Origin of the sequence: Pseudomonas sp. GM_Psu_1, from assembly GCF_026544185.1 — a bacterium.
Lineage (GTDB): Bacteria > Pseudomonadota > Gammaproteobacteria > Pseudomonadales > Pseudomonadaceae > Chryseomonas > Chryseomonas oryzihabitans.
This window is the reverse complement of record NZ_JALNUX010000006.1, coordinates 280772-336509: the sequence shown is the minus strand read 5'-3', so window position 1 is coordinate 336509 and position 55738 is coordinate 280772. Positions and strand designations below refer to the sequence as shown.

Genomic DNA, 55738 nt, shown 5'->3' with positions numbered 1-55738 from the left:
TTGCGGACACGCTGATTGGGGGCCGTTGCGTTTCCGGGCCCTGCCAAAGGGGTTTCGCGCGCGAAACCTACCCCGCCACCAGCCCCTTCACCCGCTGCGCCAGGGCCTCCACCGCGAAGGGCTTGGTCAGGATCGCCATGCCCGGTTCCAGGTGGCCGTCGCTGAGCAGCGAGGTTTCAGCGAAGCCGGTGATGAACAGCACCTTGAGCGCCGGGCGGCGGACGCGGGCGGCGTCGGCCAGCTGGCGGCCGTTCATGCCGCCGGGCAGGCCGACGTCGGTGACCAGCAGGTCGATGCGGGCATCGGAGTGCAGCACCTCGAGGCCGCCGGCGCCATCGGCGGCCTCGATGATGACGTAGCCCAGTTCGCGCAGCAGATCGGTCACCAGCATGCGCACCGTGGGTTCGTCGTCGACCACCAGCACCGTGGCATTGGCGCCTTCCAGCAGAGCGGGCTGGTCCTCCACCCGAGGCAGCCCGCACGGCCGCTCCACCGGTCGCAGGGGCAGGTACAGGCAGACGGTGGTGCCTTCGCCGGGCGTCGAGCGCAGCCGCAGCTGACCGCCCGACTGGCGGGCGAAGCCATAGATCATCGACAGCCCCAGGCCTGTGCCCTGCCCCATGGGCTTGGTGGTGAAGAAGGGCTCGAAGGCCTTGGCGGCGACTTCCGGCGTCATGCCGCTGCCGCTGTCGGTCACGCTCAGATGCAGATAACGCCCGGGGGCCAGTTCGAAGTCGCGGGTATCCGCTTCGCCAAGGGTGCGATGACTGGCGGCGATGAGGATGCGCCCGCCCTTGGGCATGGCGTCACGGGCATTGATGCACAGGTTGAGCAGGGCGTTCTCCAGCTGGGACTGGTCCACCAGCAGGGGCTGGTCGTCCGGCAGGCTGCTGAATTGCACCTGGATGGCCGGCCCCACGGTGCGCTGCACCAGGTCGAGCAGGCCGCCCACCAGCTGGTTGACCTCGGTGGCTTCCGGGGCCAGGGTCTGGCGGCGGGCGAAGGCCAGCAGCCGATGGGTCAGGGCCGCGGCGCGCTTGGCGCTGCTCTGGGCAGCCGTCAGGTATTTTTCCAGCTCGGTGAAGCGCCCCTGGCCAATTCTCAGGCTCATGAGGTCGAGGCTGCCCGAGATCCCGGCGAGCAGGTTGTTGAAATCGTGGGCCAGGCCGCCGGTGAGCTGGCCGACCGCTTCCATCTTCTGCGACTGGCGCAGGGCCTCTTCCGAGCGACGCAATTCTTCGGTGCGTTCTTCGACCCGCTGCTCGAGGGTGGCGGTCAGGTCCCGCAGGTCCGCCAGGGCGCGGTCGCGCTCGTCGGCCAGGGCCCGGCGGGCGTCCACGTCCAGCAGCACGCCGGGAAAGCGCAGTGGGGTGCCATCCGGCGCCAGTTCGACGTGGCCGTTGGCCTCCAGCCAGTAGTAGCGGCCGTCACTGCGACGGACCCGGTACTGGTGGGCATAGCGGCCACCGCGGCCGATGACGTCGGCGATGGCCGCGGCCAGGCCGGGCTGGTCGTCCGGATGGACGGTGGCCACCACCTGCGCCAGGCTCAGGCCATCACGCCCCAGGGCCGGGTCGAGGCCGAAGTTGATGGCGAAGGCCTCGTCGACGGTGAACCTGTCGGTGGGCAGATCCCAGTACCAGGTGCCGATGATGGCGCCGGCGGCGAGGGCCAGCTGCACGCGCTCGGCGGCGGCCAGCACGCTGCTCTCCGCGGCGCGGGCGCTGTCGAGCTCGTCGATGCGTGCGGAAAGCTCCTGTTCGAGGGTCAGGTTATGCCGCCGCAGGGCGGCCTCGGCCACATCGCGCTGACGGTGGGCCTGAACACTGGCGGTGGTCTCGGTGGTGATGTTGAGCATGCCGACGATGCGCTCGCCATCGCGCAGCGGGCTGTAGGAAAAGCTCCAGTAGGTGTCCTCGGGATAGCCGTTGCGGGTCATCACGAAGTGCTTGTCGACGAAGTGCAGCGCCTCGCCGGCCAGCGTCCGCGCGATCAGCGGCGCGATCTCGTCCCACAATTCCGCCCAGACCTCGTCGATCGGCAGCCCCAGGGCGGCCGGATGGCGGGCGCCGAGAAAGGGGGCGTAGGCCTGGTTGTAGATCAGCGTCTGCTCGGCGCCCCAGGTGGCGCACATGGCGAAGGGAGACGCCATCAGCAGGTCGTAGGTGGTCCGAAGGGCCACGGGCCAGCTGGCGCGCGCGCCCAGTGGCGTGGTTTCCCAGGCGAAACTTTCGAGATAGGACAAGGGACGACTCACTGGCAGAGGCACGGAGGGATCTCGTGGCCGTCCGGGCCTGCCGCAAGGCGCCCGGATGCCCATGATAGGCAGGTACGCAAGCCCCCTGCCAGTACCGCGATCCATCGCTGGCGCCGCCCTGCCCATCCGAGGCGGGACCGGACCTGCGGCATGCTGTCCCGGTGAAACGACTGGCACCGGCGCCGTGCATCTCTTACCGTGTGGCCCCCGCTGTCGCTGTCAGGTATCCGCTCGTCATGTCCGCGTCTCCCACCCCGCCCGAGGGGCTGCAACGCAGCCTGTCCAATCGCCATCTGCAACTGATCGCCATCGGCGGCGCCATAGGCACCGGCCTGTTCATGGGTTCGGGCAAGACCATCGCCCTGGCCGGCCCCTCGATCCTGCTGGTCTATCTGATCATCGGCAGCGCCCTGTTCTTTGTCATGCGCGCCCTGGGCGAATTGCTGCTGTCGGATCTGGAGTACAAGTCCTTCATCGACTTCTGCACCGATCTGCTCGGGCCCTGGGCCGGCTTCTTCTGTGGCTGGACCTACTGGTTCTGCTGGATCGTCACCGCCATCGCCGATGTCATCGCCATCGCCGCCTATGCCCAGTTCTGGTTTCCCAGCCTCGCGCCCTGGATCCCGGCGCTGCTCTGCGTGCTGCTCCTGCTGGGTCTGAATCTGGTCACGGTGCGACTGTTCGGCGAACTGGAATTCTGGTTCGCGCTGATCAAGATCGTCGCCATCTGCGCCCTGATCGTCACCGGATTCGGCCTGGTGCTCTGGGGCTTCCAGTCGCCCTCGGGCAACGTCGCGAGCCTCGCCAACCTGTGGAACGACGGCGGCGTCTTTCCCATGGGGCTGGGCGGCTTCTTCGCCGGTTTCCAGATCGCCGTCTTCGCCTTCGTCGGTATCGAGCTGGTGGGCACCACCGCCGCCGAGACCGCCGATCCGCGGCGCAATCTGCCGCGGGCGATCAACTCCATTCCGGTGCGCATCCTGGTGTTCTATGTGCTGGCGCTGGTGGTGATCATGGCGGTGACGCCCTGGCGCCAGGTGGTGCCGGACAAGAGTCCCTTCGTCGAACTCTTCGTGCTGGCCGGCGTGCCCATGGCAGCCAGCCTGATCAATTTCGTGGTGCTGACCTCCGCCACCTCCTCGGCCAACAGCGGCATCTTCTCCACCAGCCGGATGCTCTATGGCCTGGCCCGCGAAGGCCATGCGCCACGCGGCCTCACCCGCCTTTCGCGGGCGGCGGTGCCGGCGCGTGGCCTGGTGCTGTCCTGCCTGTGCCTGCTGCTGGGTACGGTGCTGATCTACCTGATCCCCAACCTGGTCACCGCCTTCACCCTGGTCACCACCCTGGCCGCGGTGCTGTTCATGTTCGTCTGGTCGCTGATCCTGCTGGCCTGGCTGGCCTACCGCCGCAACCGTCCGGAGCGCCATGCCGCCTCGGCCTTCCGCCTGCCCGGCGGGCGCTGGGTGTGCTACGGGGTGCTGGCCTTCTTCGCCGCGGTGCTGGTGCTGCTGACCCTGCAGGACGACACCCGCCAGGCGCTGCTGGCCAGTCCGCTGTGGTTCCTGCTGCTGGGGGTGGGCTACTGGTGGCGCGGGCGGCGGGTGGTACGCGCCGGCTAGCCGGACGCTGGCCGCTCAGCCCAGCGTCCAGAGTTCATCGAGCCGGGTGGTGTAGCGCGGGCTGAGCAGGTCGCGGCGCATCTGCCAGGCGGGATCGCGCGGGATCCGCGCCGGTCTCAGGGTCTCGCGACCGAACCGGCCGTTGATGGCGTCCAGGGTCGCCATCAGCCGGGCCGCGGCCGGATCCGGGGCGGCGGCGAAGAGATCCGCCGCCACCTCGCTACGGCCGCAGAGATCGAGCAGCAGCACCTCGGCCTTGGCGTAGCCGAAGCCGTCGCGAAAGATCTCGCGCAGGCCCGCCTGGGCCTGGTCGTTGAGCACCCGGGTGTCGTCGCTGGGCACCGGCAGGTTGAGCAGGGCGGCATTGGCGTAGCGGCCTTCGTCGGCGCCGTGCATGCCGGTCTGGATGCTGACCCTCAGGGTGCGACAGAGCGAACCCTGGGCGCGCAACTTTTCCGCGGCGCGGGCGGTGTAGCTGGCCACCGCCTCGGCCAGGGCGCCGAACTGATACTGGCGGCGACCGAACATGCGACTGCTGCAGATGGTCTGCCGCGGCGCCTCCAGTTCTTCCAGACTCAGGCAGGCCAGACCGCGCAATTCCCGCGCGGTCTTTTCCAGCACCACGCTGTAGCGCTGGCGCAGCGACCAGGCATCCTGCCCGGCCAACTCCCAGGCCGTGCTGACCCCCTCCCCGCGCAGCCGCGCGGCCAGGCGCCGGCCGACGCCCCAGACGTCTTCGATGGGCGAATGCCTGAGCACCCAGTCATGCACCGCCGGATCGCGCAGATCCAGCACCCCGCCGGTGCGCTCCGGCCAACGCTTGGCGGCGGCATTGGCCAGCTTGGCCAGGGTCTTGGTGCCGGCGATGCCGACGCTGACCGGGATGCCCGTCCACTTCTGCACCCGCGCCTGCAGGCGATGGCCGAGGGCGTCCAGGGGTTCGGGCAGGCCGGCCAGATCGGCGAACACCTCGTCGATGCTGTAACGCTCCAGGCGCGGCACCAGGGTCGCCAGGGTGCGCATCACCCTGTCGCTGAGATCGCCATAGAGGGCATAGTTGGAACTGAAGGCCGTCACTTCGCCGCGCCGGGCCAGTTCGCGCACCTGGAACCAGGGCGCCGCCATGGCGATGCCCAGGCGCTTGGCCTCGGGCGAACGGGCGATCACGCAGCCGTCGTTGTTGGACAGCACCACCACCGGGCGCCCGGCGAGATCGGGGCGGAAGACCCGCTCGCAACTGCAATAGAAGGCGTTGCAGTCGATCAGCGCCAGCACCGACTCAGCCATGGCCGAAACGCCTCAGGCTGTGGGTGGCCACGCCCCAGACCTCGAAGTCGTCGCGCTCGCCGATGACCAGGGGGGCATAGGCGGGATTTTCCGCCAGCAGGACGAAATTGGCGCCGCGCCGACCGAGGCGCTTGAGGGTGGGTTCGCGATCGCGCACCGCCACCACGATGTCGCCGACCCGTGCCGGCCGGGCGCGATCGACGATCACCAGGTCGCCGGCAAAGATGCCGGCGCCGGTCATGCTGTCGCCACTGACCTGGATGACATAGGTGTGGGGCGCGCGCAGGTCGACCAGCTCGTCCAGCGAGACCTGGCGCTCCAGATGATCCTGGGCCGGCGACGGGAAGCCGCACGGCAGGCGAAAATCATAGAGCGGCAGCCGGGTGTCGGACGATTCCAGGCAACCCAGGACGGTAACGGACATGACAAGGCGCTCCTGCGGATAACTGTCTATTTATACAGTTATCCGCAGCTGCCGTATTGTAAAGTCCGACCTAATCTGCGCCGATGAGCGGCGCCGTCAGGCGCTGAGGCGGAAGCGCGAGACGATGCCGCGCAGGTCCTGGGAGAGGCCGGCGAGGCGTTCGGCGGTACCGGCATCGGACTCGATACCGGTCAGGACCTGCAGGGTGCTGGCGCGGATGCCGGTGGTGTTGCGGTTGATGTCTTCGGAGACCGCAGCCTGCTGTTCCGCGGCGCTGGCGATCTGCACATTGACGTCGACGATGCGCTCCACCGCGGCGCCGATGCTGGTCAGGCTGACGCTGGCCTGCTCGGCCGCCGCGACGCCGGTCAGGGCATGGCCGCGGCTGGCCTGCATCTGCCCGACGGCCTCGCCGGTGGCGGCCTGCAACTGCTCGATGATGCGGCGGATTTCCTCGGTGGAGGTCTGGGTGCGCGAGGCCAGGGTGCGGACCTCGTCGGCCACCACGGCGAAGCCGCGGCCCTGCTCGCCGGCCCGAGCGGCCTCGATGGCGGCGTTGAGCGCCAGCAGGTTGGTCTGCTCGGCGATGGTGCGGATCACCGCGATGACCCCGCCGATGGCCTGGCTGTGGGTTTCCAGGGCCGCGACCTTGGTGGCGCTGAGGTCCACCTCGGCGGCCAGGGCCTCGATGGCCTGTTGCGTCTGCTGCATCACCCGGGTGCCTTCCCGGGTGGCCTGATCGGCCTGCTGGGCCGCGGCCACGGCGCCTTCGGTGTTGTTGGCGACGTCCGCCACGCTGGCGGTCATCTCGGTGATGGCGGTGGCCACCTGATCGGTCTCGCCCTGTTGCGTCTGCATGGTCGAACGGGCCTGGCCGATGGAGCCGGCCAGGGACCCCGAGGCCTCGGCCACCGCGCTGGAGGCCTGATCCACCTCGCGCAGCGAGCGACCGAAGGCCTCCAGCATCGCGTTCAGGCTACGGCCGATGTCGGCGATCTCGTCACGCCCGAGCAGGGCGGCGCGGCGACTCAGATCGCCCTGGGCGGCGGCGGCGGTCACCCCGACCAGTTCGGCGATCCCCAGGCGCAGGGCCTGGTAGATGCCGGCGAAGGTATAGGCCAGCAGCAGCAGGGCGCCCAGGATCATGCCCACGACCAGATTACGCAGCGTGGTCGCATGCGCCAGACGCTCGGCCAGCAGCTGGGAGAGCTGACCCTGCGCTTCCTCCTGCACCTTGTAGTAGCGGGCGACCACGGCATTGCCCTGGGCACCCAGGGCGAGACCGGAAACCGTACCCTCATTGGTCATGGCCGCCTGCATGCCCTGACGGAAGTTGGCATAGTCGTCCGCCGCCTGGGCCAGGGAGCCCTTGAGGCGCTGGGCCAGCTCCGGCGCCTGCCGCGCCAGGAGTCTGAGGCCCTGCTCCAGTTCGTCGGCGCTCTGCCGTTCCTGGTTCACCACGCTGCGCGCCAGATTCAGACTGGCCGGATCGAAGCGGTTGGTGGCACTCAGGCCGAAGGCCAGGCCGCGCAGCTGGCCGATGAGGTTGATTTCCCGCGGCAGGCGCACGGAGGTGATGTCGATGAGAAAGAGGCTGGTGTAATCCGAATCCAGCGCCAGGCCGGAGGTGGCCGACACGTAATAGAAGAGATTGAGGGTCTGGGTCAGCTGCTCGTTCCAGGCCTCGAATCCCTCCAGCGGGGTGCCGGTGGCTCCCTGCATCAGGCGCTCGGCGCCTCGCCGCAGCTGGCTCAGGCGATCGCCGGTTTCCAGCTGGGTGCCGAGTTCGCGATCCAGCCGGCCGAGGTCGTCATAGGCCTTGAGCAGGTTGTCACGGTTGTTCTGCCAATCCTGCTGGGCCGAGGCATCGCCATCCTGGAGTCGCTTGGTCAGGGCGCGCTGCAACATGCTCAGGCGGGCGACCGGCGTCAGTTGCGTCAGATAGCGCTGACCGTCGATTTCCTGGGCCAGACCGACCCGCTGTTCCTGGATATCCTGATAGAGATAGACGCTGAGAAACACCAGGGGCACCAGGATGATGGCCGCCAGGCAGGCGAATTTGGCGGGGAATCTCAGGCGATTCATTAGGCTTACGACAGGGGTCAACAGATTCATGGCGGGCTCACGGGCGGCAGAGGGGGTCACTTGGGCTGTACCGCCCAATTTGTGACGTAATAGACAGAGTTTTCTGTAACAGTTCTATCGCTATCGGCCTGCCGTCTCGCTTATATGGCCCTTTGCCACTCGACGGTCGAAAGGCGTCTCCCAACGGTCGCAGGATGGCTCTAGCATGCATGATGTAGTGATTCTCAATGCCCTTGTGCTGGATGGTCGCGACCGTCCGGGCCGGGTTCTCGACGTGGCGATTGCCGGCGAGCGTATCCAGGCACTCGGTCAGTTGGCCGGGCAACCGGCACGGGAGGTCCGCGATGGCCGCGGCCTGGCGCTGGCGCCCGGCTTCATCGATGTCCATACCCATGACGACACCATGGTCATCCGCCGCCCCGAGCAACTGCCCAAGCTCAGTCAGGGGGTCACCACCGTGGTGGTCGGCAACTGCGGCATCAGCGCCGCCTCGGTGCGGTTGCGTGGCGAGCCGCCGGATCCGCTGAATCTGCTGGGCCCGGCCGCGGCCTTCAGCTATCCCACCTTTGCCGCCTACCGGGCGGCGGTGGAGCAGGCCCGTCCCGGCGTCAACGTCGCCGCCCTGGTCGGGCACACGGCGCTGCGCAGCAATCACCTGGACGATCTCCAGCGCGCCGCCACCCCTGCCGAGATCGCTGCCATGCGCGCCGAATTGCGCGACAGCCTGGCCGCTGGCGCTCTGGGGCTCTCCACCGGCCTGGCCTACGCCTCCGCCATGGCGGCGCCAACCGCCGAGGTTGCCGCGCTGGCCGCCGAGCTGGACGCCGTGGGCGGACTCTATGCCACCCACTTGCGCAGCGAATTCGCCGCGGTGCACGAGGCCCTGGACGAAGCCCTGGACATCGGTCGCCAGGCCCGGGCGCCGGTGGTGGTGTCCCACTTCAAGTGCGCCGGGGTGGACAACTGGGGCCGCGCGCCGGAGTTGCTCGGCGCCCTGGCGCGGGCCGCCCACGGACAGCCGGTCGGCTGCGACTGCTATCCCTATGCCGCCAGCTCCTCCACCCTGGATCTCAAGCAGGTCACCGACCGCCACCGCATCACCATCACCTGGTCCACCCCGCATCCCGAGTGCGGCGGCCGCGACCTGGCCGCCATCGCTGCCGACTGGGGCCTGGACCTAGAGACCACCGCGCGCCGCCTGCAACCGGCCGGTGCCGTCTACTACGGCATGAGCGAGGCCGACGTGCGCCTCATCCTCGCCCATCCGCTGAGCATGATCGGTTCCGATGGCCTGCCCGAGGACCCCTTCCCCCATCCGCGACTCTGGGGCGCCTTCCCGCGGGTGCTCGGTCACTTCAGTCGCGACCTCGGCCTCTTTCCCTTGCACACCGCCGTGCACAAGATGACCGGCCTCTCCGCCGCCCGCTTCGGCTTGGCGGGTCGCGGCCTGATCGAGCCCGGCGCCCAGGCGGACCTGGTGCTGTTCGACCCCGCCCGCATCCGCGACGTGGCCGACTTCAGCGAGCCGCAACGGCCTGCCGAAGGCATCGAAGCGGTCTGGGTGAATGGGCAACTGGCCTATGCACCGGGGCAGGCCATTGGCGAGCGTCATGGTCGCTTCCTGCCGCGCGCCGGGGATCTGCGGTCGACCTTCCCACGTTCCGCTTGAGCGCTACCAGGTAACGCCTCCAGCTGGTGCATCCCCGTTACCTTCCGCCACCTCCCGGTGCCCCCTGGCGCACCGGGAACCCCTTCGGCTGCCTGTCCCCCGTGCCAAGCCCTTGATTTGCAACGTCATGCGAATAGCTGGCACAGTCGCTGCAATCTATTCCGTTGTTACGAACACACTTCCGCTATAACGGAAAAGGAGATACGCGATGACAGGCAAGACGAAGGGGTGGAAAACGCTGGCGCTGCTGGTCGGCCTGGTCGCCATGACCGGCGCCCAGGCGGCCAAGCTGGATGACGTGCTCAAGCGCGGCCATCTGGTCGTGGGCACCGGCAGCACCAATGCGCCCTGGCACTTCCAGGGCGCCGACGGCAAGTTGCAAGGCTTCGATATCGATATCTCCAAGGTCATCGCCAAGGGCCTGTTCAACGATCCGGAAAAGGTCGAGTTCGTCGTCCAGGGCTCGGATGCGCGCATCCCCAACCTGCTCACCGACAAGGTCGACATCAGCTGCCAGTTCATCACCGTGACCGCCAGCCGCGCCCAGCAGGTGGCCTTCACCCTGCCCTACTACCGCGAAGGCGTGGCCCTGCTCCTGCCGGCCAACAGCCGCTACCAGCAGATCGACGACCTCAAGGCGGCCAAGGGCGACCTGACCGTGGCCGTGCTGCAGAACGTCTATGCCGAGGAACTGGTGCACCAGGCGCTGCCCGGCGCCAAGGTCGACCAGTACGACAGCGTCGACCTGCTCTACCAGGCCCTGGGCACCGGCCGCGCCGACGCCGTGGCCACCGACCAGTCCTCGGTCAAGTACCTGATGACCCAGAATCCCGGCCGCTACCGCTCGCCCGACTATGCCTGGAGTCCCCAGACCTACGCCTGCGCGGTCAAGCGCGGCGACCAGGACTGGCTGAACTTCGTCAACACCGCCCTGCACGAGGCCATGACCGGTGTGGAATTCCCCACCTATCAGGCGTCCTTCAAGAAGTGGTTCGGCGTCGAGCTGCCCTCTCCGGCGATCGGCTTCCCCGTCGAGTTCAAGTGATCCTGGCCCCGGCGCGGTCCGTCCGCGCCCTCTAGGTAGACGTCGAGCATGAACTACACCCTCAACTTCGCGCCCGTGTGGCAGAACCTGGACCATTTGCTGGCCGGGCTCGCCCTCGGCCTGCAGCTGGCGCTGGTGGGCATCGCCATCGGCTGCCTGATCGGCCTGGCCACCGCCTTCGCCCTGCTCTCGCCGGTGCGGGCGCTGCGCTGGCTGGCGGGGGGCTATGTCACCCTGGTGCGCAACACCCCGATCCTGGTGCTGATCCTGCTGCTGTACTTCGCCCTGCCCAGCGTCGGCATCCGCCTGGACAAGCTCAGCTCCTTTCTCATCACCCTGGCGCTCTATGCCGGGGCCTACCTGGCCGAGGTGTTTCGCGGCGGGCTCATGGCCATTCCCAAGGGCCAGCGCGAGGCGGGCCTGGCCATCGGCCTGCGCGAGTGGCAGATCAAGGCCTACGTCATCATTCCGGTGATGCTGCGCAACGTGCTGCCGTCGCTTTCCAACAGCTTCATCTCGCTGTTCAAGGACACCTCCCTGGCGGCGGCCATCGCCGTGCCGGAGCTGACCTACCAGGCGCGCAAGATCAACCTGGAAAGCTACCGGGTCATCGAGACCTGGCTGGTGACCAGCGCCCTCTACATCCTCACCTGCTACGTCATCGCCCTGCTGCTGCGCCAGCTGGAGCGACGCCTGAGCCTGACCCGCTAGGAGCCCGATCGTGTACGAAGCCCCCTCCTGGTTCCTGGAATTGTGGAACGCGCGCCAGACCCTGGCCGCCGGGTTCGCCACCACCCTGGCCTGCTCGGTACTGGCGGTGCTCGGCGGCACCCTGCTCGGCACCCTCGGCGGCCTGGCGCTGACCTATGGCCGCTGGCCGCTGCGACTGCCCTTTCGCCTCTATGCCGACCTGATCCGCGGCACCCCGGTGTTCGTGCTGGTGCTGGCCTGCTACTACATGGCGCCGGCGCTGGGTCTGCGGCCCACGCCCTTCCAGGCCGGCACCGCGGCGCTGCTGCTGTTCTGCGGCTCCCACGTGGCGGAGATCGTCCGCGGCGCCCTGCAGGCCATCCCCCGCGGCCAGCACGAGGCGGCCAAGGCCATCGGCCTGACCTTCGCCCAGAGTCTCAAGGAGGTGCTGCTGCCCCAGGCGCTGCGCCAGATCCTGCCCACCTGGGTCAATGCCTCCACCGAGATCGTCAAGGCCTCCACCCTGCTCTCGGTGATCGGCGTGGCCGAGTTGCTGCTGAGCAGCCAGCAGGTCATCGCCCGCACCTTCATGACCCTGCAGTTCTATCTGTTCGCCGGGCTGCTGTTCTTTCTCATCAACTTCGCCATCGAGCGGCTCGGCCGCTATCTGGAAAAACGGGTGACCCTGCCATGACCGACGCCAACGCCCCGCTGTTGAGCATCAACGGCCTGCACAAGAGTTTCGGCGCCACCGAGGTGCTCAAGGGCATCGACCTGACCCTCGACCGCGGTGACGTGGTCACCCTGATCGGCTCCAGCGGCTCGGGCAAGACCACCCTGCTGCGCTGCGTCAACCTGCTGGAAGACTTCCAGGGCGGCAGCATCCAGCTGGCCGGCGAGGCCATCGGCTACCGCGAGGAAGGCGGTCGCCGCCAGCGCCTGCCGGAGCGCGAGATCGCCCGCCAGCGCTCGCTCACCGGCATGGCCTTCCAGCAGTTCAATCTGTTTCCCCACCTCACCGCCCTGGAAAACGTCACCCTCGGCCTGCGCAAGGTCAAGAAGATGGGCAAGGACGAAGCCATCGCCCTGGGTGAGCGATGGCTGCGGCGGGTCGGCCTGATCGAAAGACGCGACCATCATCCCGGCCAACTCTCCGGCGGTCAGCAGCAGCGGGTGGCCATCGCCCGCGCCATCGCCATGAATCCCAGCCTGATGCTGTTCGACGAACCCACCTCGGCGCTGGACCCGGAGCTGGTCGGCGAGGTGCTGGCGGTGATCAAGGACCTGGCCCAGGACGGCATGACCATGCTGCTGGTGACCCACGAGATGAAATTCGCCTACGAGGTGTCCGATCGCATCGTCTTCATGAGCCAGGGCCGCATCGAGGAGCAGGGCCCGCCCCGCGAACTCTTCGAGCGCCCCCGTTCCACCCGTCTCGCCGAATTTCTCGGCCGGACCTCCTTCTGAATCCTTCCCCCGCTACAGGAGCACCCTTATGAGCATCACCCGATACGGCGCCGGCGAACGCGGCGCAGGCGGCCAACCCCTGCCCTTCGCCCGAGCGGTGGAAGCCGATGGCTGGCTGCACGTCTCCGGCCAGGTGGCCATGGAGAATGGCGAGATCATCGACGGCGGCATCGTCGCCCAGACCCACAAGACCATGCAGAATCTGATCGCCATCCTGCACGAAGCCGGCTACGGTCTGGAGCACGTGGTGCGTGCCGGCGTCTGGCTGGACGATCCGCGTGATTTCTGGAGCTTCAACAAGGTGTTCGCCGAGTACTTCGCCGGCAATGCCCCGGCGCGCGCCTGCGTGCAGTCCTCCATGATGGTGGACTGCAAGGTCGAGATCGACTGCATCGCCTACAAACCCAAGGCCTGAGACAAACCGCCCAGATGACCGAACCTACCCGCCAACGAGCCCGCGGCCTGGACCGCGCCTTCGACATCCTCGATCACCTCAAGCGGGTGGGTCGGCCGCTGCGCCCCAACGAGATCGCCGCGGGCCTGGGCATTCCCAAGTCCACCGTCTACGACCTGGTCGGGCTGCTGCTGGAGCGGCACATGCTCGATGCCGTGGGCCGCGACGGTCAGGTCTACCTGGGCCGCGAGCTGTACTTTCTCGGCCAGGCGCACCTGCGCCACTTCGACCTGGCCCGCGAGGCCGGACTGCTGCTGGACGACATCGTCGCCCAGACCCGCGAGACCGCCCAGCTGTGCCAGCTCAACGGCCGCAAGTACACCGTCTCGCTGATGAAGGAAGGCGCCCGCGCCTTTCGCATCTCGTCCAATGTCGGCGAAGACGCGCCCATTCCCTGGACCGCGTCCGGGCGACTGCTGCTCGGTCATCTGAGCGATGCCGAGATCCTCGCCCTGATCGATCCGGACGACTTCATCCTGCCCGACGGCAGCCGCCTGCCCCCGGCGACCTTTATCGCCGAGATCCGCAGCGCCTGCGCCGAAGGCTTCTTTTCCTTCGACAGCATCGCCGACACCTACACCCACTGCTTCGCCGCCCCGGTGCAGGACGCCAGCGGCCTGAGCATCGCCACCCTGTGCATAGTAGCGCCCCGCGCCGACGCCCAGGCCCACCATGCCGAGTACCGCCAGGTGCTGGTCGACAGCGCCCGCCGCCTGTCCCAGCGCCTGGGCGGCCAGGAGAATCCATGACCATCCTCATCGCCCCCGAGAAAGGCGCCGCCAGTCCTGGCGCCAACCTGCTCAGCGACATCGCCCTGCCCGCCCTGGTCATCCACCAGGACGCACTCGATCACAACATCGGCTGGATGCAGGCCTTCGCCAGCGACCGCGGCGCCGAACTCGCGCCCCATGGCAAGACCAGCATGGCGCCGGCGCTGTTCCAGCGGCAGCTGGCCGCGGGTGCCTGGGGCATGACCCTGGCCACCGCGGTGCAGACCCGCGCCGCCCAGGCCCACGGCGTGCGCCGGGTGCTGATGGCCAACCAGCTGGTGGGCGCACCGAACATGGCGCTGATCGACGAGTTGCTCGCCGCCGATCCGGACTTCGACTTCCATTGCCTGGTGGATCATCCCGACCAGGTGACCGCCCTGGGCGCCTTCTTTGGCGCACGGGGGCTGGCGCTGCAGGTGATGATCGAATACGGCGTACCCGGCGGCCGTTGTGGTTGCCGCAGCGAAGCCGAGGTACGAGAACTGGCCCGGGCCATCGCCGGGCAACCGGCGCTGCGCCTGACCGGCATCGAAGGTTACGAGGGGGTGATCCACGGCGCCGAGGCGGCCACCGACATCCGCGCCTTCGCCGATTCCCTGGTGCGCCTGGCCGAAGAATTGCGCGGCCAGGGCGCCTTCGCCCTCGACCGACCCATCGTCACCGCCTCGGGTTCGGCCTGGTACGACCTGATCGCCGCCGCCTTCGACCAGCTGGAAGTGCGCGAGCGCTTTCTCGCCGTCATGCGGCCCGGCAGCTATGTGGTCCATGACCACGGGATCTATCGCGAGGCCCAGCGTGGCGTCCTGGCCCGCACCGGTCTGAACGAGGGTCTGCAACCGGCGCTGGAGGTCTGGGCTCACGTGCAATCCCTGCCCGAACCCGGTTTCGCCATCCTGGCCCTGGGCAAGCGCGACATCGCCCACGATGCCGGCCTGCCGCTGCCGCTGCGCCGCTACCGGCCCGGCCAGACTGCAGCTGAAGCCATCGATGTCAGCGGCTGCACGGTCACGGCCATAATGGACCAGCACGCCTTCATGGTCGTCGCCCCGGGGACCGCACTGGCCATCGGCGACCTCATCGCCCTGGGCACCTCGCACCCCTGCCTGACCTTCGACAAGTGGCGCCAGGGCTGCATCGTCGACGAAGGTCTGCAGGTCGTGGAGACCTTCGCGACCTGCTTTTAGGCTTGTTCGAAAGGTCGTCGAACGAAGGTCAGGCAAGGCAAAAATCTGTGAGGAAGCGGATCGGACTCGCGCTCGAGTTTACGAATGGTAAATGAGCATTCCGACTGGGCTGGCATTCCAGCAGATTTTTAACGCAGCATGACCGAGTGCAGGCACCTTTCAGACAAAGCCTAGGGGCGCAGCTCGCCCTCTTCCTCCCCATCCCAGTAACGGATGCGCTCGGCATGCACCTTGATGAGGATCATGCCGGGCGTGTCGGTGCCCTGGGGAAACCAGCGGTCCAGACTCTTGGTCCAGTGCGCCTCGAATTGCGCCTTGTCGCGGATCAGCTCGGCGTGCCCTTCGATGCCGATGAAGATGCCGGGCTTGCCGAGCAGGCTCTTGCCTTCGCTGAAGCTCAGTCCCACCGCCGGATCCTGCTCGATGTCCCGGATCTTGGCCGAGTCCTCGTAGGCATAGAACCAGGAGTCCCCGTCGTATTCGACGTCGCCGTTGTTGCTCATCGGCCGGCTGGTCAGACGCCCGGTACCGGTGGTCAGCATGCAGAAATCCAGATCGCGCATCGCTTTGGAAAGGTCGTGCAGGGTCTTGTCGGCCATGGGGGTCGCTCCGGTTGGGCGGGCAGGCAGTGCCCGTATGCATTCAGACCGGGGGCGGCCGCCGCTTGGTTCCGGCGCAGCGGCGTCGCCCGGACTTTTCGGACGGACAGCCCTAGTGGGAAGCGACATAGACCGCCGTCGCCGGCGGTGCCGGCAGCGCATAGGTGGCCTTCATCCAGTCGATCTCCGCCAGCGGGGTCCGGCCGAACAGCCGCTTGAATTCGCGACTGAACTGGGAGGCGCTCTCGTAGCCTACGGCAAAGGCCGCGTTCGCCGCCGGGAGGGCGTCGCGCAGCATCAACAGCCGCGCCTGGTGCAGACGGGTCGACTTCAGATACTGCATGGGCGTGGTGCCGGTAATGTCGCGGAAGTGCCGGTGGAAGCTGGGCTGACTCATGCGCGCTTCCTGCGCCAGCGCGGCGACGTCCAGCCGCTCGGCATAGCGGGCGTGCAGGGTGCGCAACGACCGGGCGATACGGCCGAAACGCCCCTGGCGATCCAGGGCCGCGCGCAACGAGCCGCCCTGGGCGCCGGTGAGGATCCGATAGTAGAGCTCACGCAGCAGCGCCGGCCCCAGCAGCCGGGCATCGGTCGGCACGCTCAGGACCTCCAGAAAGCGCAGCGTCGAGGCGCGCAGCGGCTCATCGATCGGCGAGGCATAGAGCCCGCGGGGCGCCTCCAGCGCCGGCCCGAGTTCGCTGTCTAGCTGCAGCACCAGGTCGCCGAGCAGCCGAAAATCCAGGCGTAGATAGATGGCCAGCAGCGGTGCCTCCGGACTGGCATCGGTCTCCATGGTGAAGGGCACGGGCACGGAGACCACCAGGTAGTGCTGGGCATCGTACTGATAGACGCGGTCACCGAAGTAGCCGCGCTTGCCGCCCTGGCAGACGATGACGACCCCGGGATCATAGAGCACGGGTACGCCGGTCAGCGGGCGATCCGAGCGCAGGAAGCGCACATCCTCCAGAGGGCTGAGGTTGTAGCCTTCCTGGGGCGCCAGCCTGCCCAGCAGCGTCACCAGCCGGCTGGCAAGGGGATCGCTCGGATTCATGGGGCCTCCGCTTCAGCCATCGGTGGAAAGGGTCAGGGCTTCCCAGCGGTCGATTTCCCGGCTGGCCGTGGCCAGGCGTTCGCGAACCAGGTGCAAGGCATCGCTCCCCAGCAGCAAGTGCGTTGGCGGCGCCGGCAGGGCGATGAGCTGCAGCAGCGCCTGGGCCGCCTTGCGTGGATCGCCCAGCTGCTTGCCGCTCTTGGCCTCCCGCGCCGCCCGGATCGGCGTGAACTGCTCGTCGTAGTCGGCGATGCCGCGTGCGCTGCGACGCATCGAGCGACCCGCCCAGTCGGTGCGAAAGGAGCCGGGTGCCACGGCGGTGACCCAGACGCCGAAGGGTACCAACTCCTGGCCCAGGGCCGCCGAGATACCCTCGAGGGCGAACTTGCTGCCGCAATAGTAGGAGATACCCGGCAGGGTAATGGTGCCACCCATCGAGGTGATGTTGATGATATGACCGCGGCGCCGTTCGCGGAAGGACGGCAGGAAGGCCTTGGTCATGGCGACCGCCGCGAAGACGTTGACCTCGAATTGCTGGCGCAGCTCTTCCAGCGGCGATTCCTCGAGAATGCCCTCATGGCCGTAGCCGGCGTTGTTCACCAGGACATCCACCGGACCGTGGGCTGCCTGAACCTCGGCCACCACTGTCGCCAGGCGCGCATGGTCCGTGACATCCAGCAGCACGCCATGGGCCCGGTCCGACAAGGCCGCGAAGGCCTCCAGATCGGCTTCCCGGCGCAGCGTGCCGATGACGCGGTGGCCGGCCGCCAGGGCTTCCCGCGCCAGGGCATTGCCCAGGCCGCTGCTCACGCCGGTGATGAAAAGGGTCTTGTGCTCGTTCATGGTCCACTCCCATCGTTGGAAGCGGCCATGCTAGCGCCGGTGTCTGGCGCCCCCACTGCCGGATCGTCTGGGTGTCTTGCCTAATCCTCTCGGCATCGACGCTCCGTGCTCAGGTCCCCCGCGGCTTGGCCCGCGCCGTGGGTTCGGCGATCAGGGGATCGTCCGGCCAGTAGTGCTTGGGATAGCGGCCCTTGAGATCCTTCTTCACCTCGCCGTAGGTATTGGCCCAGAAGCTGGCCAGGTCCTGGGTGACCTGCACCGGTCGCCGCGCGGGCGAGAGCAGGTGCAGCTTGACCGCCAGCCGCCCTCCGGCGAGGCGCGGGGTGTCGGCCAGGCCGAACAGCTCCTGCAGCCGCACTGCGAGCACCGGTGGCTGCTCGCTATAGTCCAGGCGAATAGTGGAACCGGAGGGCACCGCCAGGCTGCGTGGCGCCAATTCGTCCAACTGGCGCGGCAGCGGCCAGGGCAGCAGCCCCTGGAGCATGGCCGCCAGATCTAGATTGGCGAAATGGGCCAGGCGGCTGACGCGATCCAGATAGGGCAGCAGCCAGACTTCCAGGCTGGCCAGCAGGGCGGCGTCGCTCACGTCCGGCCAGTCGCTCGTCGGCTGCTGCTGCAGATCCAGCTGGCGCAGCAGCGCCACCCGCGCCTGCCACTGGCGCAGCTCCGGCGTCCAGGGCAGCAGCTCCAGCCCCTTGCGCCGCACCAGTCCGAGCAGGGCCCGGCTGCGGGCGGCGGTGTCCAGATTCTTCAAGGGTTCGCGACTCAGCACCAGCTGGCCGATCCGCCGCTGGCGTTCGGCGCGCAACACCCCTTCGCGCTCGTCCCAGTCCAGTTCGTCGTGGCCTGCCACCTGCTCGGCCAGCGGCCCCTCGAACAGCGCCGGATCCAGTTCCGCGGCCAGGTAGATACGCTCTTCGCGCTGGCCCTGGCGACTGCCCAGATCGGCCACCACCAGCCAGGGCGATTTCATCAGTCCATCCGGTTCGCCAAAGCTGGCGGCCCGGCCATTGGCCAGGCGATAGTCCTGGCCGCCGGCCTTGCGCTGCTGGGCGATGCGATCCGGATAGGCGCAGGCCAGCAGCGCACCGGTCCAGCGCGGGTGCTCGGGATCGGCCACCGGCTGCCCGGCCGGGCCACGCAACAGGCCGCGATACTGGCGGACCAGCTGCCGAATCCGCGCCACGCCGCCGCGCGGACCTCGGCCTTCACCGGCCAGGAGCAGCAGGCGGGTGTGCAGATCGGCGCCCTGCCCCGGGGCCAGGTCGCGCTCGCCCAAGAGCGCGGCGACCTCGCAGGCACGCTCGGCCAGGCCCCAGGCCTGCCCCCGCAACAGCAGGTGCGCCAGCCGCGGATGAGCCGGCAGGCCGCTCATGGCCTGGCCGTGAGGGGTGAGCACGCCCTGGTCGTCCAGGGCGCCCAGGCGCACCAGCAGATCGCGGGCCTGCGCCAGGGCGGCGGCGGGTGGCGGATCGAGCCAGGCCAACTCCTCGGCGTTCATGCCCCAGCGCGCCAGTTGCAGCGCCAGTCCGGCCAGATCGGCCTGGAGGATCTCGGCGCTGTCATAGGCCGGCAACTGCTGATGCCCCTCCTCCGACCAGAGTCGATAGCAGACGCCCGGCTCCAGGCGGCCGGCGCGGCCCTGGCGCTGGGTCGCCGAGGCGCGGGAAATGCGCCGGGTGGTCAGGCGGGTCATGCCACAGCCGGGATCGAAGGCCGGCACTCGCGCCAGGCCCGCGTCCACCACCACCCGCACCCCTTCGATGGTCAGACTGGTCTCGGCGATGCTGGTGGCCAGCACCACCTTGCGGCTACCTGGCGGCGCCGGCTCGATGGCCGCACGCTGGGCGGCCAGTTCCAGCTCGCCATGCAGCGGACAGAGCAATACCCCGGCGGGCAGCTGCTCCGCCAGGCGCTCGGCGGTGCGGCGGATCTCCGCCTGGCCGGGCAGGAACACCAGCAGGCTGCCGGCTTCCTCGTCCAGCGCCTGGAGCACCGTGGCGGCCACCCGCGCTTCCAGGCGCTCGTCCTGGCCGAGCGGCCGGCTCCAGCGGGTCGTCACCGGAAACATCCGTCCTTCGCTGCGCACCACCGGCGCGCCGCCGAGCAGCGCGGCGAGGCGTTCGCCTTCCAGGGTGGCCGACATCACCAGCAGCTTGAGCGGGGTATCGCGCAGCAGTTCGCGACCGCTCAGGGTCAGCGCCAGGGCCAGGTCGGCGTCCAGGCTGCGTTCGTGGAATTCGTCGAAGATCACCAGGCCGACGCCGTCCAGCGCCGGATCGTCCTGCAGGCGCCGGGTGAGGATGCCCTCGGTCACCACCTCGATACGGGTGCGCGGCCCGACCCGGCTCTCCAGGCGGATGCGATAGCCCACCGTCTCGCCGACGCCTTCGCCCAGCTCCGCGGCCAGGCGCTCGGCGGCAGCGCGCGCCGCCAGCCGGCGCGGCTCCAGCAGCAGGATGCGCTGGCCGGCCAGCCAGGGCTCCTGCAACAGCGCCAGGGGCACCCGGGTGGTCTTGCCGGCCCCGGGCGGCGCTTCCAGCACGCAGTCGTCGCGGTGGGCGAGGGCCTGGCGCAGCTCGGGCAGGACAACATCGATGGGCAAGGGCGTCATTGGGCACGGCCGGTGGTCTCAACGGGGCGGGCAGTATAAAGCGTCTCGCCCGCCGTGGTTCCGGCCGCTATAGTGGCGGCCTCATCCAACCGGAGGTTGTCTATGTCGATGCGTACCCGCGCGGTGTGTGGCGTCCTCGCCGCCGCCCTGTTCACCCAGCTGACCGCTTGCGGCTCGCTGTTCTATCCCGAGCGTCGCGGCCAGATCACCGGCAGTGGCCGGATCGATCCGGGCATCGTCGCCCTCGATGCCATCGGCCTGCTGTTCTACATCATTCCCGGCCTGATCGCCTTTGGCGTGGACTTCGCCACCGGCGCCATCTACCTGCCCGACAACAAGCGCGCCGAGGTCGATCCCGGCGAGCTGAACAAGGCGGTCAATCCGGACGGCAGCGTCGATCGCGCGCGCCTCAAGGCCATCATCCAGCAGGCCACCGGCCACAGCCTGCCGCTGGACGATCCGCGCCTGCTGCAGCGCAGCGGCAGCAACGAGCAGCTCGCCAGCCTGGGGCTCGCCCCGCGCGCCTGATGAGCGACCCGCACCGCACCGAGCGGCTGCTGCGTCGCGCCACCGCCGCCTCGGTGGCGGTGGCGACGACGCTGATCCTGGCCAAGGCCGTGGCCTGGTGGTTCAGCGGCTCGGTCAGTCTGCTCGCCGGCTTGACCGATTCGCTGCTCGACGGCCTGGCCTCGGTGTTCAACCTGCTGGCGGTGCACTACGCCCTCAAGCCGGCGGACGACGACCACCGCTATGGCCATGGCAAGGCCGAATCCCTCGCCGGCATCGCCCAGGCGGTCTTCATCGGCGTCAGCGCCGTGCTCATCGCCTGGCAGGCGATCGGACGCCTGCAGCAACCCGAGCCCCTGGGCGCCCATGCCCTGGGCATCGCCGTCACCCTGTTTTCCCTGGCCCTGACCGCCGTGCTGGTGGCCTACCAGCAGCACGTCATCCGTCTCACCGACTCCACGGTGGTCCGCGCCGATGCCCTGCACTACCGCTCCGATCTGCTGCTCAACGTCGGCATCCTGGTCGCCCTGGCGCTGACCGGCTTCGGCTGGTACTGGCTGGATCCGCTGTTCGGCCTGGCCATCGCCCTCTACATCCTCTGGAGCGCCTACGGCATCGCCCGCGACTCCTTTGGCGTGCTGATGGACCAGGAACTGCCCGCCGACATCAGCGAGCACATGCTGCAGCTGGCCTGCCAGGTGCCGGGCGTGGAGGGTGCCCATGACCTGCGCACCCGCCTCTCCGGCAATCACTGGTTCGTGCAACTGCACCTGGAGCTGCCGGGCGAGATGAGCCTGTCCCGCGCCCATGTGCTGTGCGACGAGGTGGAAGCCGCCATCCGCGCCGAATATCCCCAGGCCGAAGTCTTGGTCCACGCCGATCCGCTGGACGCACCCGACGTTCCGCACCGACATCCGCTGCCGCCCGCCACCTGAGCGGAACCCGGCGCCGCTGCGCTCTCTCGAATCTGCTGAGCCTGATTCAAGAGAGCGCCCAGACGGCGCCGGAGTCCACCATGAAAGCCATGCACCCCGTCGCGCGCCTCGCCGACCTGCGCGAAGACCGTGGCACCGCGGTCAAGATCGAAGACACCGAAATCCTGCTGCTGCGCGTCGGCGACGAGGCCCGCGCCTTCCAGGCCAAATGCCCCCACGCCGGCGCGCCCCTGGCCGACGGCGCGGTCTGCCAGGGGCGCCTGGTCTGTCCCTGGCACAAGGCGAGCTTTGCGGTCGAGGATGGCAGCCTGTGCGAACCGCCGGCGCTGGACGCCCTGCAGCGCTATCCGGTGGAGGTGCGCGATGGCGAGGTGCTGGTCGGCCGCGATCCTCTGCCTGCACAGGCGACGGAATCCCGGCCCGACGACCGCCTGTTCGTCATCGTCGGCGCCGGCGCTGCGGGAACCGCCGCGGCCGCCGCCCTGCGCGAATTCGGCTATGGCGGACGCCTGCTGCTGATCGGTCGCGAACCGGGCGAGCCCTACGACCGGACGGCCCTGTCCAAATTCGTCCTCCAGGGCGACAAGGCCCCCGACGAAGCCCCGCCGCTGCGCGAGCCCGAGTTCTTCCGCCAGCAGCGCATCGAACGGTTGCATGCCGAGGTGACCCGCCTGGATCCCCAGACCCGTCAGCTGGAACTCGCCAACGGCCAGACCCTGAGCTACGACGGCTGCGTGCTCGCCACCGGTGGCGAACCCAAGCCGCTAGACGTTCCCGGCGCCCAGCTCGAGGGCATCCACCTGCTGCGGACCCGCGCCGACGCGGCCGCGATCCTCGCCGAGCTGCCCGCCGAGGGCCGCGCGGTGATCGTCGGTGCCAGCTTCATCGGCCTGGAAGCCGCGTCCGCCCTGCGCAAGCAAGGCCTGGCAGTGGACGTGGTCTCCCCCGCCTCCCTGCCCTTCGTCAAGCAGATGGGCGAGACCCTCGGCCAGCACTTCAAGACCCTGCACGAGGCCAATGGCGTGACCTTCCACGCCCCCAGCGAGGTAGTGGGCTTCACCGGCGACGCTCACGTCCGCCAGGTCAGCCTCAAGGACGGCAGCCAATTGCCCGCCGACCTGGTGCTGGTGGGTACCGGCATCACGCCGGCCACCACTTTCCTCACCGATCTGCGCCTGGCGGATGACGGCAGCGTCCCGGTGGACGCCGAGCTCCGGGCCGCCGAGGACCTCTACGCTGTCGGCGATCTGGCCACCTTTCCCTTCGCCGGTCAGCCGACCCGCATCGAGCACTGGCGCCTGGCCCAGCAACACGGCCGCCTGGCGGCGCGCAATCTGCTGGGCCACGCCGAACGCTACGCGGACGTGCCCTTCTTCTGGACCCTGCATCACGGCAAGCGTTACGAATACCTTGGCCATCCCCGCCACTGGGACGACATGCATCTGGACGGCAGCCTCGGCGACCAGACCTTTGTCGCCCTGCTGCTGGCCGAGGATCGGGTGGTGGGCGTGGTGGCCTGCCAACGGGAACGCGCCACCGCCATCCTGGCCCAGCGTATGCGTCAGCCGCTGGGACGCGCCGAGGCCCTGGACATCGTCCAGGCCAATTGAGGAGTCGCCATGGCCAATCCCTATCGCGTCGGCCTGATCGCCGATACCCATGGCCTGCTCCGGCCCGAGGCGCTGGAGGCCCTCGCCGGCAGCGACTTCATCCTGCACGCCGGTGACATCGGCAAACCCGAGATCCTCGATGCCCTGCGCGAGCTGGCACCGCTGGCGGTGGTCCGGGGCAACAATGACGACGTGCCCTGGGCCGACGACATCCCCGAGCGCGTCACCCTGACCCTGGACGGCATCGACATCCATATGCTGCACATCCTGCCCGAGCTCGACCTGGCCGCCGCCGGTGCCCAGGTAAGGGTGGTGGTCAGCGGGCACTCGCACAAGCCGCTGATCGAAGAGCGCGATGGCGTACTCTACATAAACCCCGGCAGCGCTGGCCCACGGCGCTTTCGGCTGCCGATCAGCGTTGGCCGCCTGACCCTGGACGCCGGCCAGATCCAGGCCGAGATCCTGGAACTCACCCCCTGAAGGAATCCCGATGAGCATCGATTACCACTTCTACGAACCCAGCCAGGGCCACGGCCTGCCCCACGATCCCTTCAACGCCATCATCGCGCCGCGTCCCATCGGCTGGATCTCCTCCCAGAGCGAAACCGGCGTCCTGAACCTCGCGCCCTACAGCTTCTTCAATGCCTTCAACTACAAGCCGCCGCTGATCGGCTTTTCCAGCCAGGGCTACAAGGACAGCGTGGCCAACATCGAGCGTACCGGCGAATTCGTCTGGAACCTGGCCACCCGCGAACTGGCCGAGGAAATGAACACCAGCAGCGCCATGGTCGGACCCGAGGTGGACGAATTCGCCCTGGCTGGCCTGGAGCCTGCCGCGTCGACGGTGGTCAAGGTGCCGCGTGTCGCCCGTGCCCAAGTGGCCTTCGAGTGCCGGCTGAGCCAGATCGTCCGCCTCAAGACCGCCGCCGGGGACGAACTGGATCAGTGGCTGGTGCTGGGCGAGGTGGTGGCCGCCCACATCGACAAGCGCCTGCTCAAGGACGGCATCTACCAGACCGCGGCCGCTCGCCCCATCGTCCGCGGCGGTGGCCCGGCCGACTATTTCGAGATCACCGAGGCCGCGCTGTTCCGCATGCGCCGCCCGGACTGAGCGGTAGGCTCTGAAATGCAAAACGGCGCCCTCGGGCGCCGTTGTCGTTGCCGTGATCCCTAGCCCGCTGCACTGACGCGGAAATTCACGCGCGGGAAATGCACTTGGATCGCCCCCAGGTGCTCGTCGTGACGACGGATCACCAGAGCTTCGCTATCGGCATGCACCAGTTCACCCACCACCGGATCCACCCCATAGTCGGTTGCCGCTACCCTCACCCGGTCACCCCAGGCGAAGCCTTCCACGGCGAGGGCCTGGTCGCGCGGCAAGGCCAGGGGCTCCGCCGCCCTGGCGATCTCCAGCGCCTCGGCGGCGCCGAGTTCCTCATGGGTACCATGACCGAACCCCAGCACCCGGGCGAACCAGGCGGCGATCTCGGGGCGCTCGTCGATGAGGGGCGCCAGTTGCGGCGTGCTCTTGAGAAACCAGAAGTTGTGCGCCAGGGCGATATCGGCCACCGAGGGCGCGCCGAACAGGAATTCGCCGGCGCTGCGCTGGAGCTGGGTCTCCAGGCGGGTCAGCAGGGTCGGCAACTGTTGCCGGGCCTGCTCGGGACTCAGCCGGCTCAGGCTGCCACCGCTGAACAGCGCCTTGCGGTCGTCCAGAAAAGCCTGGGCCTGCTCCGGCGGCAGGCTGGCCAGGCGTGGGCCCATGATCTCCGGCTGGAACATCAGCGCCACGGCATGCTGGAACAGCACCGAGTCCGCCCAGGCGGCAAAGGCGGCCACCACCGCTTCCTGGCCTTCCGGAAACAGCGCCGGCACGGCCTTTTCCGCCTCCAGGCGACGGGCGATCAGTGCCGTGTCGCAATAGACATCTGCCCCCACCTGCAATACCGGCGTCTTGCGATAGCCACCCGTGAGCGCCACCAGCTCTGGCTTGGGCAGCATCCGCGGAATGATCACCGAACGCCAGGCCAGCCCCTTGAAGCCCAGCAGCAGGCGCGCCTTCTCGGCGAAGGGCGATTGCCAGTAGTGATGCAGAATCAGCTCGGACATGACAGCTCTCCTGAAGGGGCCGCGGACGCCAGGCCGGCGCGGGCCAGCACCAGGGATTCCTTGGCTTTCTTGGGCAGCTTCTTGATCTGGATTTCGCGACGCAGGGCGGTCGATTTGTCGCCACAAGCTTCCACATAGACCAGCGCCTGGGCCGGACTGGAGGCGAAGAAGCGGGCACCGCGGCCACTGCGGTGCTGGGCGAAACGGCGCTCGGGATCATCGCTGATGCCGCAATAGAGCGCCTGATTCTCGGCACGCACCAAGTAGACATACCAGGTGCGCGCGGGTGGCAGGGGGTTATCGCTCACCGTCAGGCGAACCACTCCCGGGCGGTACGCCAGACGCACACGCCAACGAAGTAGATGCCGCTGGCGAACCAGAGGACCATCAGCCACAGTGGCTTGTCGGGATGCACGAATACCATCATGGCGCTGCTGAGCAGCCAGATGGAGGTCACGGTGATGTTCACCGCCATCAGCTGGCGCACGCGGAAGGGATGCAGGAACTTGACCCGGGTCAGGGTCAGGGCGGCCAGCACCAGCACCACCGCCATGCTGAACCAGGGCGCCAGGTCCAGTACGTAGAAATACAGCGCCACCACGTTCCAGGCCGCGGGAAAGCCAACGAAATAGTTGTCGGCGCTCTTCATGTTCACATTGCAGAAACAGAACAGCGACGACAATAGGATGATGCCCACCGCCACCAGTTCGAAATGCGGCGGCAAGGGCACGAAGCGATAGATGAAGATGGCCGGAATGAACACATAGGTCAGGTAGTCGACCACCAGGTCCAGCGCCGAGCCGTCGAAATGGGGGAGTACCCGCTTGACTTCGAACTTGCGCGCCAGGGTGCCGTCCAGACCATCGACGAGCAGGGCGATGCCCAGCCACATCAGACAACCCTTGGGTTGACCGTCGACCAGAGCGAGCAGCGCCAGAAGCGCGAGGATCACACCACTGGAGGTCACCGCATGGGCGCCCCAGGCCTTGGCTTTTGTCAGCATGAGCGGATGGGAAATGGAGTTCACGGGCGTCTCTCTATGATGACGGCTTCGACTGCCCAGCGCACCGCCCGTTCTGGCGATACGCTACGAAATCGACAATGAAGCCGGTGAACGGCAAGGCGGACCTTGACCGCCGACCCCGGAAACCGGGCGCCAAACGTCGAGGATACCGCGCCTTGCGGCCCTTTGCCCGCCTTCCCGCCGAACGCCCGTGACTGGGTTCGCAGGACGACCGGGGCGGACAGGTCTCCGCCCCGGCCGCGCTTAGTGCAGGATCTGCCCGAGGAACAGGCGGGTACGCTCGTTCTGCGGGTTGTCGAAGAACTGGTCCGGGGCGGCCTGTTCGACGATTTCGCCCTTGTCCATGAAGATCACCCGGTTGGCCACGGTGCGGGCGAAGCCCATCTCGTGGGTCACGCAGAGCATGGTCATGCCGTCCTGGGCCAGACCGATCATGGTGTCCAGCACCTCCTTCACCATCTCAGGGTCGAGCGCCGAGGTCGGCTCATCGAACAGCATGATGCGCGGCTGCATGCACAGCGCCCGGGCGATGGCCACGCGCTGCTGCTGGCCGCCGGACAGCTGGCCCGGAAACTTGTTGGCCTGCTCGGGAATGCGCACCCGCTGCAGGTAGTGCATGGCGATTTCTTCGGCCTGCTTCTTCGGCATCTTGCGCACCCACATGGGGGCCAGGGTGCAGTTCTGCAGCACGGTCAGGTGCGGGAAGAGGTTGAAGTGCTGGAACACCATGCCCACTTCGCTGCGAATGGTCTCGATCTGCTTGAGATCGTTGGTCAGCTCGGTGCCATCGACGATGATCTGGCCCTTCTGGTGTTCTTCCAGCCGGTTGATGCAACGGATGGTGGTGGACTTGCCCGAGCCGGACGGCCCGCACAGCACGATGCGCTCGCCCTGGGTCACGGTCAGGTTGATGTCCTTGAGCACGTGGAACTGGCCGTACCACTTGTTCACGTCCTTGAGCTGGATCATGACCTTGCTGCTGTCGACCTGCTGCTTGTTGCTTACGTTCATCTGATGACTCCTAACGCTTGTGGCCGGTGTTCAGCTTGCGCTCCAGGCGAGCGGAGTAGCTGGACATGGCGAAACAGAAAACCCAGTAGATCAGCGCGGCGAACACATAGCCCTCTGTGGACATGCCCAGCCAGGCCGGATCCGAGGTGGCGCGCTTGATGCTGTTGAGCAGGTCGAACAGGCCGATGATGATCACCAGGCTCGAATCCTTGAACAGCGCGATGAAGGTGTTGACGATGCCCGGGATCACCAGCTTGAGCGCCTGCGGCAGGATCACCAGGCCCATGGTGCGCCAGTAGCCCAGGCCCATGGCGGCAGCGGCCTCGTACTGGCCCTTGGGAATGGCCTGCATGCCACCGCGGACCACTTCGGCGATGTAGGCCGCCTCGAAGATGATCACCATGACGATGGCGCGCAGCAGCTTGTCGAGGTTCATGCCCTCGGGCAGGAACAGCGGCAGCATCACCGACGACAGGAAGAGCACCGTGATCAGCGGGATGCCCCGCCAGAACTCGATCATGGTCACCGAGATGACCTTGATCGCCGGCAGCTTCGAGCGGCGGCCGAGGGCCAGCAGGATGCCCAGCGGCAGTGCGCCGACGATGCCCACCGCCGCGATGACGATGGTCAGCATCAGGCCGCCCCACTCGCTGGTGGGGACCACTCGCAGGCCCAGACCACCGTACAGCAGCCAGAAGGCCACCAGCGGGTAGATCACCAGCAGGGACAGGCCGTAGCGAGCCTTGTGCTTGAAGCTGTCGAGGAATAGCGGAATGGCGCCGACCACGGCCAGCACCACGGTCAGGTCGAACCGCCAGCGCTGGTCTTCCGGGTAGAAGCCGTACATGAACTGGCCGATGCGTTCCTTGATGAACACCCAGCAGGCACCGCCCGGCGCGCAATCGGACCGGGTCGTGCCACTCCAGGTGGCATTGAGGAAGGCCCAGTTCACCACCGGCGGCACGATCAGCCAGACCAGGTAGAGGCCGAGCAGGGTCAGCAGGGTATTGCCGACGCTGGAAAACAAATTGCCACGAATCCAGGCCAGGGCACCGACGCTGGAGGGTGGCGGCGGCAGGTCCGGTTTGAAGGTATGGGTCTGGTTACTCATACGCGCTCCTTAACGCTCGATCAGCGCGATGCGCTTGTTGTACCAGTTCATCAGGATGCTGATGCTGATGCTGATGGCCAGGTACACGCTCATGGTGATGGCCATGGTCTCGATGGCCTGGCCGGTCTGGTTCAGCGTGGTGCCAGCGAACAGCGCCACCATCTCCGGATAGCCCACCGCGGCGCCCAGGGAGGAGTTCTTCATCAGGTTCAGGTACTGGTTGGTCAGCGGGGGAATGATCACCCGCAGCGCCTGGGGAATGATCACCAGCCGCAGGGTCAACCCGGGACGCAGGCCCAGGGAGCTGGCTGCCTCGGTTTGACCATGGCTGACCGCCTGGATACCGCCCCGTACCGTCTCGCCGATGAAGGCCGCGGTATAGACCGATAGGGCCAGCGCCAGGGAGACCAGTTCCGGAATGATCACCCAGCCACCGCGCAGGTTGAAGCCTTGCAGCTCCGGCAGCTCCCAGTGGAACGGCTTGCCGAACACCAGGGTCGCCAGCAGCGGAATGCCGATCAGCAGCGCCAGGATCGTCCACAGCACCGGGAAACGTTCACCGGTGGCGTGCCGACGCTTGCGGGCCCAACGGAACACCACGACGCTCGCCACGACGGCGATCAGAAAGGCGATCAGGCCCGGAATGAAGCCCGCATCGGCGCTCGGGGCCGGCATGTACAGGCCGCGGTTGTTGACGAAGAAGGCGTCACCCAGGCTCAGACTCTGGCGCGGGCCAGGCAGCGGCGCGAGGACGGCGAAGTAGACGAAGAAGATCAGCAGCAACGGCGGAATGTTGCGGAAGATCTCGATATAGACCGTGGCGACCTTGCGCAGCAGCCAGTTGTTGGACAACCGCGCCACGCCCACGGTGAAGCCGATGATTGTCGCCAGCACGATGCCGATCACCGAGACCAGCAGGGTGTTGAGCAGACCGACCAGGAATACCCGGCCGTAGGTGTCACCCTCGGTATAGGGAACCAGGTGCTGGGGAATGCCGAAGCCGGCGGAGTTGTTGAGGAAGCCGAAGCCCGAGGTGATCCCCCGGTGAGACAGGTTGGTCTGGGTGTTGTTGAACAGGAACCAGCCGAAGGCCACGACGGCGACTACGGCGACGACCTGGAACAGCCACGAACGCACCTGAGGGTCGGTCAGTAGCGACCCACGGACTGGTGGCGAGGTTTTGCTAACGTTTTGCATCTACTGGAAGCCTCATTAAATCCTCGCCCCGCAGCGCGAACAGCGCTGCAGGGCGAGAATCTGCACATCCGGAAGGTGTCGGCGACTAGGGCGCCGAGATCAACGGACCGGCGGGGAGTACTGCAGGCCGCCTGCGTTCCACAGGGCGTTGAGACCACGCTTGATCTTCAGATCGGAACCCATGCCGACGTTACGTTCGAAGACTTCGCCGTAGTTGCCGACCTGCTTGACGATGTTCAGCGCCCAGTCCTTCGGCAGCTTCAGGTCCTTGCCGAATTCGCCATCGGTACCCAGCAGACGACGCACGTCAGGATTCTTGGAATCCTTGGCCTGGGCTTCCACGTTGGCGGAGGTCAGGCCCATTTCCTCGGCGCTGACCATGGCGAACTGAGCCCACTTGACGATGGTGAACCAGTCTTCGTCGCCACGACGGACGGCGGGAGCCAGGGGCTCCTTGGAGATGACCTCGGGCAATACGACGTAGTCGTCGGGCTTGGCCAGCTTGATGCGCTGGGCATACAGCTGCGACTGGTCGGAGGTCAGCACGTCGCAACGACCGGCTTCCATGGATTTGGCGCTTTCGTCGGAGGTGCTGTAGGTGATGGGGGTGAACTTCATGCCGCTCGAGCGGAAGTAGTCAGCCAGGTTCAGCTCGGTGGTGGTACCGGCCTGGATGCACACGGTGGCACCGTCCAGTTCCTTGGCGCTCTTCACACCCAGCTTCTTGTTCACCAGGAAGCCCTGGCCATCGTAGTAGGTCACGGCGGTAAACATCAGGCCCATGCCGCCATCGCGGGAGCTGGTCCAGGTGGTATTGCGCGACAGGACGTCGATCTCGCCGGACTGCAGCGCGGTGAAGCGCTCCTTGGCGGTGAGGGGGGTGAAACGCACCTTGGAGGCATCGCCGAACACGGCGGCGGCGACGGCGCGGCAGACGTCCACGTCGATACCCTTGTATTCACCCTTGGAGTCGGTGAAGGAGAAACCCGGCAGGCCATCGCTGACGCCGCATTGCACGAAACCCTTGTTCTTCACTGCATCCAGAGTAGCGCCCGCATGAGCCATGCCGGACAGGCCCAGAGCAGCGGCGGTGGTCAGAATTGCCAGGGTAGACTTCACCATCTTCATCGATAAGCTCCACTTTGTTTATGAATTACGTTTCCAGTCGCACGGCAGCACGATGTCTCTCGCCTGATTGCCGTGTAACTCGCCCACCCGATCCCTGGGCGTCCTCTATCAAGGGATGGAGGAGACGCGCTGGAAGGCGTGACGAAGCAGTGAGTCAGTGTTACCTGTTAGTGCACTACCTGGCCGCAGCCTAGATGAGGCAATTTGCGGACCAGTGAATGCGACAGCTGCTCACTTCGCTCAAACCCGGCAATCGCGTGACTTCGAGCAAAAAGCCGAACAACAGAATTACGAAAATGCGACACGCATTTTGTGCACCATCTGTTACCACACCCATTTTTAGTGGCACCAAACTGGAGCAAAGCCTTGGAAAATTCGCCTCTTGTGCTGGAATCGCCCAGCGGAACCGCCGATAGCTGCGTCATTTGGTTGCATGGCCTGGGTGCAACCCAGCATGACTTCGAACCCGTTGCCGAATTGTTGCAGCGCAGCCTGACGTCGACCCGATTCGTCCTGCCCCAGGCGCCCACCCAGGCGGTCACCATCAATGGCGGCTGGGCCATGCCGTCCTGGTACGACATCCTGGCCATGAATCCGGCCCGGGCCATCGACCGCGCCCAGCTGGACGCCTCGGCCGCCACGGTACGGGCACTGATCGAGACCCAGCAGGCCCAGGGCATTGCGGCCGAACGCATCGTGCTGGCCGGCTTTTCCCAGGGCGGCGCCGTGGTCCTGCACACCGCCTACAACACCGCCTGCCCGACACTGGGCGGCGTCATGGCGCTGTCGACCTATGCGCCCAGCTTCGAGGACGCCCAGGTCAATCGGGGCGGGGCCACCCCGGTGCTGTGCCTGCACGGCGAGCAGGACGACGTGGTACCCCTGGCCCTGGGGCGGGCCGCCTACGAGGCGCTGGTGGCCGCGGGCGTGGAAGCGCTCTGGCACAGCTACCCCATGCGCCACGAGGTCATCCCCGCGGAGATCCAGGACATCCAGGGCTGGCTGCTGGCACGTCTCGGCGGAAAATAAATGGCGAATTGCCGGACCGCTTCGTTTTTGGAAACCGGTCGACAATTTGCAGAATCTGGACGCGAAGGGAGGCCTGGAAAGGGCAAAGCGAACGAACTTTGAGGTACCCATCCGGTCCAGTGTGGGTGCCTGAAGGTCGTGATGTGCATGGAGCAGCTATGGCCCGAGTTTTCCTTTCAGTCCCCGGGGTGATCCTTTGATGGCTGCCCCCTTGTCGGTCTGGTTGGCCGAAGTCCCGGTCGATTCCCTGAAGGACCTGCGCCTGTTCAAGGGCGTGGAGACCTATCTGCTGGAAGCCCTGATCGCCCGCTCGGCCACGCGCAGCCTGGTCGCTGGTGAGTGCCTGCTCTCGCCCGCCATGCTCAACCAGTACATGTATCTGATCCTAGAGGGTCGCCTGCGGGTCCACCTGGGCTCGCCGGACAATCCGCCCATCTATCTGCTGGGTCCGGGCGAATGCTCGGGCGAGATCAGCTTCATGGACAGCGAGCGACCCAGCGCCCACGTCATCGCCGAGGCCGACACCCAGGTGCTCTGCCTGCACCGCGATCTGGTGCTGGAACTGATCGAGCGCTCCTCCAAAGCCATGCACAACCTGCTCGGCATCCTCTGCGAGCGGATGCGCCGTGGCAACCAGCTCATCGTCGATACCGAACGCAATGCCAACGTCGACACCCTGACCGGCCTCTTCAATCGTCGGCGACTCGAACAGCTGTTCGAGCGCGAGAGCACCCGTTGCGCCTTCAATCGGCAGCCCTTGAGCCTGCTGATGCTGGATGTGGACCACTTCAAGCGCTACAACGACACTCATGGGCACCTGGCGGGCGACTATGCCCTGTGCCTGGTGGCCAACACCCTGCGCGACCAGCTGAGACCCAAGGACAGCATGGCGCGCTATGGCGGCGAGGAGTTCGTCATCCTGCTGCCGGAGATCGACCGCGACGAAGCCATCGCCATCGCCGAGCGCCTGCGCCAGAGCCTGGCGGAGATCAAGGACTTCTATTCGCCCTGCGGCAAGCTGCCGGGGGTGACCGTGTCCATCGGCCTGGCCCAGATGCGCAAGGCCGACTCCCTGGATGAACTGGTAGGGCGTGCGGACAAGTCGCTCTACCAGGCCAAGGATGCCGGGCGCAATCGGATCAGCGGCTGAGCGGATTGCGCTTGCGTTCGGCAGGTAGTTGTTGCCGGGCACGTAGGTTGCTTTACACTGCGGTCTCATTCCGCTTTCGATGATCGAGACCCTCCGTGCTCAAGGCACTCAAAAAATTTCTGGGCAAGGATCAGGAGGTCGCTCAGCCGACTCCCTCCCCTGCGCCCCAAGCTACCCCCAGCGTCGCTCCTGCCGCCCCCTCCTCTTCTGCACCCATCGCGCCCGAGCCCCAGGCCGAGCGGGCGCCGCGCAAACCGCGCAACTCAGGCGAACCGCGCAGCCAGGAGCCGCGCGCCCAGGCTGAAAAACAGGAACCCCGCGCGCAGGCGGAAAGAGCCGCCAAGCCGCGTCGCGAACGCAGTCCGCGCAAGCCCAAGCCGGTCGACACCTGGAAACTGGAAGACTTCGTGGTCGAGCCGCAGGAAGGCAAGACCCGCTTCCACGACTTCAAGCTGGATCCGCGGCTGATGCACGGCATCCATGACCTCGGCTTTCCCTACTGCACGCCGATTCAGGCGCAGGTGCTGGGCTTCACCCTCAAGGGCAAGGACGCCATCGGTCGCGCCCAGACCGGTACCGGCAAGACCGCCGCCTTCCTGATCTCGACGATCACCCAGTTGCTGACCACCCCGCCGCCCAAGGAAAGGTACATGGGCGAACCGCGGGCACTGATCATCGCGCCGACCCGTGAACTGGTGGTGCAGATCGCCAACGACGCTCTGGACCTGGCCAAGTACACCGGTCTCAACGTCATGAGCTTTGTCGGCGGCATGGACTTCGACAAGCAGCTCAAGCAGCTCGAAGCGCGCTATTGCGACATCCTGGTTGCCACCCCGGGCCGCCTGCTGGACTTCAATCAGCGCGGCGAGGTGCACCTGGACATGGTCGAGGTGATGGTGCTGGACGAGGCCGATCGCATGCTGGACATGGGCTTCATTCCCCAGGTTCGCCAGATCATCCGCCAGACCCCGCCCAAGAGCGAACGCCAGACCCTGCTGTTCTCCGCCACCTTCACCGACGACGTGATGAACCTGGCGCGGCAGTGGACCACCGATCCGGCCATTGTCGAGATCGAGCCGGAAAACGTGGCCAGCGATACCGTCGAGCAGCACGTCTATGCGGTCTCTTCCAGCGACAAATACAAGCTGCTCTACAACCTGGTGGCCCAGAACAACTGGGAGCGGGTGATGGTGTTCGCCAACCGGCGTGACGAGGTGCGCCGCATCGAAGAACGCCTGACCAAGGACGGCATCAGCGCCGCCCAGATGTCCGGCGACGTGCCCCAGCACAAGCGCATCAAGACCCTGGAAGGCTTCCGCGCCGGCAAGATCCGCGTGCTGGTGGCCACCGACGTGGCCGGTCGCGGCATTCACGTCGACGGCATCAGCCACGTGATCAACTTCACCCTGCCGGAAGATCCGGACGACTACGTGCACCGCATCGGCCGTACCGGTCGGGCTGGCGCCAGCGGCACCTCGATCAGCTTCGCCGGCGAGGACGACGCCTTCGCCCTGCCGCCCATCGAGACCCTGCTGGGTCGCAAGATCTCCTGCGAAATGCCCCCGGCCGAATTGCTCAAGTCGGTCCCGCGGCAGCGCTGAGGCAGACGCGTTGGAACGCCACTCTAAGTGGCCTACCAACGCGACCGCTTGCTGAACCTCTCTTACCGTGGCCATGGCGGTCCGCCGATGCGGCCGCTCCTACACCTGTATCGCGCCTCTGTAGGAGCGGCCCATGGCCGCGATAAGTGTTAGCGCTGCGCACGCGCGGTGATTGCCAGCCGCTGGAAGCCACCTGTCGTAGGGTGGATGACGGCGTAGCCTCATCCACCGCCAGCCTTGAAGCAGCAGGTGGAAAACGCTTACGCGGCTTTCCACCCTACCCCATCACTCTTTCGTCCAACGCCCCGCGGCATCCTGGTCGCTGGCGCGACCCTCCACCCAGCGCGGGCCTTCGGCCGTATCTTCCTTCTTCCAGAAGGGTGCGCGGGTCTTGAGATAGTCCATCACGAAATTGCAGGCGTCGAAGGCGGCCTGGCGATGGGCGCTGGCGGTGCCGACGAAGACGATGGGCTCGCCCGGTTCCAGGCGACCGACGCGATGCAGGATATCGACCCCGAGCAGCGGCCAGCGCTGCTTCGCCTCTTCGACGATGCGCGCCAGGGCCTTTTCGGTCATGCCGGGAAAGTGTTCGAGGAACAGGCCGCCGACGTCGCGCCCGTCGTTGAAATCCCGCACGTACCCCACGAAACCCACCACGGCACCGATACCGGTGTTGGCGGCATGCAGGGCATTGAGTTCCTGGCCGGGATCGAAGGCCGCGGCCTGCACACGAATGGCCATGGCTAACCTCCGGTCACGGTGGGAAAGAAGGCGACCTCGTCGCCATCGCGCAGCGGCTCGGCCAGGCCACAGAGTTCTTCGTTGCGCGCGCACATCAGCCCCCGCTCACCCAGGGTCTCGGCCCAGCTGCCGCCGCGCTGGACCAGGTGCTCGCGCAGGTCACCAACGGTGGCCAGCTCAGGCGCCCAGGCCAGGCTGTCCTCGGCGCGGCCCAGCATTTCGCGATAGCGGGCGAAGAATTGCACGCGGATCATGCCGGTTGCTCCTCGGCGCGGAAATGACCGCTCTTGCCGCCACTCTTTTCCAGCAGGCGCACCGCCTCGATGGTCATGCCCCGATCGACCGCCTTGCACATGTCGTAAAGAGTCAGGGCCGCGACGCTGGCGGCGGTCAGGGCTTCCATTTCCACCCCGGTCTGGCCGGACAGCTTGCAGGTGGCGGTGATCCGCACCCCATCGGGCGCTTCGGCGGCCAGCCGGACCTTGACGCCGGTCAGCATCAGCGGATGGCAGAGCGGGATGAGGTCGGCGGTCTTCTTGGCCGCCTGGATGCCGGCGATACGGGCCACGGCGAAGACATCGCCCTTGGGATGGCCACCGCTCTGGATCAGATCGAGGGTTTCCGGACGCATGCGCACCCGGGCTTCGGCGGTGGCTTCACGGAAGGTCACCTGCTTGTCGGTGACATCGACCATGTTGGCACGGCCTTGGGAATCGAGATGGGTCAGCACGGCATGACTCCTGGAAAAGACCTGCCATTGTAGACCCGCGGTTGGGGATTTGATCCCCGCCCGTGGCCGGACGGGGATCGGGGGAGTTACAGGTGGGCCTCGGCGTATTCGGCGAGGACGGAACGGGGCACGCCCTGCAGGGTGATGTGCACCCCGTGGTTGAAGCCCTTGAAGCGCTCGGAAAGATAGGTGAGGCCCGAGCTGGTGGCCGAGAGGTAGGGCGTGTCGATCTGCGCCAGGTTACCCAGGCAGATCACCTTGGAGCCGCTGCCGGCACGTGTGATGATGGTCTTCATCTGGTGCGGGGTGAGGTTCTGGCATTCGTCGATGAGGATCAGACTCTGCTGGAAACTGCGGCCGCGGATGTAGTTCAGCGACTTGAACTGCAGCGGTACCTTGCTGAGGATGTAGTCCACGCTGCCGTGGGGGTTGTGGTCATCCATGTGCAGGGCTTCGAGGTTGTCGGTGATGGCGCCCAGCCAGGGCTCCATCTTCTCGGCCTCGGTCCCGGGTAGGAAGCCGATGTCCTCGTCCAGACCCTGGACACTGCGGGTGGCGATGATCCGCCGGTATCTCTTGGTGACCATGGTCTGTTCGATGGCCGCGGCCAGCGCCAGGATGGTCTTGCCGGAACCCGCCGCGCCGGTCAGGTTGACCAGGTGAATATCCGGCTCCAGCAGGGCGAACAGCGCCAGCGCCTGATAGATGTCACGTGGCTTGAGGCCCCAGGCTTCCTGGTGCATCAGCGGTTCCTGGTGCATGTCGAGCAGGATGACCTCGCCATCGCGCACCGCCTTGACCCAGCCGACGAAGCCCTGCTCGTCGAGCACGAAGTCGTTGACGTTGAAGGGCGGCATCTCGGCCGCCAGCTGTACCCGGTGCCAGACACGGCCCAGCTCCTGCCGGCTTTCCACCTTGCTTACGTTGTCCCAGAAGGACCCCGGCAGATTGTGATAACCCTGGGACAGCAGGGAGACGTCGTCGAGCAACTGGTCGGTCTGGTAGTCCTCGGCGGCGATGCCGCAGCCCCGCGCCTTGAGGCGCATGTTGATGTCCTTGGTCACCAGCACGACCCGCTCCTGGGGATGCTGGGTACGCAATTCGACGAGCTGGTTAATGATGCGGTTGTCGTTGATGTCGTCGGGCAGACAGGCCATGGGCCCGGCGCGACGCCCCATGAGGATGGACAGCCGCCCCTTGGCCTCGCCCTTGCCGCGGGGGATGGGTACGCCCCGTTCGACGTCCTCGGGCGAGGATTCGGCGAGGACGCTGTCGATCAGGCGGATCGCCTGCCGGCATTCGGCGGCAACGTTGTGCTTGCCGGTCTTGAGCTTGTCGAGTTCCTCCAGGACCGTCATGGGAATGGCGACGTGGTGCTCCTCGAAATTGAGCAGCGCGTTGGGGTCGTGGATCAGTACGTTGGTGTCGAGCACATAGAGGGTGGGCTGGGTGGGGCGGGAACGTCCGTGATCATCCATACTCGGTCACCTCGTAGAAACGCTTGACTCGCAAGCCTGTCGACGGAGCGCCAGACGACGCTCCGCTGCGAAAGGTGCCGTCGCTCCAGCAACGGGTTCACGGACCGGCCAACATGAGGGCACGGGACCCGAGAGATGCGACGGACACTTCGGTAATAACGCAAAAGGTCTGAGGCACAAAGGCTTTTTTTGGCGGTAAGCGGTTTTTTTCGCGGACCGGTATTTCCTGCTGCCTGGCCTGGCAACCTCGCCCCGGGAGCGTGGTCAATACCTATCGATCCCATCGGCAAGGTCCACTGGAGCCCAGCGGCGGAGGCTTCTAGAATGACGCCTCGCCAAGAGGAGCCAAGCCGATGCTGATGGTGATTTCACCCGCCAAGACGCTGGACTACAGCACGCCGCCGAGCACGTCCCGCCATACCCTGCCGCAATACCTGGAGCACTCCCGTGAGCTGATCGACGGACTCCGGCAGCTCGCGCCGGCGGAGGTCGCCGCGCTCATGGGGGTGTCCGACAAGATCGCCACCCTCAATGTCGCCCGCTTCGGCAGCTGGACCCCGGACTTCACACCGGAGAATGCCAAGCAGGCGCTACTGGCCTTCAAGGGCGACGTCTACACCGGCCTGGCCGCCGCAGACTTCCAGGAAGAGGATTTCGACTTCGCCCAGCGCCACCTGCGCATGCTTTCCGGACTCTATGGCCTGTTGCGGCCGCTGGACCTGATGCAACCCTATCGCCTGGAGATGGGCACCAAGTTCGCCAACGCACGCGGCAAGGACCTCTACGCCTTCTGGGGCGAGCGTATCAGCGACTGGCTCAAGGCGGATCTTGCGGCTCAGGGTGACGATGTCCTGCTGAATCTGGCCTCGAACGAGTATTTCAGTGCGGTACGCCGCGCGCGCCTGCAGGCCCGGGTCGTGGACGTGGAGTTTCGTGATCTCAAGAATGGCGACTACAAGATCATCAGCTTCTATGCCAAGAAGGCCCGCGGCCTCATGGCGCGGCACGTGATCAAGCAGCGCGTCACCGCGGTGGACGACCTGCGCGACTTCGACGACCAGGGTTATCGCTATTCGAGCGAGCGATCCGGCCCAGACAAGCTGGTATTCTTGCGAGATAAACCTCTTGAATAGCCAGATAATCGACGGATGGCAACGAAGGATGTCTGCTTTGCCTTCAAACTGGTTAAGCAGTCACAATGAGCAGGATGAGTCCGTGAAAGACTGTCATCTCCCTCCAATAAAAAAGGTTTCAGCCCCGTAGCGGAGACGTTTCAGGCGCGAAAAGTTGCCGGACATCTCAAAACCGCTGCCTTTCCGGAAAAAGGAAAATTCGCTGAGAACCACTTTCGTTTGATTCTGTCTTTGTCTGGTCCTTGCCCTGGGTCATGCTGGCCAAAGGCAATCAGTCCGCACGTTCAATTTGTACCGGTCGACCTGTCGGCCGGTTGATCTTTCGAAGCATGGACGCTTCGTCCCGACCTCAGGGACAGCGGCCACAAATCAGCAGACGCTGAAGGAGTAACGCCCATGATTCCCGTCATCCTGTCCGGTGGTAGCGGCTCGCGACTCTGGCCCCTCTCGCGCAAGCTCTACCCCAAGCAGTTCCTGGCACTGACCAGTGAACAGACCATGTTCCAGGAGACCATCAATCGCCTGGGCTGCGAGGGCAGCATCGATTGCCCCATCATCGTCTGCAACGCCGAACACCGTTACCTGGTGGAAGAGCAGCTCAAGGCCGTCGAGTGCAAGCCGCAGGCGCTGATCATGGAGCCCTTCGGTCGCAACACCGCGCCGGCCGTGGCCATCGCCGCCATGCAACTGGTCGCTGACGGCAAGGACGACCTGATGCTGGTGCTGCCCGCCGATCACGTGATCGAGGACGAAGCCGAATTCAAGGCCGCCCTGCAACAGGCCGCCGCCGCCGCCGAGCGTGGCGAGATGGTGCTGTTCGGTATTCCGGCCACCGCGCCCGAAACCGGCTATGGCTACATCAAGACCGGCTCCAACGACGGCCTGCCCCAGGGCGTGTCCCGCGTCGAGCGCTTCGTCGAGAAGCCCGATGCCGTCACCGCCACCGAATACGTGGCTTCCGGCGACTACTGCTGGAACAGCGGCATCTTCCTGTTCCGCGCCAGCCGTTTCCTGGAAGAGCTGAAGAAGCACGACACCGACATCTATGACACCTGCCTGCTGGCGCTGGAGCGCAGCAGCATCGACGGCATCAACATCAGCATCGATGCCGCCACCTTCGCCGTCTGCCCGGACAACTCCATCGACTACGCCGTGATGGAAAAGACCACCCGCGCCTGCGTGGTGCCCATGAGCGCCGGCTGGAACGACGTCGGTTCCTGGTCCGCGCTGTGGGACGTGCATGCCAAGGACAACAACGGCAACGTCATCAAGGGCGACGTCGTCCTGCATGACAGCCGCAACTGCCTGGTGCACGGCAACGGCAAGCTGGTGACCCTGGTCGGTCTGGACGACGTGGTCGTGGTGGAAACCAAGGACGCCGTCATGATCGCCCACAAGGACAAGGTCCAGGACGTCAAGAAGCTGGTCAACACCCTCGAGAAGCAGAACCGCAACGAGGTCAAGGCCCACCAGGAAGTCTTCCGTCCCTGGGGTTCCTACGACTCCATCGACATGGGCCAGCGTTTCCAGGTCAAGCGCATCACCGTCAAGCCGGGCGCCCAGCTGTCGCTGCAGATGCACCACCACCGTGCCGAGCACTGGATCGTGGTCTCGGGTACCGCCGAGGTCACCTGTGACGACAAGGTTTTCCTGCTGACCGAAAACCAGTCCACCTACCTGCCGATGACCTCCGTGCACCGCCTGGCCAACCCCGGCAAGGTACCGCTGGAGCTGATCGAAGTGCAGTCCGGTGGCTATCTGGGCGAGGACGACATCGTCCGCTTCGAAGACATCTATGGCCGCGTCGACACCCAGGCCCTGGAAGTCGCCAAGGCAGGCAAGGCGTCGACCCGCTAAGCCTCGCTGTACGGCAATGAACAGACACCGGCTCCGGCCGGTGTCTGCGTTTTCGGCAGCCGCTCGGCAAAACCGGTTAGGCTTGTCGTTTCCCCTTTCGCCATCGGATCCGCCGCATGACCGCTCCCACCCTGCTCCGCCTCGATCAACTGGACGAGGCCCTGGCCGCCTACGACGGCTTCATCCTCGACCTCTGGGGCGTGCTGATCGACGGCTACGAAACCTTTCCCGGCGCTCGCGCCTGGCTGGAGCGCCGCGCCGCCGAAGGCAAGCCGGTGTGGTTCCTCAGCAATGCCTCGCGTGATGCGGACGGCATGGTCGAAGAACTGGGCAAGCTGGGCGTGCCGCGCGAGCTCTTCGCCGGCATCACCACCTCGGGTCAGTTGGCCATCGATGCCTTTCAGCAGGACCCGACCTTCAGCGAAGGCGGCATCTACCTCTCCGGCCCTGGCACCGGCCAGGTCGGCTGGCCCGCGGAAATCCGCGCGCGCTTCGTCGAGGACATCGCGCAGGCAGCCATCATCCTGGGCGTCGGCAGCTTTCCGGAAGACGAACTGGAGGCGCGCTTCGCGCCCCTGGCCACGGCGCTGGACAAGCCCTTTCTCTGCGCCAATCCGGATCGCAACGTGGTGTCCGGGGGTCTACCCTTCTATGCAGCCGGCAAGCTGGCGGATCGCTTCGCCGCCCTGGGAGGCGCGGTCACCTGGTATGGCAAGCCCGATCCCTATGCCTTCCGCTGCGCAGCCGGGGAACTGGCCACCCGGGGCGCCCATCGCCTGCTGTTCGTGGGGGATTCCCTGGTGACCGACGTGCCCGGCGCGGTGGCGGCGGGCATCGACTGCCTCTGGCTGGCGGCCACCGGCATCCACCGCGAGGCCCTCGGTCTGGACTTCAACCAGGAGCCGACCCGCGAGGGACTCGAGCCGCTGCTCAGGCAACATCCCGAGCGGCCGCGCTTCGCCGCGGCCGGTCTAGCCTAATCCTTTCCCACACGCCGAGGTATCGATGAGCAAGAAGCACGTAGTGGTCTTCAACCGCCTGCCCGAACAGCTGGCGGAACGCCTGCGCGAACACTTCACCGTCGAAGTGATTCCCGCCAGCGCCAACATCGACCTGTTCGCCGCTTCCGCAGCTAAGGCCCAGGGCCTGATCGGCGCCAGTCGCAAGCTGGGCGAGAAGGAGCTGGAAATGGCCACGACCCTGGAAGCCATCGCCAGCGTCTCGGTCGGCTACGACAGCTATGACGTGGACTACCTCACCGAACGCGGCATCCTGCTCACCAATACCCCGGACGTGCTCACCGATACCACCGCCGACCTCGGCTTCACCCTGCTGGTCAGCGCCGCCCGGCGGGTGCCGGAGCTGGACGCCTTCGTCAAGGCCGGACACTGGCGCAAGGGTATCGGCGAAGAACACTTCGGCACGGACATCCATGGCCGTACGCTGGGCATCGTCGGCGCCGGTCGCATCGGCGCGGCCATCGCCAAGCGTGGCCACTTCGGCTTCGACATGCCGATCCTCTATACCGCCAACAGCGCCAAGCCCGAGCTGGAAGAGCAGATGGGCGCCCAGCGCCGCGAGCTGGACGAGTTGCTCAAGGAGGCCGACTTCGTCTGCCTGGTGGTGCCCCTGTCGGCCGCCACCGAAGGCCTCATCGGCGCCCGTGAACTGGGGCTGATGAAGTCCAGCGCCATCCTGATCAACCTGGCGCGCGGCCCGGTCATCGACGAGTCGGCGCTGATCGAGGCGCTGCGCCAGGGCCAGATCCGCGGCGTCGGCCTGGACGTCTATACCCGCGAGCCGCTGGAAGCCTCGCCGCTGTTCGAACTGCCCAACGTGGTCACCCTGCCGCACATCGGCTCGGCCACCCACGAGACCCGCTACGCCATGGCCGAACGCGCGGTGAACAACCTGATCGCGGCCCTCACCGGTGAGCGTCCGACCGACCTGGTCAATCCGGCGGCGCTGGATCGCCGCTAGGCGCTGATCGCCCACCGTCGACCCAGGTGGCGTGCCGTCCGGGCGCTTAAAGGCTATACTGCCGCGCCGCTCTCGGGTCGGCCGCCCTGGCCGGGTGGGCCTCTCTCAGTGTGTCAGGCCACCCCTCCGATCGGGCTCCTTCGCGGCCCGGTCCGTGCGACCCGAATTGCGCGCCCGTCTCGCCACCGCCCGTGTCCGAGACGCAAGAAACCGCCAAGAGGAGCGCGTACATGACCGTGATCAAGCAGGATGACCTGATCCAGAGCGTTGCCGACGCCCTGCAGTTCATCTCCTATTACCACCCCGTCGATTTCATCCAGGCCATGCACGAGGCCTATCTGCGCGAAGAATCCGCCGCCGCGCGCGATTCCATCGCCCAGATCCTGATCAACTCGCGGATGTGCGCCACCGGCCACCGGCCGATCTGCCAGGACACCGGCATCGTCACCGTCTTCGCCAAGGTCGGCATGGACGTGCGCTGGGACGGCGCCACCCTGAGCCTGGACGAGATGATCAACGAAGGCGTGCGTCGCGCCTACAACCTGCCGGAAAACGTCCTGCGCGCCTCGATCCTGGCCGACCCGGCCGGTGCCCGCAAGAACACCAAGGACAACACCCCGGCGGTGATCCACTACCAGATCGTCCCCGGCAACACCGTGGAGATCGACGTCGCGGCCAAGGGCGGCGGCTCCGAGAACAAGTCGAAGATGGCCATGCTCAACCCGTCCGACTCCATCGTCGACTGGGTGCTCAAGACCGTGCCGACCATGGGCGCCGGCTGGTGCCCGCCGGGCATGCTGGGCATCGGCATCGGCGGGACCGCCGAGAAGGCCGCAGTGCTGGCCAAGGAATCGCTGATGGACGAGATCGACATCCATGAGCTGAAGGCCCGCGGTCCGCAGAATCGCCTGGAAGAGCTGCGCCTGGAGATCTTCGACAAGGTCAACCAACTGGGCATCGGTGCCCAGGGCCTGGGCGGCCTGACCACGGTACTGGACGTCAAGATCAAGGACTACCCGACCCACGCCGCCTCCCTGCCGGTGTGCATGATCCCCAACTGCGCCGCCACCCGTCACGCCCACTTCGTGCTCGACGGCTCCGGCCCCGCCAGCCTGGAAGCCCCGCCGCTGGACGCCTATCCGGAAATCGTCTGGGAAGCCGGTCCGAGTGCCCGTCGGGTCAACCTGGACACCCTGACCCCGGAAGAGGTGCAGAGCTGGCAGCCGGGCGAGACCGTGCTGCTCAACGGCAAGATGCTGACCGGTCGCGATGCCGCCCACAAGCGCATGGTCGACATGCTCAACAAGGGCGAGCCGCTGCCGGTGGACCTCAAGGGCCGCTTCATCTACTACGTCGGCCCGGTCGATCCGGTGGGCGACGAGGTGGTCGGTCCGGCCGGTCCCACCACGGCGACCCGCATGGACAAGTTCACTCGCCAGATCCTCGACCAGACCGGTCTGCTGGGCATGATCGGCAAGTCCGAGCGCGGCCCCATCGCCATCGAGGCGATCAAGGACCACAAGGCCGTCTACCTGATGGCCGTCGGTGGCGCCGCCTACCTGGTGGCCCAGGCCATCAAGGGCGCCAAGGTGCTGGCCTTCCCGGAACTGGGGATGGAAGCCATCTATGAGTTCGAGGTGAAAGATATGCCGGTGACCGTGGCCGTGGACACCCGTGGCGAGTCGGTGCACATCACCGGTCCGCAGGTGTGGCAGAAGAAGATCGCCGACAGCCTAGCCGTCGAGATCTAAGCGCCCGTCGCGACAGAAAAGCCCAGCCTCAGTGCTGGGCTTTTTTCATTCAGTGACCGGACTCTAGTACCTGCCACTGCGCCGGCCAGTCACGGCGGATGAATACCTGACCATGGGTCCGCACCCGCCGTACCTCGTCCAGATCGACCTCGGCATGGAGCCAGTGGCTGAATTCAGGACAGAGGGCGTCGCTCTGGGCGATCACCCCGTCGGCCGGCATGCCCCGATCCGGCGGGACGAAGAGCCCGGCCCGGCCGACGTTCTCGTCCAGTGCGGGCGACCAGGGCGCCAACCCCACTGTCGGCGCCTGCAGCACCGCGAGCTGGTTTTCCAACGCTCGCGCCTGGACCCCCACCCGTACCCGGTGGAAGCCGGCGACGGTATCGGTACAGCTCGGCACCAGGATCAGATCCACTCCCGCCTCGGCCAGGTGCCGGGCCAGGAGCGGGAATTCACTGTCGTAGCAGATCAGGATGCCGAGGCGGCCCAAGGCCGTATCGAAGACGCGCAAGCCTTCGCGGCCGCCCACGATATTCCATTCCTCCCGCTCGAAGCGGGTCATCATCAGCTTATCCTGATGGCCCAGGCAGCCTTCGGGACCGAACAGCCAGGCCCGGTTGCGGTACCGACCATCGTCATCGAGCACGGGAAGCGAACCGGGTTGCAGATAGAGCTGCAGCCGGCGCGCCAGGCCCTCGCAGAGGTCGCGCCAGGCGGGCAGCAATGGCTGGATACCGGCGATGGAGCCGTGCAAATCGCTACGCTCGGCAGGCGGCAGTTGGCCGCTGAGCACCAGCCCGGCGTATTCGGGCAGCAGCAGGAGCTGGCTACCCTCGGCGGCGGCCTCCTCGCAGAGTTCGGTCAGGTGCGCGGCATAGGCGTCCCAGGTCTCCAGCAATTCGATGGCGTATTGGCAAGCGGCCAGGCGGATCATGGCAATTCCTTGAGCCAGAAGGTCATGAGTTTGGGCGACTCGGCGACCTCGTCGAGATCCTGCCACAGGTAGTGGGCGGTAAATTCCGGATGCTCGGCGAAGCCCTGGCTGTGCCAGAGGCCGTGCAAGGGTCGATAGCCCGGCGGACGGCGCGGATGGTCGTCCGGGCGTTGTACGGCGCAGAAGGCGCACCAGGTGAAACACCCCAGCTGTCGTGCCCGCGCCTCCCGCTCGGTGAAGAAGCGCCGTCCGAGCCCCCGCCCCCGGTAAGTCGGCAGCAACAGGGATTCACCAAAATAGTAGATTCGCTCCACCGGCCAACCGCCCGCGCGGAAGGGCTGCTGGAATTCCACGGTTTCGTCCGCCAGTGGCAGGGCGGTAGCCGCCCCCACCACCCGTCCGCCGTCGCGGACCAGCACGCAGAGGCTGTCCGGAGCGGCGGCATAGGTCTGCAGATAGCGCACCTCGTAATCCAGCGTACCGTCGTAGAGATAGGGGTATTCGCGAAAGACAGCGATGCGCAGCTTCGCCAGCTCGGGAATCAGCGGGGTGATGCCAGCGCCGTGGATGAGTTGGATGTCCATGGACTCTTCTGGTTAAGCAGGAGACGTGAATGGCTATGTCGGGATCGTCCAGGCACCCTACCATGCGCCGGCAATCGCATCTTTTCGCCAACGACAGGAGTTGCCATGACCACGACCGACCTCATCGATGCCTATTACGCCGCCTTCAACGCCGGTGACATGGATATCTTCCTGGAGCTGCTCACCGAGGATGTGGTCCATGACATCAATCAGGGGGAGCGCCAGGTAGGCAAGGCCGCCTTTGCCGCCTTCATGGCCCACATGAATCGCTGCTATCGCGAGCGGCTGACCGACCTAGTGGTGATGGCCGAGCCCAGTGGCCGGCGGGCGGCCGCCGAATTCATCATCCACGGTGAATACCTGGTCACCGATGAGGGTCTGCCCGAGGCCAGGGGTCAGACCTACGAGCTGCCGGTGGGCGCCTTCTTCGAGATCCGCGACGGCAAGGTGGCGCGGGTGACCAACTACTACAACCTGAACGACTGGATCGCCCAGGTCGGCGCCTGACGTCCGTCAGCCGGCGGGAGCACTGCCGACCGGCCGAGGTCGCATGCAGACCATCCCCGACCCCGGAGCCCCCATGCCCACTCTTCCCAGCGATTCCGTCTGCAGCCTGGCCCCCGTCTTCGCCGTCCAGCCCGATCAGCTCGAAGCCTTCAAGCGCCTGGGCGAGGCCATGCTGGAGCGCACCCGCAACGAACCCGGCTGCCTCTACTACGGCTTCTGTTATGACGGCACCACGGCGCGTTGCCGCGAAGGCTATCGCGATGCCCAGGCGCTGCTGGCGCACCTGGACAACGTCGGCGATCTGCTGGAGCAGGCCCAGGCCATCGCCACCCTGGAACGCTTCGAGGTATTCGGTGCGGCCGATCAGCTGGAGCAGCTGCGCGAGCCGCTGGCGGCCCTGAACGCCCGTTTCTTCGTCATGGCCGCAGGCTTCCGCCGCTAGCCCGGGGCGGCTGCTGCGGCGGCGCCAGGCGCGGCAGCAGCACCGCGAGGATGCGCTTGCGGGTCGGCACCACCAGCCGCTCCTGGAACAGCACGCAGAGCACCACCACCGCCAGCAGGAACAGCCAGTACCACTCGATGGAGTTGGTATAGGCCCCGGCGGCGGCGATGCAGACCTCGCGATCGCCACTGAGGCAGGCCTTCAGATTGCCGCCGATCAGCTGTTCCAGGGTCATGTAGATCCCCGACAGGGGCACGTGCAGGGCGAACATCGACAGCGACGCGCCGCCGAGTCGTGGCGACCAGTGGCGGATGCGTTCGCTGGCCGGCTCCTGCGCCAGGGCGGCCAGATAGACCAGGATCAGCTGCGACGGCAGGAACAGGCCGTTGTGGAACAGGAAGTACCAGAACTTGGGTCCATGGGTGAACAGCGCCGTGCCCAGGGCGAAACTCAGGATCAGGTAGCTCGCCAGCAGCAGCCGCTGCCGCTCCGACGGTGTCCAGCCCCGCGCGTGCTGGCGACGGAAGATGGCGTACAGCAGGATGCCGGCGAGAAACTCCGGCAGCCGGAACAGGGGCACTCGCTGCAGCAGGCCGGTAAAGGGCATGCCGTAGTTCTGGTGCAGGATCACCAGCAGCGGCGGAATCAGATAGAGCACCCAGACCAGCAGCAACAGCTGCCAGGGGCGCTCGCTGGTCATCAGCCGCGGGGCCAGCTTGGGAAAGGTCAGATAGAAGAAGAACAGCGCCGAGATCGACCAGAGCGGCGCGTTGAAGGTCAGGTAGTAGGGATTCCAGGCCTGCAGCATGAACAGCTGCAGCACGGCATTGAAGGCCAGCTCCGCGTTGCTCATGAAGTGCTGGAACAATTCGGGATGGGTCCGCGCCAGGGGCTCGTTGGTGTCGAACACCACGAAGCGGATGCTCGCCGTGGCGGCGCCCGGTGGAATCCCCAGACTGCCGATCCAGGTCACCACCGCCATCGCCAGCAACAGGGCGAAGATGTGGATCGGATAGAGGTTGGCAAAACGCTTGACCCAGAAACTGCGCGCCGGCTCGCGCAGGCTGCCGCGGCCGCAATAGACGTGGGCGAGCAGAAAGCCGGATAGCACGAAGAAGGTACTGGTGGCGAAGAAGCCCATGCTGGTGATCTCGTCCAGCAGGGGGATGGTCTTGCGCTCGGGATAGAAATGGATGGTGTGGTAGACGACCACATAGAAACCCATCAGGAACCTGAGCCACTCCAGACCGATGAAGCGGTGTTTATCTAAAGTCTGCACTAAGGCGTTACTCGTCTGGCCTCGTCCGCGGGACGATGGGTCCGGCCTACAGCGCCGGATCGGTTATGTTACCCGCACCTGACACCCGGGGCTGCTAACCGCGCCCCAGTACACCGATCACCAGGCGATCCAGCGAACCCCAGAGCCACTCGCGTGCGCGCCGCCACCAGGGCCGACTGCGCCAGAATTCCAGGGTGATCTCGCGACTCTGGGCGAAATCCTTGACGAAGCTGGCCGCCACCGCCTGACTCAGGCCGCGATCCACCGCCTCGACATTGGCCTCCAGGTTGAACCTCAGATTCCAGTGATCGAAATTGCAGGAGCCGACGCTGACCCAGTTGTCCACCAGGACCATCTTGGCGTGGATGAATCGCGGCTGGTATTCGTAGATGCGCACACCGGCGCGCAATAGGCTGCGGTAGTAGCGCTGCCCGGCGAAACGCACCGGTGGATTGTCGGTGTGCCGACCGGTGAGCAGCAGCCGCACGTCGGCGCCGCGACGCGCGGCCCGTCGCAAGGCCCAGCGCACGCGCCAGGTCGGGAGAAAATAGGGGGTAGCGAACCAGATACGCTCGCGGCCGCCCACCAGGGCGCGGATCAGCGCCTGCAGGATGTCGCGGTGCTGGCGGGCATCGGCGTAGGCGACCCGGCCCTGCCCTTCCTGGGCGGCAGGCGGCGGTGGCGGTCGCTCGCGACCCCGCCGCGGGCGTGGCTTCCAGGCGCGGCGGCGACCCACCGCTTCCCATTGCCGTTCGAACAGCGCCAGCCAGTCCTCCACCAGGGGTCCCTGGATGCGTACCATCACCTCGTGCCAGTTGCAGTCGCTCTTGGCCGGATCCCAGAAGTCATCGGTCGCGCCGCTGCCACCGACGAAGGCCTCCTCGCCGTCGATGATGAAGATCTTGCGATGGTCGCGGTGCAGGTTGTGCAAGCCGTGACCGAAGCGCACGGGGTTGAAGATGCGCAGCTCGGCGCCCGCCTCTTCCAGCTGGCGGCGCAAGCCGGCGTCCATGCGCAGGGTGCCGAAGCCATCGAACAGGCAACGCACCGCGACGCCGCGTCGGGCCGCTTCGGTCAGGGCCACGAGCAACTGCTCGGAGCAACTGCCGGCTTCCACCAGATAGAGTTCGACATCGATCCGGCGGCTGGCGCCAGCGATGGATTCGAGCATGGCCGGAAAGAACCGACTGCCGTCCACCAGCAATTCGAACCTGTTGTTTTCCCGCCATGGAAAGACGGCGCCCCGCATGCTTCCTACTCCGTGCCTGTGGCCATTGCATAAGAAGGCGCGGACGGGGGTTCGTTCAGTGGCAGGCGTGGTTTGGCTGGCCAGGGGAGCACCGCCGGCTCTGGCGCGGCGCCTGCTCGACGGCCTGCGCCGATGGACGGAGGGGCCTGCCCCTGGAACAGGCCGTCAGCGCGCCTAGAGCGTGGGCTCGGGGCGTCGGGCGGTCCAGTCCACCTGCTGGGGAAAGCGACCGGTCACCTCGGCGCTCAGCGGCCGGGAGACCAGGAAGCCCTGCATGATCTCGCAGCCGTGCTCGATCAGCCAGTCGCGCTGTTCCAGGGTCTCCACCCCTTCGGCGATGACCTCCAGATCCAGGTTGCGACCCAGTTCGAGGATGGTGCTGACGATGGCGGCGTCGCGGGAGGAATCCAGCATGTTGGCGATGAACAGCTGATCGATCTTGAGGGTGTCGAGTTCGAAGTGGCGCAGATAGGCCAGCGAGGAATAGCCGGTGCCGAAGTCGTCCACCGCGATGCGCACGCCGAGGGCGCGCAGTTGCGACAGCTGGGCGCGGGTGTAGTCGATGTCGTGCATCAGCGCCGACTCGGTCACCTCGATTTCCAGCTGCTCGGGTCGCAGCCCATGGGTCTCGATGATCTGGCGCAGGCTTTCCGCCAGTTGCGGCATGCCGAACTGCACCGGACTGAGGTTGATGCTCAGCAGCAATTCGTCGCCATAGATTTCCTGCAGGGACTGCAGCTTGGTCGCGCCTTCGCGGAAGATCCAGTCGCCGATGCGGTTGATCAGCCGGGTCTCTTCCAGCAGCGGGATGAAGACGCTCGGCGAGACCTTGCCGGCCACCGTGTGCTCCCAGCGCAGCAGCGCCTCGAAGCCGCGGAGACGGCCGTCGCGCAGATAGACCTGCGGCTGGTAGGCGAGCACGAAGTCCTTGTTGTCGATGGCGTTGCGCACGCTTTCTTCGAGCATCAACCGGGAACGGGCGCGGCCGTTCATGTCCGGCGAGAAGAAGCGGTATTGCTGGCGCCCGCCGCGCTTGGCCTCGTACATGGCGATGTCGGCGGATCTCAGCAGGCCGTCCACGGTATGGCCGCAGTCGGGATAGCTGGCGATGCCGATGCTGGCGCCCAGGCTGACTTCCATGCCGTCGATGCGATGCACCGTGGCCAGCAGCTCCAGCAGCTTCTCGGCCACGCGGGCAGCGTCCTCCGGATGCTCCAGGGAATCGAGCAGCGCGGTGAATTCGTCACCGCCCATGCGCGCCAGGATGTCGTAGGGCCGCATGCAGCTCTTGAGCTGCTCGGCGACGATGCACAGCACCCGATCCCCGGCTTCGTGACCGAGGGAATCGTTGATGCGCTTGAAGCCGTCGAGATCGATGTAGAGCACCGCCATGCGCTTGCCGTTGCGGCCGCTGCGCGCCAGCGCCGCTTCCAGCGTCTGGTTGAAGCCGCGGCGATTGAGCAGACCGGTCAGGGCATCGGTGACGGCCTGGGATTCCAGCTGGTCCTGCAGCTCGCGCATGCGCGACATGTCCAGGGCGATGATGACCATGGCCCGCTGCATGCGCGGCAGCGGCGCGCAGGACAGCGCCACCGGCAGGCTGTCGCCACGATTGGTGCGCAGGCGGGCATCGTGCAGGCGATAGGTCTCGCGGCGGTCGTAGTGCTCCATGAAGGGCGAGGTCTGCCAGTCGTCGAGACCGCTGCCGCCTTCGAGGAAGTCGAGGAAATTGGCGTGCACCAGGTCGCTGACGCTGCATCTCAGCATGCGGGCGATGGCGGCGTTGGCGAAGGTCACCCGCCCCTGTTCGTTGACGGTAAGGATGCCTTCGGCGGCATTGTCGAGCAGCGAATCGCTGAAGGACTTGGCCAGTTCCAGCTGCTGGGTGGCCTGCAGCAATTCGCGGCGATTGCGCTCGTGATCGAGCAGCGAGCGCACCTTGTGCCTGAGGATATTGGGATCGACCGGCTTGAGCAGATAGTCGACCGCGCCGGTGGCATAGCCCCGCAGGACCGATTCGTAGGAGTGGGCTTCGGCGGAGACGAAGATGATCGGGGTGAAGCGGGTGCGCAGGTTGCTGCGCATGATGCGCGCCACCTCGAAGCCGTCCATGATCGGCATCTGGACGTCGAGCAGCACCAGATCCACGGTTTCGTCCAGCAGGTATTGCAGGGCACGCTCACCCGAAGCGGCCGTGATCACCCGCCAGTTTCCGACCTCCAGTACCGCCTGCATGGCGAGCAGGTTCTCCAGGCGGTCGTCGACCACCAGCAACACCGGACCTTGCTCTGTCTGCGGCAACGGGCACTCCATCAAGCCTCTTCTCCCCGCGGCCTCTGCCGCCGTGCAGCAGCCATGCGCGGCTGGCTACCTCTTCCCGTCGTGACCGTTATGCGACGCGTCGCTCTCAACCCTACTAGGGTAGCAGCCGGACAGGGGTCTGCCGCCTGCCGATTGGCAGGCGGGACCCTTCGCGACGTCTATCAGAGCGCAAAATGAAAAAGCAGTTTCCGCCAGGCTGCCCGAAGGCGCGGAAACTGCCGGTCGCCGGCGACGAGCGGTCGCTACTGGGCGGGGGTGCCGGTGGCTCCGGGCAGGGGGCGCAGATTGACTTCGACGCGGCGATTCTGCGCGCGGCCATCGGCGGTGGCGTTGCTGGCGATGGGGGCATCGGGACCGGCGCCCCGGGTGCTCAGGCGCGCCGCGGGCACGCCCTGGGCAGTCAGGTAGCCGGCGACGTTCTGCGCCCGGCGCTGGGACAGCTCGACGTTGTGGGCACGACTGCCGGTGCTGTCGGTGTAGCCAACGATCTCGATGCTGTTCTGATCGAATTGCTTGAAGGAATTGGCCAGGTCGTTCAGCGGCTTGTAGAAGCTGTTGGCGATATCGGCCGAATCGGTGGCGAAGGTGATGTTGCCGGGCATGATCAGCTTGATGTCGTCGCCCTGGCGCTGCACCTCGACGCCGGTGTTTTCCATCTGCCGGCGCAACTCGGCTTCCTGGCGATCGGCGTAATAGCCGTAACCGGCGGCGGCCGCACCCACGGCGGCGGCGCCGATCAGCGCACCCTTGCCGCGGTGGTTGTGATCGATGGCGGCACCGGCGACGGCACCGGCCAGGGCACCCAGGCCGCCGTACTTGGCGGTCTTGGAGGTACCACCGCTGGCCTGACCCTGGTTTTCGTAGGGATTGGGAGATGCGCATCCGGCCAGGGTGGCCAGGGCCAGGCTGGCGAGAAGGATACGGGTGGGCAGCGCCATGTCTTTGCTCCTTGGAAATCCATTGCGGCGAATGGGGCCGCACCCGGCAATTCTAGCCGCGTGATCTGAATCGCAACTGAACGAAGCGGCGCTCGCGGACACTTATCGCGATAGTGAGCCTCTAAGTCCGCGATAGGCAGAATCGAAGATAGATAGCTTGCATATCGATTTTTCGCGATCTAAGGTTCGTTACAACCCAATATGACGATGCGACCGTGATGGACGAGATCCTCAAAGCCCTGGCCAATCCCCTGCGCCGCCAGATCCTCGGCTGGCTGCGCGATCCCCGGCAGTATTTCCCGCACCAGGAACACGACCTGGGTACGGGTGTCTGTGCCGGACAGATCGAAGCCCGTGCCGGACTCTCGCAGTCCACGGTCTCGGCGCACCTGGCGGTGTTGACCCGGGCTGGCCTGGTCACCACGCGGCGCATCGGCCAATGGGTGTTCTACCAACGCGACGAGGCCGCCATCCAGGCCTTTCTGCAACGTCTCGCCCGCGAACTCTAGTCTGCAAGGAATCCTGATGCCCGCTTCTCTCATCGTGCTGGCGCTGAGCGCTTTCGCCATCGGCACCACCGAATTCGTCATCATGGGGCTGCTGCCCAATGTCGCCGCCGATCTCGGCGTGTCCATTCCCAGCGCCGGCTGGCTGGTCACTGGCTATGCCCTGGGCGTGGCCGTCGGCGCGCCCTTCATGGCACTGGCCACCGCCCACTGGCCGCGCAAGCGCGCCCTGCTCGCCCTGATGGGCATCTTCATCGTCGGCAATCTGCTCTGCGCCGTGGCCAGCGGCTACAACATGCTGATGCTGGCGCGGGTGGTCACCGCCCTCTGCCATGGCGCCTTCTTCGGTATCGGCGCGGTCGTGGCGGCGAGCCTGGTCCCGGAAAATCGCCGCGCCTCGGCGGTGGCCCTGATGTTCACCGGCCTGACCCTGGCCAATGTGCTGGGCGTGCCCCTGGGTACCGCCCTCGGCCAGGCCGCCGGCTGGCGCTCGACCTTCTGGGCGGTGGTGGCGATCGGCGTGGTCGCCCTGATCGGTCTCTGGCGGGTGCTGCCGGCCGACCGCAACCAGCCGCGCGCCGACCTGCGCCGGGAATTGCTCGCCTTGCGCGGCCTGGGCTTCTGGCTGGCGCTGTCGATGACGGTGTTCTTCGCCGCCTCCATGTTCGCCCTCTTCACCTATGTGGCGCCGCTGCTGCAGGAGGTCACCGGCGTCTCGCCGCGTGGCGTCACCGGTACCCTGCTGCTGATCGGTCTGGGCCTGACCCTGGGCAACTTCATCGGCGGTCGCCTGGCCGACTGGCGCCTGGCCACCAGCCTGGTGGGCATCTTCGTCGCCCTGGCCCTGACCTCCGCCGCCCTGCGCTGGACCGGCCAGGCCTTCCTGCCCGCCGAGATCACCCTCTTCCTCTGGGCCGCGGCCGCCTTCGCCGCCGTGCCGGCCCTACAGATCAACGTGGTCACCTTCGGCAAGGACGCGCCGAATCTGGTCTCGACCCTCAACATCGGCGCCTTCAACGTGGGCAATGCCCTCGGCGCCTGGGTCGGTGGCCTGGTGATCGACCACGGCCTGGGTCTTACCGCGGTACCCCTCGCCGCCAGCGGGCTCGCCCTGCTGGCCCTTATCGCCACCCTGCTGACCGCCAGCCAGGCCCGCAAGAGCGGCCTGGCGATCGCCAGCTAATCAAGAGAGCTAGCCATGACTCAGCTGTTCGACCCGATCAAGATCGGCGCCCTGGAACTGCCCAACCGCGTCATCATGGCGCCCCTCACCCGCTGCCGTGCCGAACCGGGACGGGTCCCGGGCGACCTGATGGTCGAGTACTACGTGCAACGCGCATCCGCCGGCCTGATCATCACCGAGGCCACCTCGGTGGACCCCATGGGCGTGGGCTATCCCGACACCCCCGGCATCTGGTCCGACGAGCAGGTGGCCGGCTGGCAGCGCGTGACCACCGCCGTGCACAAGGCCGGTGGCCGCATCGTGCTGCAACTCTGGCACGTGGGCCGCATCTCCGATCCCAGCTACCTCGACGGCGAACTGCCGGTGGCACCGAGCGCCATCGCCGCCCAGGGCCACGTCAGCCTGCTGCGCCCCAAGCGTGACTATGTCACCCCGCGGGCGCTGGAAACCGCCGAGATCCCCGGCATCGTCGCCGCCTATCGGCATGGCGCCGAGAACGCCAAGCGCGCCGGCTTCGACGGCGTCGAGGTCCATGGGGCCAATGGCTATCTGCTCGACCAGTTCCTGCAGAGCGACACCAACCAGCGCACCGACAACTACGGCGGCTCCATCGAGAATCGCGCTCGGCTGCTGCTGGAAGTGACCGATGCCTGCATCGACGTCTGGGGCGCCGATCGCGTCGGCGTGCACCTGTCCACCCGTGGCGACATGCACACCATGGGCGACAACGACCCCGCCGCCACCTTTGGCCATGTCGCCCGCGAGCTGGGGCAGCGCCAGGTCGCCTTCATCTGCATCCGCGAAGCGGCCGGCAGCGACAGCCTCGGCCCGGACCTCAAGGCGGCCTTCGGTGGCGTCTACATCGCCAACGAGAAATTCGACAAGGCCAAGGCCAATGCCTGGCTGGACGAAGGCAAGGCCGATGCCGTGGCCTTTGGCGTGCCTTTCATCGCCAACCCGGACCTGCCGCAACGCCTGGAACAGGACGCCGCGCTGAACGAGCCGCACCCGGACACCTTCTACAGCAAGGGCCCGGTCGGCTACATCGACTATCCGCGGCTGTAGGTTTTTCCGTGGATAAAAAAGCCCGCCGGTTGGCGGGCTTTTTTTGTGCCGATATCGCGGCCATGGCGGTCCGCCGATGCGGCCGCTCCTACAGGTGTTCGGTGCCCCTGTAGGAGCGGTCGCTACGGCGCACCGGCATGGCCGCGATTGGATTACACCATTTGTCTCAAACGCCCCCAGGCCAGAACGCCCGGATCGCCGCCACGCCCTGGGCGCCGGCCTGCCAGGCGCTGTTGAGGTCGTCCTCGCCCAGCCCGCCCAGCAGATAGGCCGGCAGGTTGCAGTCGGCCAGCAGCTGCTGGGCCTTGACCCAGCCCAGGGTCGGGGCACCGGGATGGCTCGCGGTGGGCATCACTGGCGACAGGGTGACGAAGTCCACCCCCATCTGCTGGGCCAAGGCCAGTTCCTCGGCGTCATGGCAGGAAGCCGCCAGCAGCCGCTGCGCCGGAAAAGGCCGGCCATTGGGCGCATAGCGGCGCAACTGCTCGGCGGTCAGGTGCCAGCCAGCCGCGGGGAAATCGCCCAGCCACTCCAGCGGGCCCTTGAGCATCAACTGGGCGCGGCCGGTACAGAGGCCCTGGACATCGCC

At 66.6% G+C, this 55738-nt stretch carries 53 protein-coding genes (1 of these 53 only partly in view); 27 read left to right on the top strand and 26 right to left on the bottom strand.

Annotated elements, in window-relative coordinates; translation table 11 throughout:
• Positions 1 to 67: 67 nt before the first annotated feature.
• Positions 68 to 2245: an ATP-binding protein gene (locus OXS31_RS13275; RefSeq protein WP_346659871.1), complete on the bottom strand. Its 2178-nt coding sequence runs from the start codon at positions 2243 to 2245 to the stop codon at positions 68 to 70.
• A 248-nt stretch (positions 2246 to 2493) separates the two neighbouring features.
• On the opposite strand from OXS31_RS13275, the gene cycA reads away from it, so the two are divergent.
• Positions 2494 to 3876, top strand: coding sequence for a D-serine/D-alanine/glycine transporter (cycA, locus tag OXS31_RS13265; RefSeq protein ID WP_027603014.1), 1383 nt, complete (start codon positions 2494 to 2496; stop codon positions 3874 to 3876).
• 15 nt (positions 3877 to 3891) lie between these two features.
• Here the strand turns inward: cycA and OXS31_RS13260 are convergent, their stop codons facing one another.
• From OXS31_RS13260 to OXS31_RS13250, 3 genes are all read right to left on the bottom strand, one after another.
• Positions 3892 to 5163, bottom strand: a complete 1272-nt coding sequence (locus OXS31_RS13260; protein WP_027603013.1) for a Y-family DNA polymerase — start codon at positions 5161 to 5163, stop codon at positions 3892 to 3894.
• The gene (gene umuD, locus OXS31_RS13255) at positions 5156 to 5587 is read right to left on the bottom strand and encodes a translesion error-prone DNA polymerase V autoproteolytic subunit (protein WP_027598514.1); all 432 of its coding nucleotides are present in this window, start codon (positions 5585 to 5587) and stop codon (positions 5156 to 5158) included. Before umuD ends, OXS31_RS13260 begins: the two co-directional genes overlap by 8 nt.
• Before the next feature lie 96 nt (positions 5588 to 5683).
• On the bottom strand, positions 5684 to 7702 hold the full coding sequence (locus OXS31_RS13250; protein WP_267399421.1) for a methyl-accepting chemotaxis protein: 2019 nt from the start codon (positions 7700 to 7702) through the stop codon (positions 5684 to 5686).
• A 175-nt stretch (positions 7703 to 7877) separates the two neighbouring features.
• Here OXS31_RS13250 and OXS31_RS13245 point away from each other — a divergent pair, with 175 nt between their 5' ends.
• From OXS31_RS13245 to OXS31_RS13210, 8 genes are all read left to right on the top strand, one after another.
• Positions 7878 to 9341, top strand: coding sequence for a D-aminoacylase (locus tag OXS31_RS13245; protein WP_115946723.1), 1464 nt, complete (start codon positions 7878 to 7880; stop codon positions 9339 to 9341).
• A gap of 265 nt (positions 9342 to 9606) precedes the next feature.
• A complete protein-coding gene (locus OXS31_RS13240) occupies positions 9607 to 10386 on the top strand; it encodes a transporter substrate-binding domain-containing protein (protein ID WP_223855486.1) in 780 nt (259 codons plus the stop codon).
• A 48-nt stretch (positions 10387 to 10434) separates the two neighbouring features.
• Entirely contained in the window at positions 10435 to 11097 is a 663-nt protein-coding gene (locus OXS31_RS13235; RefSeq protein WP_027598510.1) for an amino acid ABC transporter permease, read from the top strand.
• A gap of 10 nt (positions 11098 to 11107) precedes the next feature.
• Positions 11108 to 11770 (top strand): amino acid ABC transporter permease, encoded by a 663-nt coding sequence (locus OXS31_RS13230; protein WP_140220646.1) that lies wholly within the window; start codon positions 11108 to 11110, stop codon positions 11768 to 11770.
• Positions 11767 to 12543, top strand: coding sequence for an amino acid ABC transporter ATP-binding protein (locus OXS31_RS13225; protein ID WP_115946722.1), 777 nt, complete (start codon positions 11767 to 11769; stop codon positions 12541 to 12543). The genes OXS31_RS13230 and OXS31_RS13225 overlap by 4 nt, the downstream gene beginning before the upstream one ends.
• Before the next feature lie 28 nt (positions 12544 to 12571).
• Complete coding sequence (locus tag OXS31_RS13220; protein WP_027603007.1) at positions 12572 to 12958, top strand: RidA family protein; 387 nt, start codon at positions 12572 to 12574, stop codon at positions 12956 to 12958.
• A 14-nt stretch (positions 12959 to 12972) separates the two neighbouring features.
• Positions 12973 to 13746 carry an IclR family transcriptional regulator gene (locus OXS31_RS13215; protein WP_044342118.1) on the top strand — a complete coding sequence of 258 codons (774 nt, stop codon included), beginning with the start codon at positions 12973 to 12975 and terminating at the stop codon, positions 13744 to 13746.
• On the top strand, positions 13743 to 14951 hold the full coding sequence (locus OXS31_RS13210) for an amino acid deaminase (protein ID WP_115946721.1): 1209 nt from the start codon (positions 13743 to 13745) through the stop codon (positions 14949 to 14951). The genes OXS31_RS13215 and OXS31_RS13210 overlap by 4 nt, the downstream gene beginning before the upstream one ends.
• Positions 14952 to 15121: 170 nt before the next feature.
• Here OXS31_RS13210 and OXS31_RS13205 read toward each other — a convergent pair whose 3' ends face one another.
• From OXS31_RS13205 to hrpB, 4 genes are all read right to left on the bottom strand, one after another.
• On the bottom strand, positions 15122 to 15550 hold the full coding sequence (locus OXS31_RS13205; RefSeq protein ID WP_027598506.1) for a pyridoxamine 5'-phosphate oxidase family protein: 429 nt from the start codon (positions 15548 to 15550) through the stop codon (positions 15122 to 15124).
• A 112-nt stretch (positions 15551 to 15662) separates the two neighbouring features.
• Positions 15663 to 16601, bottom strand: a complete 939-nt coding sequence (locus OXS31_RS13200) for an AraC family transcriptional regulator (protein WP_115946720.1) — start codon at positions 16599 to 16601, stop codon at positions 15663 to 15665.
• A 12-nt stretch (positions 16602 to 16613) separates the two neighbouring features.
• On the bottom strand, positions 16614 to 17444 hold the full coding sequence (locus OXS31_RS13195; RefSeq protein ID WP_027598504.1) for an oxidoreductase: 831 nt from the start codon (positions 17442 to 17444) through the stop codon (positions 16614 to 16616).
• 109 nt (positions 17445 to 17553) lie between these two features.
• On the bottom strand, positions 17554 to 20058 hold the full coding sequence (gene hrpB, locus OXS31_RS13190) for an ATP-dependent helicase HrpB (protein WP_267399408.1): 2505 nt from the start codon (positions 20056 to 20058) through the stop codon (positions 17554 to 17556).
• Positions 20059 to 20160: 102 nt separating this feature from the next.
• Here hrpB and OXS31_RS13185 point away from each other — a divergent pair, with 102 nt between their 5' ends.
• The 5 genes from OXS31_RS13185 (at position 20161) to OXS31_RS13165 (ending at position 24221) form a co-directional block, all read left to right on the top strand.
• Positions 20161 to 20586, top strand: a complete 426-nt coding sequence (locus OXS31_RS13185; RefSeq protein ID WP_027598502.1) for a hypothetical protein — start codon at positions 20161 to 20163, stop codon at positions 20584 to 20586.
• On the top strand, positions 20586 to 21500 hold the full coding sequence (locus tag OXS31_RS13180; RefSeq protein WP_042136792.1) for a cation diffusion facilitator family transporter: 915 nt from the start codon (positions 20586 to 20588) through the stop codon (positions 21498 to 21500). Before OXS31_RS13185 ends, OXS31_RS13180 begins: the two co-directional genes overlap by 1 nt.
• Positions 21501 to 21580: 80 nt before the next feature.
• Positions 21581 to 23110: an apoptosis inducing factor family protein gene (locus OXS31_RS13175; protein WP_267399404.1), complete on the top strand. Its 1530-nt coding sequence runs from the start codon at positions 21581 to 21583 to the stop codon at positions 23108 to 23110.
• 9 nt (positions 23111 to 23119) lie between these two features.
• Positions 23120 to 23590 (top strand): metallophosphoesterase family protein, encoded by a 471-nt coding sequence (locus tag OXS31_RS13170; RefSeq protein WP_027598499.1) that lies wholly within the window; start codon positions 23120 to 23122, stop codon positions 23588 to 23590.
• Between the two features lie 10 nt (positions 23591 to 23600).
• Entirely contained in the window at positions 23601 to 24221 is a 621-nt protein-coding gene (locus OXS31_RS13165; protein WP_042136787.1) for a flavin reductase family protein, read from the top strand.
• Positions 24222 to 24280: 59 nt separating this feature from the next.
• Here the strand turns inward: OXS31_RS13165 and OXS31_RS13160 are convergent, their stop codons facing one another.
• The 7 genes from OXS31_RS13160 to OXS31_RS13130 form a co-directional block, all read right to left on the bottom strand.
• Positions 24281 to 25219 carry a glutathione S-transferase family protein gene (locus OXS31_RS13160; RefSeq protein ID WP_044342112.1) on the bottom strand — a complete coding sequence of 313 codons (939 nt, stop codon included), beginning with the start codon at positions 25217 to 25219 and terminating at the stop codon, positions 24281 to 24283.
• Entirely contained in the window at positions 25207 to 25527 is a 321-nt protein-coding gene (locus OXS31_RS13155) for a GIY-YIG nuclease family protein (RefSeq protein ID WP_027602997.1), read from the bottom strand. Before OXS31_RS13155 ends, OXS31_RS13160 begins: the two co-directional genes overlap by 13 nt.
• Before the next feature lie 2 nt (positions 25528 to 25529).
• Entirely contained in the window at positions 25530 to 26222 is a 693-nt protein-coding gene (gene pcsA / locus OXS31_RS13150) for a phosphatidylcholine synthase (protein WP_085982652.1), read from the bottom strand.
• Between the two features lie 264 nt (positions 26223 to 26486).
• Positions 26487 to 27254, bottom strand: coding sequence for an amino acid ABC transporter ATP-binding protein (locus tag OXS31_RS13145; RefSeq protein ID WP_027598495.1), 768 nt, complete (start codon positions 27252 to 27254; stop codon positions 26487 to 26489).
• A 10-nt stretch (positions 27255 to 27264) separates the two neighbouring features.
• A complete protein-coding gene (locus OXS31_RS13140; RefSeq protein ID WP_027602996.1) occupies positions 27265 to 28365 on the bottom strand; it encodes an amino acid ABC transporter permease in 1101 nt (366 codons plus the stop codon).
• 9 nt (positions 28366 to 28374) lie between these two features.
• Positions 28375 to 29562, bottom strand: coding sequence for an amino acid ABC transporter permease (locus OXS31_RS13135; RefSeq protein WP_027598493.1), 1188 nt, complete (start codon positions 29560 to 29562; stop codon positions 28375 to 28377).
• A 99-nt stretch (positions 29563 to 29661) separates the two neighbouring features.
• Positions 29662 to 30690, bottom strand: coding sequence for an amino acid ABC transporter substrate-binding protein (locus OXS31_RS13130; protein WP_027602995.1), 1029 nt, complete (start codon positions 30688 to 30690; stop codon positions 29662 to 29664).
• A 384-nt stretch (positions 30691 to 31074) separates the two neighbouring features.
• Between OXS31_RS13130 and OXS31_RS13125 the strand changes: the two genes are divergently transcribed.
• The 3 genes from OXS31_RS13125 to rhlB all read left to right on the top strand — a co-directional run bounded on the left by OXS31_RS13125 (position 31075) and on the right by rhlB (position 34470).
• The gene (locus tag OXS31_RS13125; RefSeq protein ID WP_027598491.1) at positions 31075 to 31719 is read left to right on the top strand and encodes an alpha/beta fold hydrolase; all 645 of its coding nucleotides are present in this window, start codon (positions 31075 to 31077) and stop codon (positions 31717 to 31719) included.
• A gap of 199 nt (positions 31720 to 31918) precedes the next feature.
• Positions 31919 to 32869, top strand: coding sequence for a GGDEF domain-containing protein (locus OXS31_RS13120; RefSeq protein WP_037007313.1), 951 nt, complete (start codon positions 31919 to 31921; stop codon positions 32867 to 32869).
• Positions 32870 to 32964: 95 nt separating this feature from the next.
• Positions 32965 to 34470: an ATP-dependent RNA helicase RhlB gene (rhlB, locus tag OXS31_RS13115; protein WP_144947402.1), complete on the top strand. Its 1506-nt coding sequence runs from the start codon at positions 32965 to 32967 to the stop codon at positions 34468 to 34470.
• A 285-nt stretch (positions 34471 to 34755) separates the two neighbouring features.
• On the opposite strand, the gene moaE is transcribed toward rhlB, so the two are convergent.
• From moaE to OXS31_RS13095, 4 genes are all read right to left on the bottom strand, one after another.
• Positions 34756 to 35211: a molybdopterin synthase catalytic subunit MoaE gene (gene moaE / locus OXS31_RS13110; RefSeq protein ID WP_027602992.1), complete on the bottom strand. Its 456-nt coding sequence runs from the start codon at positions 35209 to 35211 to the stop codon at positions 34756 to 34758.
• A gap of 2 nt (positions 35212 to 35213) precedes the next feature.
• Positions 35214 to 35465 carry a MoaD/ThiS family protein gene (locus OXS31_RS13105; protein ID WP_007161878.1) on the bottom strand — a complete coding sequence of 84 codons (252 nt, stop codon included), beginning with the start codon at positions 35463 to 35465 and terminating at the stop codon, positions 35214 to 35216.
• A complete protein-coding gene (gene moaC / locus OXS31_RS13100; RefSeq protein ID WP_169854675.1) occupies positions 35462 to 35941 on the bottom strand; it encodes a cyclic pyranopterin monophosphate synthase MoaC in 480 nt (159 codons plus the stop codon). Before moaC ends, OXS31_RS13105 begins: the two co-directional genes overlap by 4 nt.
• A gap of 86 nt (positions 35942 to 36027) precedes the next feature.
• Positions 36028 to 37419, bottom strand: coding sequence for a PhoH family protein (locus OXS31_RS13095; protein ID WP_007161876.1), 1392 nt, complete (start codon positions 37417 to 37419; stop codon positions 36028 to 36030).
• Positions 37420 to 37772: 353 nt separating this feature from the next.
• Here OXS31_RS13095 and yaaA point away from each other — a divergent pair, with 353 nt between their 5' ends.
• The 5 genes from yaaA to OXS31_RS13070 all read left to right on the top strand — a co-directional run bounded on the left by yaaA (position 37773) and on the right by OXS31_RS13070 (position 44140).
• Entirely contained in the window at positions 37773 to 38552 is a 780-nt protein-coding gene (yaaA, locus tag OXS31_RS13090) for a peroxide stress protein YaaA (RefSeq protein WP_074584119.1), read from the top strand.
• Between the two features lie 396 nt (positions 38553 to 38948).
• Complete coding sequence (locus OXS31_RS13085) at positions 38949 to 40409, top strand: mannose-1-phosphate guanylyltransferase/mannose-6-phosphate isomerase (protein WP_027598484.1); 1461 nt, start codon at positions 38949 to 38951, stop codon at positions 40407 to 40409.
• A gap of 116 nt (positions 40410 to 40525) precedes the next feature.
• Positions 40526 to 41389, top strand: a complete 864-nt coding sequence (locus OXS31_RS13080; protein WP_267399398.1) for a TIGR01459 family HAD-type hydrolase — start codon at positions 40526 to 40528, stop codon at positions 41387 to 41389.
• Between the two features lie 25 nt (positions 41390 to 41414).
• Positions 41415 to 42389 (top strand): D-glycerate dehydrogenase, encoded by a 975-nt coding sequence (locus OXS31_RS13075; RefSeq protein WP_267399397.1) that lies wholly within the window; start codon positions 41415 to 41417, stop codon positions 42387 to 42389.
• A gap of 230 nt (positions 42390 to 42619) precedes the next feature.
• The gene (locus OXS31_RS13070; protein WP_042136772.1) at positions 42620 to 44140 is read left to right on the top strand and encodes a fumarate hydratase; all 1521 of its coding nucleotides are present in this window, start codon (positions 42620 to 42622) and stop codon (positions 44138 to 44140) included.
• 49 nt (positions 44141 to 44189) lie between these two features.
• Here the strand turns inward: OXS31_RS13070 and OXS31_RS13065 are convergent, their stop codons facing one another.
• Entirely contained in the window at positions 44190 to 45074 is an 885-nt protein-coding gene (locus OXS31_RS13065) for a carbon-nitrogen hydrolase family protein (RefSeq protein WP_044341903.1), read from the bottom strand.
• Positions 45071 to 45658: a GNAT family N-acetyltransferase gene (locus OXS31_RS13060; RefSeq protein ID WP_074584116.1), complete on the bottom strand. Its 588-nt coding sequence runs from the start codon at positions 45656 to 45658 to the stop codon at positions 45071 to 45073. The genes OXS31_RS13065 and OXS31_RS13060 overlap by 4 nt, the downstream gene beginning before the upstream one ends.
• Before the next feature lie 105 nt (positions 45659 to 45763).
• On the opposite strand from OXS31_RS13060, the gene OXS31_RS13055 reads away from it, so the two are divergent.
• Both OXS31_RS13055 and OXS31_RS13050 read left to right on the top strand, forming a co-directional pair.
• Entirely contained in the window at positions 45764 to 46165 is a 402-nt protein-coding gene (locus OXS31_RS13055) for a ketosteroid isomerase-related protein (RefSeq protein WP_027602984.1), read from the top strand.
• Between the two features lie 73 nt (positions 46166 to 46238).
• Complete coding sequence (locus OXS31_RS13050) at positions 46239 to 46607, top strand: antibiotic biosynthesis monooxygenase (protein ID WP_027598480.1); 369 nt, start codon at positions 46239 to 46241, stop codon at positions 46605 to 46607.
• Here OXS31_RS13050 and OXS31_RS13045 read toward each other — a convergent pair.
• The 4 genes from OXS31_RS13045 to OXS31_RS13030 all read right to left on the bottom strand — a co-directional run bounded on the left by OXS31_RS13045 (position 46582) and on the right by OXS31_RS13030 (position 52395).
• Positions 46582 to 47886 (bottom strand): acyltransferase, encoded by a 1305-nt coding sequence (locus OXS31_RS13045; RefSeq protein WP_181086103.1) that lies wholly within the window; start codon positions 47884 to 47886, stop codon positions 46582 to 46584. The two genes, OXS31_RS13050 and OXS31_RS13045, sit on opposite strands and share 26 nt — an antisense overlap.
• A gap of 94 nt (positions 47887 to 47980) precedes the next feature.
• A complete protein-coding gene (locus OXS31_RS13040) occupies positions 47981 to 49135 on the bottom strand; it encodes a phosphatidylserine/phosphatidylglycerophosphate/cardiolipin synthase family protein (protein ID WP_267399396.1) in 1155 nt (384 codons plus the stop codon).
• A gap of 174 nt (positions 49136 to 49309) precedes the next feature.
• Positions 49310 to 51448, bottom strand: a complete 2139-nt coding sequence (locus OXS31_RS13035; protein ID WP_169853363.1) for an EAL domain-containing protein — start codon at positions 51446 to 51448, stop codon at positions 49310 to 49312.
• A gap of 251 nt (positions 51449 to 51699) precedes the next feature.
• Positions 51700 to 52395, bottom strand: a complete 696-nt coding sequence (locus OXS31_RS13030) for an OmpA family protein (protein ID WP_007161866.1) — start codon at positions 52393 to 52395, stop codon at positions 51700 to 51702.
• A 218-nt stretch (positions 52396 to 52613) separates the two neighbouring features.
• Here OXS31_RS13030 and OXS31_RS13025 point away from each other — a divergent pair, with 218 nt between their 5' ends.
• Genes OXS31_RS13025 through OXS31_RS13015 form a run of 3 tightly spaced genes read left to right on the top strand, consistent with a single transcriptional unit; the run spans position 52614 to position 55149 of the window.
• Entirely contained in the window at positions 52614 to 52904 is a 291-nt protein-coding gene (locus tag OXS31_RS13025; RefSeq protein ID WP_007161865.1) for a metalloregulator ArsR/SmtB family transcription factor, read from the top strand.
• A gap of 16 nt (positions 52905 to 52920) precedes the next feature.
• A complete protein-coding gene (locus tag OXS31_RS13020; protein WP_267399395.1) occupies positions 52921 to 54084 on the top strand; it encodes an MFS transporter in 1164 nt (387 codons plus the stop codon).
• A 15-nt stretch (positions 54085 to 54099) separates the two neighbouring features.
• Positions 54100 to 55149, top strand: a complete 1050-nt coding sequence (locus OXS31_RS13015) for an alkene reductase (RefSeq protein WP_007161863.1) — start codon at positions 54100 to 54102, stop codon at positions 55147 to 55149.
• A 166-nt stretch (positions 55150 to 55315) separates the two neighbouring features.
• On the opposite strand, the gene OXS31_RS13010 is transcribed toward OXS31_RS13015, so the two are convergent.
• Positions 55316 to 55738 carry the 3' portion of a Nudix family hydrolase gene (locus OXS31_RS13010; RefSeq protein ID WP_267399394.1) on the bottom strand. Its footprint extends 525 nt past the window's final position, so only the last 423 of its 948 coding nucleotides appear in the window; its start codon lies beyond the right edge, outside the window; the stop codon is at positions 55316 to 55318.

Bases quoted from the DNA above. Each gene is read 5' to 3' on its own strand.
- pcsA (WP_085982652.1), bottom strand. From the start codon at position 26,222: ATGCTGACAAAAGCCAAGGCCTGGGGCGCCCATGCGGTGACCTCCAGT.
- OXS31_RS13170 (WP_027598499.1), top strand. From the start codon at position 23,120: ATGGCCAATCCCTATCGCGTCGGCCTGATCGCCGATACCCATGGCCTG.
- OXS31_RS13025 (WP_007161865.1), top strand. From the start codon at position 52,614: ATGGACGAGATCCTCAAAGCCCTGGCCAATCCCCTGCGCCGCCAGATC.
- yaaA (WP_074584119.1), top strand. From the start codon at position 37,773: ATGCTGATGGTGATTTCACCCGCCAAGACGCTGGACTACAGCACGCCG.
- OXS31_RS13035 (WP_169853363.1), bottom strand. From the start codon at position 51,448: ATGGAGTGCCCGTTGCCGCAGACAGAGCAAGGTCCGGTGTTGCTGGTG.
- OXS31_RS13210 (WP_115946721.1), top strand. From the start codon at position 13,743: ATGACCATCCTCATCGCCCCCGAGAAAGGCGCCGCCAGTCCTGGCGCC.
- OXS31_RS13225 (WP_115946722.1), top strand. From the start codon at position 11,767: ATGACCGACGCCAACGCCCCGCTGTTGAGCATCAACGGCCTGCACAAG.
- OXS31_RS13175 (WP_267399404.1), top strand. From the start codon at position 21,581: ATGAAAGCCATGCACCCCGTCGCGCGCCTCGCCGACCTGCGCGAAGAC.
- OXS31_RS13165 (WP_042136787.1), top strand. From the start codon at position 23,601: ATGAGCATCGATTACCACTTCTACGAACCCAGCCAGGGCCACGGCCTG.
- OXS31_RS13080 (WP_267399398.1), top strand. From the start codon at position 40,526: ATGACCGCTCCCACCCTGCTCCGCCTCGATCAACTGGACGAGGCCCTG.
- OXS31_RS13145 (WP_027598495.1), bottom strand. From the start codon at position 27,254: ATGAACGTAAGCAACAAGCAGCAGGTCGACAGCAGCAAGGTCATGATC.
- cycA (WP_027603014.1), top strand. From the start codon at position 2,494: ATGTCCGCGTCTCCCACCCCGCCCGAGGGGCTGCAACGCAGCCTGTCC.
- OXS31_RS13065 (WP_044341903.1), bottom strand. From the start codon at position 45,074: ATGATCCGCCTGGCCGCTTGCCAATACGCCATCGAATTGCTGGAGACC.
- OXS31_RS13180 (WP_042136792.1), top strand. From the start codon at position 20,586: ATGAGCGACCCGCACCGCACCGAGCGGCTGCTGCGTCGCGCCACCGCC.
- OXS31_RS13200 (WP_115946720.1), bottom strand. From the start codon at position 16,601: ATGAATCCGAGCGATCCCCTTGCCAGCCGGCTGGTGACGCTGCTGGGC.
- moaE (WP_027602992.1), bottom strand. From the start codon at position 35,211: ATGGCCATTCGTGTGCAGGCCGCGGCCTTCGATCCCGGCCAGGAACTC.
- OXS31_RS13240 (WP_223855486.1), top strand. From the start codon at position 9,607: ATGACCGGCGCCCAGGCGGCCAAGCTGGATGACGTGCTCAAGCGCGGC.
- hrpB (WP_267399408.1), bottom strand. From the start codon at position 20,058: ATGACGCCCTTGCCCATCGATGTTGTCCTGCCCGAGCTGCGCCAGGCC.
- OXS31_RS13095 (WP_007161876.1), bottom strand. From the start codon at position 37,419: ATGGATGATCACGGACGTTCCCGCCCCACCCAGCCCACCCTCTATGTG.
- OXS31_RS13015 (WP_007161863.1), top strand. From the start codon at position 54,100: ATGACTCAGCTGTTCGACCCGATCAAGATCGGCGCCCTGGAACTGCCC.
- OXS31_RS13260 (WP_027603013.1), bottom strand. From the start codon at position 5,163: ATGGCTGAGTCGGTGCTGGCGCTGATCGACTGCAACGCCTTCTATTGC.
- OXS31_RS13105 (WP_007161878.1), bottom strand. From the start codon at position 35,465: ATGATCCGCGTGCAATTCTTCGCCCGCTATCGCGAAATGCTGGGCCGC.
- OXS31_RS13140 (WP_027602996.1), bottom strand. From the start codon at position 28,365: ATGAGTAACCAGACCCATACCTTCAAACCGGACCTGCCGCCGCCACCC.
- OXS31_RS13055 (WP_027602984.1), top strand. From the start codon at position 45,764: ATGACCACGACCGACCTCATCGATGCCTATTACGCCGCCTTCAACGCC.
- OXS31_RS13075 (WP_267399397.1), top strand. From the start codon at position 41,415: ATGAGCAAGAAGCACGTAGTGGTCTTCAACCGCCTGCCCGAACAGCTG.
- OXS31_RS13085 (WP_027598484.1), top strand. From the start codon at position 38,949: ATGATTCCCGTCATCCTGTCCGGTGGTAGCGGCTCGCGACTCTGGCCC.
- umuD (WP_027598514.1), bottom strand. From the start codon at position 5,587: ATGTCCGTTACCGTCCTGGGTTGCCTGGAATCGTCCGACACCCGGCTG.
- OXS31_RS13130 (WP_027602995.1), bottom strand. From the start codon at position 30,690: ATGAAGATGGTGAAGTCTACCCTGGCAATTCTGACCACCGCCGCTGCT.
- OXS31_RS13195 (WP_027598504.1), bottom strand. From the start codon at position 17,444: ATGAACGAGCACAAGACCCTTTTCATCACCGGCGTGAGCAGCGGCCTG.
- OXS31_RS13050 (WP_027598480.1), top strand. From the start codon at position 46,239: ATGCCCACTCTTCCCAGCGATTCCGTCTGCAGCCTGGCCCCCGTCTTC.
- OXS31_RS13120 (WP_037007313.1), top strand. From the start codon at position 31,919: ATGGCTGCCCCCTTGTCGGTCTGGTTGGCCGAAGTCCCGGTCGATTCC.
- OXS31_RS13030 (WP_007161866.1), bottom strand. From the start codon at position 52,395: ATGGCGCTGCCCACCCGTATCCTTCTCGCCAGCCTGGCCCTGGCCACC.
- OXS31_RS13070 (WP_042136772.1), top strand. From the start codon at position 42,620: ATGACCGTGATCAAGCAGGATGACCTGATCCAGAGCGTTGCCGACGCC.
- OXS31_RS13205 (WP_027598506.1), bottom strand. From the start codon at position 15,550: ATGGCCGACAAGACCCTGCACGACCTTTCCAAAGCGATGCGCGATCTG.
- OXS31_RS13235 (WP_027598510.1), top strand. From the start codon at position 10,435: ATGAACTACACCCTCAACTTCGCGCCCGTGTGGCAGAACCTGGACCAT.
- OXS31_RS13215 (WP_044342118.1), top strand. From the start codon at position 12,973: ATGACCGAACCTACCCGCCAACGAGCCCGCGGCCTGGACCGCGCCTTC.
- OXS31_RS13135 (WP_027598493.1), bottom strand. From the start codon at position 29,562: ATGCAAAACGTTAGCAAAACCTCGCCACCAGTCCGTGGGTCGCTACTG.
- OXS31_RS13185 (WP_027598502.1), top strand. From the start codon at position 20,161: ATGTCGATGCGTACCCGCGCGGTGTGTGGCGTCCTCGCCGCCGCCCTG.
- OXS31_RS13040 (WP_267399396.1), bottom strand. From the start codon at position 49,135: ATGCGGGGCGCCGTCTTTCCATGGCGGGAAAACAACAGGTTCGAATTG.
- OXS31_RS13020 (WP_267399395.1), top strand. From the start codon at position 52,921: ATGCCCGCTTCTCTCATCGTGCTGGCGCTGAGCGCTTTCGCCATCGGC.
- OXS31_RS13250 (WP_267399421.1), bottom strand. From the start codon at position 7,702: ATGAATCTGTTGACCCCTGTCGTAAGCCTAATGAATCGCCTGAGATTC.
- OXS31_RS13220 (WP_027603007.1), top strand. From the start codon at position 12,572: ATGAGCATCACCCGATACGGCGCCGGCGAACGCGGCGCAGGCGGCCAA.
- OXS31_RS13245 (WP_115946723.1), top strand. From the start codon at position 7,878: ATGCATGATGTAGTGATTCTCAATGCCCTTGTGCTGGATGGTCGCGAC.
- OXS31_RS13160 (WP_044342112.1), bottom strand. From the start codon at position 25,219: ATGTCCGAGCTGATTCTGCATCACTACTGGCAATCGCCCTTCGCCGAG.
- OXS31_RS13060 (WP_074584116.1), bottom strand. From the start codon at position 45,658: ATGGACATCCAACTCATCCACGGCGCTGGCATCACCCCGCTGATTCCC.